This is a genomic window from Catellatospora sp. NPDC049133, assembly GCF_040648455.1.
Lineage (GTDB): Bacteria > Actinomycetota > Actinomycetes > Mycobacteriales > Micromonosporaceae > Catellatospora > Catellatospora aurea.
On the sequence record NZ_JBEZDT010000021.1, the window covers coordinates 89,121 to 146,556 of the forward strand.

At 70.5% G+C, this 57,436-nt stretch carries 50 protein-coding genes; 26 read left to right on the plus strand and 24 right to left on the minus strand.

Features of this window, described 5'->3' with window-relative positions; genetic code table 11:
* The first annotated feature begins 82 nt into the window (after positions 1–82).
* Positions 83–841, plus strand: coding sequence for a DUF427 domain-containing protein (locus AB0B35_RS23730; protein ID WP_361048998.1), 759 nt, complete (start codon positions 83–85; stop codon positions 839–841).
* 4 nt (positions 842–845) lie between these two features.
* On the opposite strand, the gene AB0B35_RS23735 is transcribed toward AB0B35_RS23730, so the two are convergent.
* Together AB0B35_RS23735 and AB0B35_RS23740 are read right to left on the minus strand one after the other, a co-directional pair.
* Positions 846–1,280: an STAS domain-containing protein gene (locus AB0B35_RS23735; RefSeq protein ID WP_361049000.1), complete on the minus strand. Its 435-nt coding sequence runs from the start codon at positions 1,278–1,280 to the stop codon at positions 846–848.
* A 116-nt stretch (positions 1,281–1,396) separates the two neighbouring features.
* Complete coding sequence (locus AB0B35_RS23740) at positions 1,397–2,104, minus strand: MarR family transcriptional regulator (protein ID WP_361049002.1); 708 nt, start codon at positions 2,102–2,104, stop codon at positions 1,397–1,399.
* 211 nt (positions 2,105–2,315) lie between these two features.
* Here AB0B35_RS23740 and AB0B35_RS23745 point away from each other — a divergent pair, with 211 nt between their 5' ends.
* On the plus strand, positions 2,316–3,302 hold the full coding sequence (locus AB0B35_RS23745) for a hypothetical protein (RefSeq protein ID WP_361049004.1): 987 nt from the start codon (positions 2,316–2,318) through the stop codon (positions 3,300–3,302).
* Positions 3,303–3,356: 54 nt separating this feature from the next.
* Here AB0B35_RS23745 and AB0B35_RS23750 read toward each other — a convergent pair whose 3' ends face one another.
* Positions 3,357–3,560 (minus strand): hypothetical protein, encoded by a 204-nt coding sequence (locus tag AB0B35_RS23750; RefSeq protein ID WP_361049006.1) that lies wholly within the window; start codon positions 3,558–3,560, stop codon positions 3,357–3,359.
* Entirely contained in the window at positions 3,557–5,833 is a 2,277-nt protein-coding gene (locus tag AB0B35_RS23755; protein WP_361049008.1) for a glycosyl hydrolase, read from the minus strand. The genes AB0B35_RS23750 and AB0B35_RS23755 overlap by 4 nt, the downstream gene beginning before the upstream one ends.
* A gap of 125 nt (positions 5,834–5,958) precedes the next feature.
* Between AB0B35_RS23755 and AB0B35_RS23760 the strand changes: the two genes are divergently transcribed.
* The 4 genes from AB0B35_RS23760 to AB0B35_RS23775 are packed head-to-tail and all read left to right on the plus strand — an operon-like array spanning position 5,959 to position 10,062.
* Entirely contained in the window at positions 5,959–6,783 is an 825-nt protein-coding gene (locus tag AB0B35_RS23760; protein ID WP_361049120.1) for an ABC transporter permease subunit, read from the plus strand.
* Between the two features lie 32 nt (positions 6,784–6,815).
* The gene (locus AB0B35_RS23765) at positions 6,816–8,108 is read left to right on the plus strand and encodes a sugar ABC transporter substrate-binding protein (RefSeq protein WP_361049122.1); all 1,293 of its coding nucleotides are present in this window, start codon (positions 6,816–6,818) and stop codon (positions 8,106–8,108) included.
* Positions 8,105–9,151, plus strand: coding sequence for an ABC transporter ATP-binding protein (locus tag AB0B35_RS23770; RefSeq protein ID WP_361049010.1), 1,047 nt, complete (start codon positions 8,105–8,107; stop codon positions 9,149–9,151). The genes AB0B35_RS23765 and AB0B35_RS23770 overlap by 4 nt, the downstream gene beginning before the upstream one ends.
* A gap of 29 nt (positions 9,152–9,180) precedes the next feature.
* Entirely contained in the window at positions 9,181–10,062 is an 882-nt protein-coding gene (locus AB0B35_RS23775; protein WP_361049124.1) for a sugar ABC transporter permease, read from the plus strand.
* 29 nt (positions 10,063–10,091) lie between these two features.
* Here AB0B35_RS23775 and AB0B35_RS23780 read toward each other — a convergent pair whose 3' ends face one another.
* Positions 10,092–10,964 (minus strand): oxidoreductase, encoded by an 873-nt coding sequence (locus tag AB0B35_RS23780; RefSeq protein ID WP_361049012.1) that lies wholly within the window; start codon positions 10,962–10,964, stop codon positions 10,092–10,094.
* A 117-nt stretch (positions 10,965–11,081) separates the two neighbouring features.
* On the opposite strand from AB0B35_RS23780, the gene AB0B35_RS23785 reads away from it, so the two are divergent.
* Together AB0B35_RS23785 and AB0B35_RS23790 are read left to right on the plus strand one after the other, a co-directional pair.
* Entirely contained in the window at positions 11,082–11,804 is a 723-nt protein-coding gene (locus tag AB0B35_RS23785; protein ID WP_361049014.1) for a hypothetical protein, read from the plus strand.
* Positions 11,711–12,325 (plus strand): cytochrome P450, encoded by a 615-nt coding sequence (locus tag AB0B35_RS23790; protein ID WP_361049016.1) that lies wholly within the window; start codon positions 11,711–11,713, stop codon positions 12,323–12,325. The genes AB0B35_RS23785 and AB0B35_RS23790 overlap by 94 nt, the downstream gene beginning before the upstream one ends.
* A 12-nt stretch (positions 12,326–12,337) precedes the next feature.
* On the opposite strand, the gene AB0B35_RS23795 is transcribed toward AB0B35_RS23790, so the two are convergent.
* The 4 genes from AB0B35_RS23795 to AB0B35_RS23810 form a co-directional block, all read right to left on the minus strand.
* A complete protein-coding gene (locus AB0B35_RS23795; protein ID WP_361049018.1) occupies positions 12,338–17,041 on the minus strand; it encodes a HEAT repeat domain-containing protein in 4,704 nt (1,567 codons plus the stop codon).
* A gap of 165 nt (positions 17,042–17,206) precedes the next feature.
* Positions 17,207–17,641 carry a hypothetical protein gene (locus AB0B35_RS23800; protein ID WP_361049020.1) on the minus strand — a complete coding sequence of 145 codons (435 nt, stop codon included), beginning with the start codon at positions 17,639–17,641 and terminating at the stop codon, positions 17,207–17,209.
* A 297-nt stretch (positions 17,642–17,938) separates the two neighbouring features.
* Positions 17,939–18,907 carry a LuxR C-terminal-related transcriptional regulator gene (locus AB0B35_RS23805; protein WP_361049022.1) on the minus strand — a complete coding sequence of 323 codons (969 nt, stop codon included), beginning with the start codon at positions 18,905–18,907 and terminating at the stop codon, positions 17,939–17,941.
* A 111-nt stretch (positions 18,908–19,018) separates the two neighbouring features.
* On the minus strand, positions 19,019–19,219 hold the full coding sequence (locus AB0B35_RS23810) for a hypothetical protein (protein ID WP_361049024.1): 201 nt from the start codon (positions 19,217–19,219) through the stop codon (positions 19,019–19,021).
* Between the two features lie 137 nt (positions 19,220–19,356).
* Here AB0B35_RS23810 and AB0B35_RS23815 point away from each other — a divergent pair, with 137 nt between their 5' ends.
* Together AB0B35_RS23815 and AB0B35_RS23820 are read left to right on the plus strand one after the other, a co-directional pair.
* Positions 19,357–20,556, plus strand: a complete 1,200-nt coding sequence (locus AB0B35_RS23815) for a low temperature requirement protein A (RefSeq protein WP_361049026.1) — start codon at positions 19,357–19,359, stop codon at positions 20,554–20,556.
* A 113-nt stretch (positions 20,557–20,669) separates the two neighbouring features.
* Positions 20,670–22,838: a DEAD/DEAH box helicase gene (locus AB0B35_RS23820; RefSeq protein ID WP_361049028.1), complete on the plus strand. Its 2,169-nt coding sequence runs from the start codon at positions 20,670–20,672 to the stop codon at positions 22,836–22,838.
* Between the two features lie 10 nt (positions 22,839–22,848).
* Here AB0B35_RS23820 and AB0B35_RS23825 read toward each other — a convergent pair whose 3' ends face one another.
* From AB0B35_RS23825 to AB0B35_RS23840, 4 genes are all read right to left on the minus strand, one after another.
* A complete protein-coding gene (locus tag AB0B35_RS23825) occupies positions 22,849–23,793 on the minus strand; it encodes a hypothetical protein (protein ID WP_361049030.1) in 945 nt (314 codons plus the stop codon).
* Complete coding sequence (locus AB0B35_RS23830; protein ID WP_361049032.1) at positions 23,790–24,281, minus strand: hypothetical protein; 492 nt, start codon at positions 24,279–24,281, stop codon at positions 23,790–23,792. Before AB0B35_RS23830 ends, AB0B35_RS23825 begins: the two co-directional genes overlap by 4 nt.
* Complete coding sequence (locus AB0B35_RS23835) at positions 24,278–25,504, minus strand: macrolide family glycosyltransferase (RefSeq protein ID WP_361049034.1); 1,227 nt, start codon at positions 25,502–25,504, stop codon at positions 24,278–24,280. The genes AB0B35_RS23830 and AB0B35_RS23835 overlap by 4 nt, the downstream gene beginning before the upstream one ends.
* Before the next feature lie 252 nt (positions 25,505–25,756).
* Positions 25,757–26,506, minus strand: a complete 750-nt coding sequence (locus AB0B35_RS23840; RefSeq protein ID WP_361049036.1) for an SDR family oxidoreductase — start codon at positions 26,504–26,506, stop codon at positions 25,757–25,759.
* Positions 26,507–26,644: 138 nt separating this feature from the next.
* Between AB0B35_RS23840 and AB0B35_RS23845 the strand changes: the two genes are divergently transcribed.
* Complete coding sequence (locus tag AB0B35_RS23845; protein ID WP_361049038.1) at positions 26,645–26,818, plus strand: hypothetical protein; 174 nt, start codon at positions 26,645–26,647, stop codon at positions 26,816–26,818.
* A gap of 57 nt (positions 26,819–26,875) precedes the next feature.
* On the opposite strand, the gene AB0B35_RS23850 is transcribed toward AB0B35_RS23845, so the two are convergent.
* Positions 26,876–27,487 (minus strand): DUF4328 domain-containing protein, encoded by a 612-nt coding sequence (locus AB0B35_RS23850; RefSeq protein ID WP_361049040.1) that lies wholly within the window; start codon positions 27,485–27,487, stop codon positions 26,876–26,878.
* Positions 27,488–27,730: 243 nt separating this feature from the next.
* Here AB0B35_RS23850 and AB0B35_RS23855 point away from each other — a divergent pair, with 243 nt between their 5' ends.
* Positions 27,731–28,168, plus strand: coding sequence for a DUF6234 family protein (locus tag AB0B35_RS23855; protein ID WP_361049042.1), 438 nt, complete (start codon positions 27,731–27,733; stop codon positions 28,166–28,168).
* 131 nt (positions 28,169–28,299) lie between these two features.
* On the plus strand, positions 28,300–29,043 hold the full coding sequence (locus tag AB0B35_RS23860) for a metallophosphoesterase (RefSeq protein ID WP_361049126.1): 744 nt from the start codon (positions 28,300–28,302) through the stop codon (positions 29,041–29,043).
* 10 nt (positions 29,044–29,053) lie between these two features.
* Here the strand turns inward: AB0B35_RS23860 and AB0B35_RS23865 are convergent, their stop codons facing one another.
* The 5 genes from AB0B35_RS23865 to AB0B35_RS23885 all read right to left on the minus strand — a co-directional run bounded on the left by AB0B35_RS23865 (position 29,054) and on the right by AB0B35_RS23885 (position 34,447).
* Entirely contained in the window at positions 29,054–29,728 is a 675-nt protein-coding gene (locus AB0B35_RS23865) for a CE1759 family FMN reductase (protein ID WP_361049044.1), read from the minus strand.
* Positions 29,725–30,198 carry a MarR family transcriptional regulator gene (locus AB0B35_RS23870; protein ID WP_361049046.1) on the minus strand — a complete coding sequence of 158 codons (474 nt, stop codon included), beginning with the start codon at positions 30,196–30,198 and terminating at the stop codon, positions 29,725–29,727. Before AB0B35_RS23870 ends, AB0B35_RS23865 begins: the two co-directional genes overlap by 4 nt.
* Positions 30,198–31,385 (minus strand): LLM class flavin-dependent oxidoreductase, encoded by a 1,188-nt coding sequence (locus AB0B35_RS23875; protein ID WP_361049048.1) that lies wholly within the window; start codon positions 31,383–31,385, stop codon positions 30,198–30,200. Before AB0B35_RS23875 ends, AB0B35_RS23870 begins: the two co-directional genes overlap by 1 nt.
* 165 nt (positions 31,386–31,550) lie before the next feature.
* Positions 31,551–32,297, minus strand: coding sequence for a response regulator transcription factor (locus AB0B35_RS23880; protein ID WP_360533170.1), 747 nt, complete (start codon positions 32,295–32,297; stop codon positions 31,551–31,553).
* Positions 32,298–32,470: 173 nt separating this feature from the next.
* Complete coding sequence (locus AB0B35_RS23885) at positions 32,471–34,447, minus strand: toprim domain-containing protein (protein WP_361049050.1); 1,977 nt, start codon at positions 34,445–34,447, stop codon at positions 32,471–32,473.
* 176 nt (positions 34,448–34,623) lie between these two features.
* Here AB0B35_RS23885 and AB0B35_RS23890 point away from each other — a divergent pair, with 176 nt between their 5' ends.
* The 3 genes from AB0B35_RS23890 to AB0B35_RS23900 all read left to right on the plus strand — a co-directional run bounded on the left by AB0B35_RS23890 (position 34,624) and on the right by AB0B35_RS23900 (position 37,862).
* The gene (locus AB0B35_RS23890) at positions 34,624–34,887 is read left to right on the plus strand and encodes a dsRBD fold-containing protein (RefSeq protein WP_361049052.1); all 264 of its coding nucleotides are present in this window, start codon (positions 34,624–34,626) and stop codon (positions 34,885–34,887) included.
* An 88-nt stretch (positions 34,888–34,975) separates the two neighbouring features.
* On the plus strand, positions 34,976–36,427 hold the full coding sequence (locus AB0B35_RS23895) for an NAD(P)/FAD-dependent oxidoreductase (protein ID WP_361049054.1): 1,452 nt from the start codon (positions 34,976–34,978) through the stop codon (positions 36,425–36,427).
* 1 nt (position 36,428) lies between these two features.
* A complete protein-coding gene (locus AB0B35_RS23900; RefSeq protein ID WP_361049056.1) occupies positions 36,429–37,862 on the plus strand; it encodes a lipase maturation factor family protein in 1,434 nt (477 codons plus the stop codon).
* A gap of 25 nt (positions 37,863–37,887) precedes the next feature.
* Here AB0B35_RS23900 and AB0B35_RS23905 read toward each other — a convergent pair whose 3' ends face one another.
* Entirely contained in the window at positions 37,888–38,550 is a 663-nt protein-coding gene (locus AB0B35_RS23905; protein WP_361049058.1) for a response regulator transcription factor, read from the minus strand.
* On the minus strand, positions 38,547–39,677 hold the full coding sequence (locus AB0B35_RS23910) for a histidine kinase (RefSeq protein WP_361049060.1): 1,131 nt from the start codon (positions 39,675–39,677) through the stop codon (positions 38,547–38,549). The genes AB0B35_RS23905 and AB0B35_RS23910 overlap by 4 nt, the downstream gene beginning before the upstream one ends.
* A gap of 206 nt (positions 39,678–39,883) precedes the next feature.
* Between AB0B35_RS23910 and AB0B35_RS23915 the strand changes: the two genes are divergently transcribed.
* The 10 genes from AB0B35_RS23915 to AB0B35_RS23960 all read left to right on the plus strand — a co-directional run bounded on the left by AB0B35_RS23915 (position 39,884) and on the right by AB0B35_RS23960 (position 54,778).
* Positions 39,884–40,315 (plus strand): DUF6223 family protein, encoded by a 432-nt coding sequence (locus AB0B35_RS23915; RefSeq protein ID WP_361049062.1) that lies wholly within the window; start codon positions 39,884–39,886, stop codon positions 40,313–40,315.
* Positions 40,316–40,644: 329 nt separating this feature from the next.
* Positions 40,645–41,547, plus strand: coding sequence for a hypothetical protein (locus tag AB0B35_RS23920; RefSeq protein ID WP_361049064.1), 903 nt, complete (start codon positions 40,645–40,647; stop codon positions 41,545–41,547).
* Positions 41,540–46,753: a caspase family protein gene (locus AB0B35_RS23925; protein WP_361049066.1), complete on the plus strand. Its 5,214-nt coding sequence runs from the start codon at positions 41,540–41,542 to the stop codon at positions 46,751–46,753. Before AB0B35_RS23920 ends, AB0B35_RS23925 begins: the two co-directional genes overlap by 8 nt.
* Positions 46,754–46,853: 100 nt before the next feature.
* Positions 46,854–48,428 (plus strand): thymidylate synthase, encoded by a 1,575-nt coding sequence (locus AB0B35_RS23930; RefSeq protein WP_361049068.1) that lies wholly within the window; start codon positions 46,854–46,856, stop codon positions 48,426–48,428.
* Entirely contained in the window at positions 48,425–49,171 is a 747-nt protein-coding gene (locus AB0B35_RS23935) for an HAD family hydrolase (RefSeq protein WP_361049070.1), read from the plus strand. The genes AB0B35_RS23930 and AB0B35_RS23935 overlap by 4 nt, the downstream gene beginning before the upstream one ends.
* Complete coding sequence (locus tag AB0B35_RS23940) at positions 49,171–49,800, plus strand: hypothetical protein (protein ID WP_361049072.1); 630 nt, start codon at positions 49,171–49,173, stop codon at positions 49,798–49,800. The genes AB0B35_RS23935 and AB0B35_RS23940 overlap by 1 nt, the downstream gene beginning before the upstream one ends.
* Positions 49,801–49,824: 24 nt before the next feature.
* Positions 49,825–52,836: a hypothetical protein gene (locus AB0B35_RS23945; RefSeq protein WP_361049074.1), complete on the plus strand. Its 3,012-nt coding sequence runs from the start codon at positions 49,825–49,827 to the stop codon at positions 52,834–52,836.
* An 81-nt stretch (positions 52,837–52,917) separates the two neighbouring features.
* Positions 52,918–53,811, plus strand: coding sequence for a thymidylate synthase (gene thyA, locus AB0B35_RS23950; protein ID WP_361049076.1), 894 nt, complete (start codon positions 52,918–52,920; stop codon positions 53,809–53,811).
* Complete coding sequence (locus tag AB0B35_RS23955) at positions 53,808–54,311, plus strand: dihydrofolate reductase (RefSeq protein ID WP_361049078.1); 504 nt, start codon at positions 53,808–53,810, stop codon at positions 54,309–54,311. Before thyA ends, AB0B35_RS23955 begins: the two co-directional genes overlap by 4 nt.
* Positions 54,312–54,313: 2 nt before the next feature.
* Positions 54,314–54,778 carry an HIT domain-containing protein gene (locus tag AB0B35_RS23960; protein WP_361049080.1) on the plus strand — a complete coding sequence of 155 codons (465 nt, stop codon included), beginning with the start codon at positions 54,314–54,316 and terminating at the stop codon, positions 54,776–54,778.
* On the opposite strand, the gene AB0B35_RS23965 is transcribed toward AB0B35_RS23960, so the two are convergent.
* The 3 genes from AB0B35_RS23965 to AB0B35_RS23975 form a co-directional block, all read right to left on the minus strand.
* Complete coding sequence (locus AB0B35_RS23965) at positions 54,775–55,620, minus strand: deaminase (RefSeq protein ID WP_361049082.1); 846 nt, start codon at positions 55,618–55,620, stop codon at positions 54,775–54,777. The genes AB0B35_RS23960 and AB0B35_RS23965 overlap by 4 nt on opposite strands.
* Entirely contained in the window at positions 55,617–56,312 is a 696-nt protein-coding gene (locus AB0B35_RS23970; RefSeq protein WP_361049084.1) for an adenylyltransferase/cytidyltransferase family protein, read from the minus strand. Before AB0B35_RS23970 ends, AB0B35_RS23965 begins: the two co-directional genes overlap by 4 nt.
* Before the next feature lie 523 nt (positions 56,313–56,835).
* Positions 56,836–57,219: a hypothetical protein gene (locus AB0B35_RS23975; RefSeq protein WP_361049086.1), complete on the minus strand. Its 384-nt coding sequence runs from the start codon at positions 57,217–57,219 to the stop codon at positions 56,836–56,838.
* Between the last annotated feature and the right edge of the window lie 217 nt (positions 57,220–57,436).

The window sequence follows — 57,436 nt, forward strand, 5'->3', positions numbered from 1 at the left end:
GTACCCACCGGAAGAACAGGAACAGCAGCAGCACGCCCGCGGCGGCGGAATGTGACCCGGGGACCGCATCGTTGATCGGTGTATGAGCATTTCGACCGGCACGGGCACCCGCACCCGGATCGAGCACGGCGCCAAGCGCGTACGCGCGTACTTCAACGGCCAGGTCGTGGCCGACACGAGCAGACCGGTGCTCGTCTGGGAGGTGCCGTACTACCCGGCCTACTACCTGCCCGTCGAGGACGTGCACAGCGAGCTGCTCAAACCGACCGGCCGCACGGCGACGACGGGCATGGGCGAGGGCGACCTGTACACGGTGCAGGTCGGCGACCGCACGGCCGAGGACGCGGCGGTGCGCTACGAGAACTCGCCGACCACGGGGCTACGGGGGCTGGTGCGGTTCGAGTGGGGGGCCATGGACGCCTGGTTCGAGGAGGACGAGGAGGTTTACACCCATCCCCGCGACCCGCACACCCGGGTCGACATCCTGGCCAGCTCGCGCCACGTACGGGTCGAGGTCGACGGGGTGACGGTGGCCGAGTCGCACCGCCCGATGATCCTGTTCGAGACCGGCCTGCCGGCGCGCTTCTACCTGCCGAAGACCGACGTACGGCTCGATCTGCTCAAGCCCACCGACACGGTCAGCCACTGCCCGTACAAGGGCCAGGCCGAGTACTGGTCGGTGCGGACGGGCGACACGGTGCACGACGACCTCGTGTGGTCGTACCGCACGCCGCTGCACGAGAGCCGGAAGATCGAAGGGCTGGTCTCCTTCTACAACGAGAAGGTGGACCTCTACGTGGACGGCGTGCTGCAGAAACGGCCCACGACGAAGTTCAGCTGACCGTTCATCGCGGGCGACGTGGACGCCGTGCGGCCGTGGACGGGTGCAGGCAGTGGTACCGCAGCGCCCTGGAGCGGCCGCGCTCGGGCTGATGCCACGGGCTCACCCCGTCCGGGTCGCGCGGGGTGGTCGCGAGCAGCTGTTCGGCGCGCAGCGCCTCGATGGCGGCACGGATGTGCGGCGGCGGGTCGGCGACCGTCAGGTGCACGCCCAGCCGCAGCGCACTGGTCCGGAAGAGCATCAGCACGCTGATCCCCGCGGCGTCGATCGCGTCGAGGCCGGCGCAGTCCACGGTGAGCTGGTCGGTGGGAAAACGATCGAGCACGACACCGATCGCCTTTCCCAGCTGGTGTGCCGTGGTCGAGTCGAGCCGCCCGCGGGCGGTCAGGTACACCCCCACCGGTGAGGTGTACAGGCGCAGCTCCAGCTTCTCGGTCATGTGTCCGCTCGCTCACGTCGCTGTGATGGTCGGGATTGCCTGACGCTTCCCCGAACGGCGGGCCGTCAATCCTCGAACTCGGTCACGATTGAGCAACAAGTCCGTGCGGACTCCGGTCAGGAGTCGCGGCGCCACTGCTCCGCTGCGTCGAGCATCGCCTGGCCCAGGTACTGGAGGAAGTCGCTCGTGCCGCGCAGGCGCGCGCCCGCCGGGGTGTCGGGTCCCAGGATCCGCGCTCCCTGGCCGGTGATCTGCGCCAGGGTCGTGTTCATCCGGGAGCTGGCGAGCCACGCCTTGTACCAGACGTCGCCGTCGATGTGATACCGGTCGTGGCGTGACCGCGGGTCGCGTTCGCGGCGGATCAGCTGCTGCTGCTCCAGATCCCCCACCGCCTTGGATACCGACGCCGCGCTGACCTGGAGATGGGCGACGAGTTCGGCGGCGGTGAGGCTGCCGCTGTCGGTGGTGTAGAGGTGCGCGAGGATCCTGGCCGCCATCCGGGTGAGACCGGTGCGCGCGGTCAGCTCGGTCAGCTGCTCCTCGAAGGCCCGCACAGCCTCGGCGTCGCGCCCGTAGGCGGCGGCCTGCGCCACCGGAGCCGACTTCGCCGCTCCAGCGGCCGGCGCGCGCCGCGCCCTGCTCTCCCCGGCGCGGTGGGCACGGTCGGCGCGGTAGGCCAGCGGGCCGCCGTTGCGGTGCACCTCGCGGGTGATCGTCGAGGTCGGGCGCTCCAGCGTGCGGGCGATCTCAGCGTACCCGAGGCGCTCGGCGAGCCCGGCCGCGATGCGCTGGCGATCCTGCAACGTCAGCCGTCCACCGGGCATCCTTCGTCCCCCTCGATCAGTCGTCCCGCCAGTATGCGGCCGCACTCGACCTCATTGCAATCACTGTTTGCATTAGGCGTCACCATCATTGCAACGATTCCCGTGCTTCTACCAGCTTTTATTGGCGTTCCGATGCAATCCATGATTGCCGAAATCATGAACGCAACGTAGCGTTTCAAACTGTCGAAAACCTCACGACGGGGAGAACCTGATGAACCTGCTCCACCCCTGGCGCAACTGGCACCGGCCCCTCATGGCGAACGTGACCCTCATGCTCGGGCTCGTGCTGGTCTCCGTCGCCGGCCTACTGCTCGACGACCGGCTGCTGCTGGGCGAGTCGGTGTGGGTCAAGCCGCTGAAGTTCGGCATCGCCTTCACCCTCTACAGCGCGACACTCGCCTGGCTGCTGACCAAGCTGCGCAAGGCCCGCCGGACCGGCTGGTGGGCCGGGACGGTGTTCGCCGTCGCGGCCACGGTCGAGGTCGCGGGCATCGCCGTGCAGGCCGCCCGCGGCACCTTCAGCCACTTCAACGCGAACGTCGACGACCCGGTGACCATCGCGATGACCCAGCTGTTCACCTACGGCGTGGCCGGCCTGCTCGTCACCCAGCTGGTCATCGCCGGCGTGCTGCTGGCCCAGCGCGCCCTGGACCGGCCCTTCACCAGGGCCGTGCGCTGGGGCATCCTGCTGTCGACCGTGGGCATGCTGGTGCCGATCTGGTGGATGGCCACCAGCATCCACGAGCGCACGGTCGTCGACGCCAACGGCACCGACGTGACGATGTACCAGGGCCACGGCATCGGCGACCCCGACGGCAACGGCATGTTCCTCACCCACTGGAGCACCACCGGCGGCGACTTCCGCGTGCCGCACTTCTTCGGACTGCACGCCGTCCACGCCCTGCTGCTCACCGCGCTCCTGCTCCAGGTGCTCGCCCGGCACAGCCGGGTCCTGCGCGACGAAGCGGTCCGCGCCCGGCTCATGACCGTCGCCGGGGCGGCCTGCACCGGCCTGCTCGCCCTGCTCGCGTGGCAGACGGGCCGCGGGCAGTCACTGATCCACCCGGACGCCGCCACGCTGCTCGCCCTCGCCGCGCTCGTCGTGGTCACCACCGGTGCGGCCACCGCGGTCCTGAAGTCGGGCGCCGGACGCCCCGCGCACCCACAGCCGCTGGAGCACGCGGTTCACTCCCGGTGAGACGTGGGCGGGTCACCGGGCGTCACGGCCCGGTGATCCGCCCACTCTCGGACCTCATCGGCCGGCCCGCTGCCAGATGCCCTCCCACTGCGACCACCGGCCCTCGGCGGGCCGGGTGCGACGGGTGCTGTGCAGCCGCAGAGGCATGACGGCGGTGAACCGGTCACCCAGGAGGACCTGCAACTCGTGCGCGGTGAAGAAGCGGATGTCCAGCCCGGTCTTCGGCCCCAGCAGGGTAGGCGAGCGGAGTCCGCTCACAGCACGGGCGCTCCGACGTCGAGCCGGTAGACGCCCAGGCCGTAGGTGCCTGCCGTGATCAGGGTGCGGCCGCCGGAGACGGCAGTCGCCAGGTCCATGACCGACACCACGGGCAGGCCGGTGCCCGCCGCCGACCAGGTCGCGCCGGCGTCGATGGAGGTGAACACGCCGACGTCGGTGCCGACGTACAGCGCGTTGCGGTTCTGCGGGTCGAGGACCAGGTCGTTGACGGGCGCGTTGGGCAGGTTGCCGGAGATCTGCTGCCAGCTGGTGCCGCCGTTGGTGGTGCGGTAGACGTGCGCGGCCGAGTCGCCCGTGGTGTACCCGGAGAACGTGGCGTAGACGAGGTTGGCGTCGGTCGGGTCGACGGTGAGCCGGGTGACCCAGCGCTGGGGCAGCGAAGTGCCGATCTCGGTCCAGGTGCTGCCGGTGTTGCGGGTGACCCAGATGCGGCCGTCGTCGGTGCCGACGTAGATGGTCGCGGCGCTGGTCTTGGCGACGGCGATGGTCGAGATGGTGTTGTAGCTGGTGCTGCCGCTGCTGCCGCGGCTCAGGTCACCGCTGATCGCGGTCCAGCTCTGCGCCGAGTTGGTGGAGCGGTTGAGGCGGTTGCCGCCGTAGTACATGATCGCCGGGTTGGACGGGTCGAACACCACCGGTGTCAGCCAGGCGCGGCGGTCGGAGGTCGTCGAGCCGAATCCGCTCATCGAGTTGCCGCCGTTGGTGGAGCGGCCGCAGGAGCCGTTCTGCGAGCAGGCGTACACCTTCTGGTGGTTGGTGGGGTCGATGAGGTTCTGCAGGCCGTCGCCGCCGTAGTAGGAACCCCACGCCGACCAGGACCGGACTGAGCCGTTGTCCTGCAGGCCGCCGCTGATGCGCGAGACGTCCTGCTGGGACACCGCGACGGTGTAGAACTGCATGTTGCCCAGCCGGGTGGTCTTGGTCCAGCTGCCGCTCAGCGACCCGTTCGCGGTGGAGCGGTAGATGCCGCCGTCATTGCCGAAGAACACGCGGTTGGCGACCCGCGGGTCGAACGCCACGGCGTGCTGGTCGACGTGGAAGGAGCTGGAGTTGCTGGTCCAGCTGCCGCCGGCGTTGCTCGATTCGAGCATCGGCACGCCGGGCACGAAGATGTGCTGGGGTGCCACCGGGTCGACGAAGATCCGGGAGAACCACCAGCCGAAGGTGGACTGCGACGAGTTCAGCGCCGACGTGTTGGTGATCTGCGTCCAGGTGTCGCCGCGGTTGGTGGAGGTCCAGAAACCGAGGAAGTTGCCGGTGGCGTTGGCCGCGATGGCGTACACCCGGTTGGCGTCGCTCTTGGCGACGGCGACGCCCATCCGGCCGACGTTGGTGCCGGACGCGGGCAGGGTGCCGGCGAGCCGGGTGAAGCTGGCGCCGCCGTCGGTGGACCGGAACAGGCCGGAGCCGACGCCACCGTAGCGGCGGCTGCCGGGCATCCGCTGGTGGTCCCACATCGTGACGTAGATCCGGTTCGGGTCGGCCGGGTCGAGGGCGACGTCGGAGGCCCCGGTGGTGGAGTTGGCTCCGGCGAGGACGCGCGTCCAGTTCGCGCCGCCGTCGGTGGTGCGGTAGAGGCCGCGGTCACCGCCTGGCACGTACAGGTTGCCGGTGGCCGCGACGAGGATGCGGTTCTCGTTGGTGGGGTCGATGACGATGCGGCCGATCCGGTTGGTGCCGGTCAGGCCGACCGACTGCCAGGTCACGCCGCGGTCGGTCGAGCGGTAGACGCCCGTGCCGGGGAAGGAGGCGCTGCCGCCGCCGGGGTTGGCCTCGCCGGTCCCGGCGTAGAGGACGCCCGCGCTGGTGATCGCGATCGCACCGATGGCCTGGGTGATGGCCGCGTCCCACGCGTAGTTGAACGTGCTGCCCGAGTCGGTGCTCTTCCAGACCCCGCCCGAGGCGGTGGCGGCGTAGACGGTGTTGGCGACCGACGGGTCGACGACCAGGTCGGTGACGCGTCCGCCGAGGTTGGTCGGGCCCATCGACTGCCAGGCGGGCAGCGCCGCGAACGTGGACGCACCGCCGTTCATCCGTTCGGCCTGGGCACGGGCGCGCCCCGACAGCGCGACGAGGTCGCCGGTCTGGCGCGGGCCGAGGCGCTGGGCCATGAACCACTCGTCGGCGCCGGACGGACCGGCTGCGCCCTCCAGCGCTTCCAGGGCGGCGACGTCAGGTCCGATGACGACGTCGGCGGGCAGGCCGTGCGCGGCTGCGGATGCGGCCAGCGACAGGCTCAACAGGACGGTCACGCTGAAACCCAGTGATGATCTCATATTCCCCACCCCGGCTAGACATGCAATGCTACGCATCTATACATCTAAAGCTCTAGAGGTGACCGGTGGATTGGCACGCCTTCACCGCGAGACGTCGCGGCATCGTGCGCGACGCGTCCCACCGCCGCCGAACCTATGGGGCTCTCGCCGTGACGGCGCTCTTCACCGCACCGCTGGTGCTGCTGGTGACCGGCTCGCTGCGCGAACCGGGCCTGCCGCCCGTCGTCGCGCCGCCGCTGTTGCCCGACGACCCCGGCATAGCGGCCTACCAGCAGGCGATCACCCACGGCGACCTGGTGCGCGCGGCCGTCAACTCGATGGTCGTCGCCGCGGTCGGCGTACCGCTGAGCCTGCTCGTGGCCTCGCTTGCCGGATTCGCGCTGACCCAGCTCCCCCGCCGCGTCACCAGCACGGTGATCGCGCTGTCCGTACTGGCGATGATGGTGCCCGCCACCGCGCTGCTGCTGCCGCGCTTCGTGCTGTTCCGCACGCTCCACCTGACCGACACCCTCGTGCCCCTGGTCGCGCCCGCGCTGATCGCCACCTCGCCGCTCTACCCGCTGATCTACTTCCTCGCCTTCCGGGCGATCCCCGCCGACAGCTACGACCTGTGCCGGCTCGCCGACCTCACGCCGATGCAGACGTGGCGGCGGATGGCGCTGCCCCAGGTCCAGCCGGTCACCGCCGGGCTGGCCGCACTCACCTTCGTGCTGACCTGGTCGAACCTGCTCGACCCGATGGTCTACCTCTACGACCGGGCCGCCTTCACCCTGCCGCTGGCACTGCGCGCCCTGGCCGCGATGGACCCGCACAACCAGCCCGTCTTCCTCGCCGGCGCCGTGCTCACCACCCTGCCGACCCTGCTCGTGCTCGGGGTCGCCCAGCGCCGGTTCCTGCACTCCTACGGCCCCGAAGGAGCCTCGTGAAGCGAACAGTCGCCCTGCTGAGCCTGCTCACCATGTTCACCGCCGCCGGGGTCACCGCCGGTTGCGGCGCCGACGCAGATCCTGCTGCCGACACCGTGTCCCTACTGGTCGCGGGCACCCCCGACGAGCTCGCCGCGTACCGGTCGCTGGCCGCCGAGTATGAGAAGGCCACGCCTGGCGCCACCGTGGACCTGATCGAGGCGAGCAGCGCCAAGGACCTGATGACCAGGGTGTCCACTTCGGTCGCCGGGAACGCCGCGCCCGACCTGTTCCTGATCAACTACCGCAACTACGGCCAGTTCGCCGTCAAGGGCGCGCTCGCGCCGCTGACCGCCCGGCTGGCCGCCTCGGGCAGCCTGCACGAGCAGGACTTCTACCCGCAGGCCATGGGGGCTTTCCGCTGGGGCGGCGAGCAGATGTGCCTGCCGCAGAACATCTCCAGCCTCGCCGTCTACTACAACCGCAGCCTGTTCAAGAAGTACGAGGTGGCCGAGCCGGTGGCGGGCTGGCACTGGAACGACCTGGTCGCCACCGCGCAGGCGCTGACCCGCGACGCGGGCGGCCGGACCGTGAAGGCCGGGGACCCGGAGACCGCCGGAGTGCCGGCGGCCGTGCACGGGCTGGGCATCACGCCCGAACTGATCCGGCTCGCGCCGCTGATCTGGTCGAACGGCGGCGACATCGTCGACGACCCGGCCGCGCCGACCCGGCTCACCCTGGACACGCCCGAGGCGCGGCAGGTGATCCAGGACTTCCTGGAACTGCCGAAGATCGGCGTCGTCCCGTCGGACGTCGAAGTGGAGACCCAGGACCACGAGGCAAGGTTCGCGGCCGGCAAGCTGGCCATGTTCGTCTCGTCCCGGCGTGTCACCACCGCCTTCCGGGCGATCACCGGGTTCGACTGGGACGTCGCCCCGCTGCCGCAGTACCGCTCCCCGGCCAACATCCTGCACAGCGACGCGTACTGCATGACCAAGGCGTCGAGCCGGCAGGACGCGGCGTGGCGCTTCCTCGAATACGCCCTGAGCGACCCCGGGGCCGCGCTCATGGCCCGGACCGGGCGCACCGTGCCGTCGCGGATCTCCGTGGCGACCTCGCCCGCGTTCCTGTCCCCCGGCACACCGCCCGCCCGCTCGCAGATCTTCCTGGACACGATCCCGGCGCTGCGGCCGGTGCCGACGATCTCGACCTGGCCGGAGATCGAGGACGCGACCGGCAAGGTCCTGGAGAACGCCTTCTTCCACGGCGACCCCCTGGACAAGGTGATCGCCGACCTGGACGCGGCGACCCGGCCGGTCTTCCAGCGGGGCACGGCGGCGCGGTGAAAGCCGGGCTGAGCCTGCGCGGGGTGTCCCTGTCGCGCGGGGCGATCACCGCCCTGCGCGGCATCGACCTCGCCGTGCCCCGGGGCGAGCTGCTCGTCGTGCTCGGCCCGTCCGGCGCGGGCAAGTCCTCACTGCTGCGGGCCATCGCCGGGCTCGACCCGGTGAGCACCGGCACCGTCGCCATCGGCGGACGTGACGTCACCGCGCTGCGGCCAGGGCAGCGCAACGTGTCCATGGTGTTCCAGAACCACTCGCTGCTGCCGCACCTGACGGTGGCCGACAACATCGCGTTCGGCCACCGGATCCGCGGCGCGGACCGGCGGTCCGCCGCGACCCGCGCGGCACGGGCCGCGGCGACCGTCGGCTGCCAGGACCTGCTGGGTCGCCGCCCGCACCAGCTGTCGGGCGGCGAGCGGCAGCGGGTGGCGCTGGCCCGCGCGCTGGTACGCGAACCCGACGTGTTCCTGCTCGACGAGCCCCTGGCCAACCTGGACGCCGAACTGCGCATCCGGATGCGCACCGAGATCCGGGCCGTGCACGACCGGCTCGGCGCGACGACGGTCTACGTCACCCACGACCAGTCCGAGGCGATGGCGCTCGGCGACCGGATCGCCGTGCTCCGCGCCGGCCTCTTCGAACAGGTCGGCACCCCCGACGAGGTATGGCGGCGGCCGCGCACCCGGCACGTCGCCGCCTTCGTCGGCGCGCCCGGCATGAACCTGCTCCCCGGCGACGGGCCGCTGGGCCTGCCCGGCGTGCCGGCAACCGGCGTCGAGCTGGGCGTACGGCCGGAGCACGTGAGACTCGGCGGCACGCCGGCGGGCCCGCTGGGCGACGTCGAACGGGTCGAGGTGCTCGGCGAGGACGCGCTGGTCCACCTGAACGTCGGCGGGCACCCCCTGATCGCCCGGGTGCCCGCCGCCGCCCGGCCCGCGCCCGGTGACCGGGTCGGCATCGGGGTCGCCGAGGAGCACCTGCACGCCTTCGACGCCGCCACCGGCGAAAGGGTCCCGCAGCCCACCAGAGCCGGGCAGGCCGGGTGATGGACCGCGACCGCCGCCAACTGCTGCTGATGCTCATGCCTTACCTGGTCGGCCTGGTGGTGCTGGTGCTGCTGCCCGCCGCGGCGACGCTGGCGATGGCGTTCACCGAAAGCGACCTGATCGCGACCTCGCGGTTCGTCGGCCTGGCCAACTTCGTCGAGCTGACCAGGGATCCGGCGGTGCGGGCCGCGGTCGGCAACTCGCTGTCCTACCTGGCCCTCTCGGTGCCGCTGCGGCTCGTCCTCGCGGTCGGGCTGGCCCTGCTGCTGCACCGGCGCGCCCGTGCCGCCGGAACGGCACGCGTGGCGGTGCTGCTGCCCGGCGCGGTCCCGGAGCTGGCGTACGGGCTGATGTGGCTGTGGCTGCTCAACCCGATCCAGGGGCCGGTCAACCAGCTGCTCCTGCTCGGCGGTGAGGGCGGGCGGACCATGTTCGGCACCCTGCCTCCGCAGTGGCTGACCGACCCCGAGGACGCCCGCGCCGGGATCGTCCTGATGAGCCTGTTCACGATCGGCGAGACGTTCGTCATCGTGCTCACGGCCCGGCTGGCGCTGCCGCCCGAGGCGTACGAACTCGCCGAACTGGAGGGCGCCGGTGCCGGGCAGGTGCTGCGCCGGGTGACACTGCCGCTGCTCGCGCCGGTGCTCGCCGTGCTGGTCCTGCGGGACACGCTGATGAGCCTGCAGGCGTCGTTCGTGCCGACGCTGGTCGTCACGGGCGGCGGCCCTCCGCCGTACGCGACGACCTACCTGTCGCTGGTGCTCTACCAGGACGCGTTCGAGTACCTGCGGTACGGCTACGCCGCCGCGGTCGCGGCGCTGATGCTGGGCTTGACCGCGGCGGCGGTGCTGATCCAGTGGCGCCTGCTGCGCCGCTGGGCGTCGACCGGCGTCGTCACGACGGACGGATAGCGACCGGGGCAGGCCTCCCCGCCGCGGGATCAGCTGCCGGTCGTCGGCGAGACCGCCGGTCGCGCGCGGCGGGCGGCGATCGTGCCCAGGGCGGCGAACAGCGCGACCACGAGCCGGTCGAAGACGCGGTCCGGCAGCAGCCAGCGGGCGAACACGGCGGCCCGCGCGCCCCGCCCGACCGCGTAACGCGAGCGCGGCCGCCGCACCGTCGCGGCCCGCCCGATCGCCTTCGCGACGACCGAGGGCGGCGAGATGTGGTCCGGCTCCGACAGCAACGCCACGGCGTACCGGCGGGCCTGCTCGCCGTAGGGTCCGCCGCCGGACGTGGCCAGCAGGCGATCCCCCGCCACCTGCGGGAACTCGGTCGCGATGCCACCGGGCTGGATCACGACGACGTCGATGCCCAGCGGCCTCAGCTCGACCCGCAGGCAGTCGCTCAGGCCCTCCAGCGCGTATTTGGTCGAGTGGTACCAGCTGCCCAGGGGCTGGTAAAGCCGCGCCCCGACCGAGGACACGTTGATGATGCGGCCCGCGCCCCGCGCCCGAAGGTGAGGCAGGACCAGCTGGCACAGCCGGGCCGCGCCGAAGACGTTGACCTCGAACTGACGCCGCGCCTCATCGAGCGGCACGTCCTCCAGCGCGCCGAACGAGCCGTATCCCGCGTTGTTGACCAGGACGTCGATCCGGCCCGACTCCGCTACTACCTGGTCCACCAGGGCCACCAGGGCGGCGTCGTCGGTGACGTCGACACCGGCGGTGTGGATGCCCAGCACGGCCAGCGGCGCCATCCGGTCCACCCGGCGGGCGACCGCGTACACGGTGAAGCCCAGCTCGTGCAGGCGCTGCGCGGTGGCCGCCCCGATGCCCGCCGAGGCTCCGGTGACGATGGCGACCTTGGTCATCTGCTCCCCCGCGGTGCCCGAATCGACAAGAGGCGATCACGGTACAGCGGCCGCACCGGCTGCGGCATGGGCCGACCCGTTCGAGTCGATGGCTGCCCGGCCGTCACCACCGGTAGGGTGACCGTCGCTGTCGGGCATCTGTCGCTGCGCTGTCCACTTCCCGCGGGCAACGTCTGTAATCGATGGATGATCCCGGCCGCGGAAAGCGCCTTCGCGCAAAGATCCAGCTCACCGGCAGCACTGGGGCGCACGCTCGCGGCGCTCGGGCGGCAGGAGCCGATCGTGTACGACGAATTCATGCACGCGCCGCTGGTCCTGCGGCACCGGGACGTCAGCGCTGCCCTGCGCGACACCGACACCTTCAGCACCCGCTTCTACGGCATGGGCCCGATGAGCGAAGCCATGATCGCGCTCGACGGGCCGGCGCACCACGGGCTGCGGCGCATCCACAACCGCTTCTTCAGCGCCAGTGCGAGCGCCAAGTACGCCCAGGCCGTGCTGCCGATCGCGCGGCGCAGCTTCGGGCCGCTCGCCGCGAAGGCCGAGGCGGAGCTCGTCGAGGAGAGCATCGCCCGGTATCCGATGGAGGTGTTCCTCGCCCTGCTCGGCATCCCCGACGAGCTCGGTGACCAGGGCCTGGCGTGGGTGCGCGCGATCATCACCTGGCTGGGCCGCCGATGGCCGAGTCGGTGGCCGAGGCCGGCCGGCAGGCGTACGACCGGCTCAGCGAGTACACGACCACGCTGGTGCGGCAGGAGTCGCGCGAACGTGGCGACAACATGCTCGGCGAGATCGTCCGGGCGTTCGAGGCCGACGACGCGTACTCCCTCGAAGCGGTGACGACCGCGGTGGTGAGCCTGCTGCTGGGCGGGTTCGAGACCACCATCCAGATGATGTCGGCGACGGTGTCCTCGCTGCTGCTCAACCCGGACGCGCTGGCGCAGGTGCGGGCCGAGCCCGGCCTCGCCGAGGCGGCGATCGACGAGTCCTTCCGCTGGGCCAATCCGACCGCCGGGCTCTACCGCCTGGTCGTGCGCGACACCGAACTCGCCGGGACGGCCCTGGCCGCGGGCAGCCTGGTGTACTTGTGCATCGCCGCCGCGCACTTCGACGAGCAGGTGTACTCCGACGCCGAGACGTTCCGGCTGGACCGGCGCGGCGGGGCCCACCTGGGCTTCGGCATCGGCCCGCACTACTGCGTCGGGGCTCCGCTGGCCCGCATCGAGGTCACCGCGGCCCTCACCGCGCTGCTCGACGCCTGCCCGGGTCTGCGCCTCGACCCTGATACGCCGCTGAGCTTCCACTACGGCGCACGGGGTTTCGTCCAGCACGGCACGGAGGCCCTGCCGGTCCTGACCTGACCTCGCCCACTGTCAGACTGCCGTGATCTGGTCCGCCGTACGCTCGGTGATCTGGTCGAGGACCGCAGTGTAGTGGTGCTGCCGGTCGGGCCGGGCACGGCCTGCCGCGTGCCTGAGGGCCGGGATCGCCGATGGTCCGATCTGGACGAGACCGCCGATCGCGGCCCTGCGGACACCGGTGTGGGAGTGCACGAGCAGGCCCACGATCGCGGGGATGGCCGGCTGGTATACCGCGTGGCTGAGGGTGTTGACCGCGGCACGGACCACATCGGGTTCGGGATCGTCGAGCAGGACCGCGCTGTGGCGCAGGTAGGTCGGGCGGTCCAGGAGCTTGCGGGCGATGCGGTGCGCGTGCAGGCGGATTCTCGGCTCGGGGTGGTGGAGCAGGTCGGCAAGCAGATTCTCCAGTTCGGAGTCCTGGTCAGCGGCGAGCCGGTCGTCGGTCGGGCGGTCGTCCTCGTGCAGCTCCGCGAGGCGCGTGAGCGCACGGCGGACCTGGTCGGTGGGACCGGTGCGGATCAGGCCGAGCAGGTCACCGCGTGATGGCGCGGGGGTGGCGCGGTCCGTGGGCGGTCGCTCACGGAGGGCCGCGAGCCGGGCGGGATCGCCGTCGGCGGCGTCAGGCCCCCGCAGCGGGCCGTCGACGAGGGTGATCTTGTCGGCGAGGTCCTCGCGGCCTTCGGCCCGCAGCCGCCGCTGGACTTCGGACAGTGCTGGGGTGCGCAGTAGGGGCAGGCCGGCGATCAAGTCCAGGTAACCCCAGGCTCCGGCGTCCAGGCGGCTGCGGAGACTGTCCGCGAGGGTGTCGGCGTACTCGTCGTCCTTGCGCAGCGCACGTGCGACCGAGGCGCGGGTGGCGGATCCACCGTGCGCCCACCATTCGAGCAGCAGCGGGAGCAGGCGGTGCAGGTCGGACGGGTCGAGGTGGTACGCCACACCGGCGAGGCGTTCACGAACGGCCTCGCCACGGGCGGCGATCGTCCGCAGTTCGGTTTCGTCGATGCCGTTCAACGCCCGCGCGAGGCTCGCGCCGACCGCGACGTCGACGCGTCCGTCCAGGAACGCGCGCAGCAGCTCGCGTACGGTTTCCGGTTCGGGCCAGTCCCCGAGCGCGGCGGCGGCCGCCGTGCGCCGACCCGCGTCGGGAGCGTCGAGCATGGCGAGCAGGCGCTCGCGCGACGCGGCCGAGCGCGGCTGGTCGAGGTCGCCGTCGTGCGGGGCCCGTGGCCGGCCGGCGGCCCCGTGGAACTGCTCGGCCAGGGTCCAGGACGGTGCGCCGATCGGCTGGAGTGCCTCCAGCCAGTCCAGCATCGCGCCACGGGCCTCCGGATGCGCTGAGGGAAAGGCCTCGATCAGGGCGTCGAGGCGGTCGTGAGACGGAAGCCGGAGGTCGTCTCGTGACCGGAAGTCGCGCAGGTCGTCCGGTGTGCGTACGACGGCTTCGAGGCGGAGCCGCCATGCGGTGGCCTTTTCGGACGTCCGGGTGGCGGTGACGGCGAAAACGTCGCGCAGCACGGCGGTCTCGGCTCGCCACGGGTCCGGGCCGAGCCGGGCCGCGGCGAGGGCGTGCTCGACGTCGGCGCGGGTCAGCACCGCGCCGCAGCGGCGCAGCAGCCCCAGCGACGACTTCCGCCCGGCCGCACTGGGAGCGAGTGTCCGCAGCAGGGCGGCGACGCCGAGGGCCTGGGCGGCGGGCAGGGTCGGCGCTACCGCTTCCAGCACCGTGAGCAGACCGTCCCTGTCCTCACCGGCGGCTTCACCCAGACCGCCGACCAGGGTCCCGACTGCCTGGGCGAAGGTCTTGACCTCGCCGGCCGACCAGGGAGCGGGGCAGAGCCGCAGAGTGAGCCGAAGCGTCGCCGGCGCAGGGGCCACGTCGGTGGAGGCCAGCTGAAGCCAGTCGGCCAGCAGCGGCCGCAGGCGGGCGAGCTGACCGGCACTCGGATTCCCGGGCGTCAGGTGGTGTCCGGCCACGATCCGCAGGGCGGTCTCGGCGTTCCAGCCATCGTGTACCAGCGCGTCGACGTCCTCATCCCACGGGCCGGGCGCGGCCACGACCGAACGGGCCGGTGCGGCGATGCCGTGTGCCGTGAACAGCGCCGCCAAATCCTCGACGATTCCTTCGCCGAGCCTGACCTCGCTTGCGGCAACCAGCGCGAGCAGCGTCGGCGCGACCGGTGATCCCTGCCGAACCAGCGCGTCGACCGCCCGCGCCGACAGCATCCGGTCCAGCCCGCCGAGCAGCAGCCCGCGGGTTCGCTCGTCGTCGGCCTGCTCGGCTGCCGCGAGGACCGTGGCGGCGTGAGCGCGGCCGAGGATCGCCTGGAGCGCTGCGACGAGAGTCTCCCGCAGACCCGGGTTGTCGTGGCGGCCGAGCCAGAACAGCAGCTTCGGCACCGCGGCCGGCGCACCGGCTTGGACCAGGACCTCGGCAGCGGTCTTCTTGATGTTCATGGTGGGGTGGTCCAGGCACGCCGCGATCGCCGGGGCGGCCCAGCGGGCCCGGATCCGCCCGAGCGCGAGCAGCGCCTGCCGGACGGTCTGCACGTCGCGGGCCGCGGTCAGCGCGAGCAGGCTCGCCGACAGCGCCTCGGCGGCGTCGCCGGTCGAGTCGGCGGCCAGCGCCGCGATCACGTGTTTGCGGACGTGGCGGTCGCGGTGGCGCAGCAGCCGGTGCACCCGGGCCCGGGTGCCCGCGTACGGGGCCCGGGACAGCAGGGCGAGCAGGACGGCCTGCTCGCCGGAGGACAGGCCGGGCCGGTCCAGCAGGTCCAGCGCCATGGTCGCGACGAGCGCGTGGCCGGCCTCGGCGGCGCTGCCGACTTCACGCAGGCAGTACGGCCGCAGCTTGCCGCGATCGTGCAGGCGGCCGCCGAGTGCGCGGATCGCGGTCACGACCTCGTCGGGCACCGCGGGCTCGCCGGGTGGAGGCCCGTCGGACCGTGTGGGGAGGGCCGGTCCGCCCGGCTCCCATGACGCCGCGAGTTCCGCCACGATCCGCGCCAGCAGGTCGGCGATGGCGGCCAGGGTGCCCGCGTCGCCGTTACGGGCCAGCACGAGCAGCGCCGACACCGGGTCGTCCGGGTCGAAGCCCGCCCGCAGCAGAGCCAGTTCCCGCTGGTCGGGCCCACCGAGGTCGACGGCGATCCGGCGGGGCACGTCACGCGGGTCGAGGCGGGCCAGGAGCGCGGCCCGCCCGGCGGAATCGTCGGTGAGGTGCCACAGCAGCTCCAGCGCGCGACGGCGCACCGGCCGCAGGTGCGGGACGACGGCCGTGGCGTCGCCGCCGGTCAGGCCGAGCCCTTCGCGCAGCACGGCCACGGTCCGAGGGCCGCCGACCGCCTCCAGCGTGTGCAACGCCGCAGCCGGGGCCTGCGGCAGCGCCTCGATGACCGCGTCCTCCGCCGGAGTGTGGCGCATCGCCTGGACAGCCGCCAGGAACGGCTCGGGACGGGACGTCGCGGGCAGGACACCGGTGATCGCGTCGCCGATCGGCAGGTCACCGCCTCCCTGGCGGGCCAGCTCGACCAGCAGCGCCAGCCGCCGCGGCCACCTCGGATCATCGGCGTCGGCGACCAGCAGCGCGTCGAACGCCGCACGCCGACACGTGAACAGGATCGTGGCGACCTCGGCCGCGGACACGGTGTGGTCGGTGAGAGCGAGGGCCACGATGCCCGGCGCGTCGTCACCGGCCGGGAAGAGGCCCCGCCGGTGCATGGCCCGCAGGCACGCCACCATGGATCCGCCGAACAGCAGCGGGTCGGTGGCGGCGGCCGCCAGGAGATCGCCGATGTCCGCGCGTCCGGCCAGGGTGCCCAGCTCGCGTAGTGCCTGCTGCCGAGCCTGCGGCGGCATCGCCTCGTCCGCGACGACGTCGTGGAGCAGGTCGGCATGCCCGTGACGGGCCGCCGCCACTATCGCGGCATCGATCACCGCAGGCCACGGTGCCGGCGAACCGACCGCCTGACCTTGGCGGGCACCGGCCGGGGCAGGCCCCGGCGACGGCGGAACGGCGACGAGGAGCGGTCGGAGCCGCTCCCGGCGCAACGGGGCGAGCGCTGCCCACGGCTCGGCCAGCTCCCGCAGCGCGGCAGCGGACACATCGTCGGATGCGAGCAGCCTGCCGACGTGCTCGCGGGCGCGGGCCGGGGCCAGCAGCACGCTGTGCAGCCCTTCGCGGGCCAGCCGCAGCGCCGCGTCCCGTAGCACCTGGTCACCGCCGGCGGCCAGCTCGCCGACCAGCTCATCCAGCCGGTCGGTGTCCGCGGCGGCGATCCCCACCACGGACTGGTAGAGCAGCTCGCCCGCCGGTTCGCTGCGGACCGTCGCGGGCCTGTCGCAGATCTCGGCACGCAGCCAGGCGATCTGCACGCTCACCGGCGCCTGGGCTACGGGTCGGAGCGGCCTGCTCTGCTCGGAGACGTAGCGCCGGAGCCGCTGGTGGAGGTGGGCCACGAGCAGCGCCGTCTCCGGCAGTCCGTCCAGGGTCGGCGGCAGCAGCCCGGCCAGTGCACCCAGCTCGGACTCCGCGATGCCCGGGGTCGCGATCCGCGCGGCCAGCCGGTCCAGGCCGAGATGCCGCAGCAGCGGGTCCTCGTGACGGGTGAGCAGCTTCAGGACGGCCGGTGTGCAGTCTTCTACCGCCAGGCGGGTCGACAGCCAGTCGAGGTCGCCCCGCCGCACCGCAGCCCGAACCGGCTCACTCGCTGATGTCATGCCGCCTGATGGTAGTCGGCGCGGTGATCGCGGCAATCTTGATTCGGCCTGACCACGAGGCTCCTGCGCCGCTGCCGCCGCGATGCTCGCGGGACTGCTTCCGAGTCGTCACGGGTCGGGCCGGGTGACGGGAGCGCCCCCGTGGCGCTCCCACCACCCGGAGACTCACGCCCGGCGCATGCTCAGGTGCAGATCCGCGCAACCGGCGCCGCCGCCGACACAGACGCTGTCGGTGATGCTGGGGAACACGTGGAAGCCGTTCCTGTCGTAGGTGAAGCACTTCTCGCCCCCGGGACCCATGCAGTCGTCGCTGCGGGCCCACCCGGCCGCCGTGAACAGCCGGTCGACGAGGTCGACCGTCTCGGCCCGGGTGAGCGGCACGGTGTACCAGCGCAGCCAGACCAGCCGCGTCTTGTCGCGCTTGGCGGATCGGGCATGCTGCGCCCATTCGTGCTCCGGCAGTTTCACCGCATCGAGTTCGGCGGTCCCGGCGGCCAGGATCTCGGCGTCACCGGGGCCGTCGTCGGCGGGGAGACCGCAGCCGAGCACGAGGGTCGCGGCGAGCACCCCGGCGAGTATCCGGCGGCGCTGGATCGGCATGGCCCGTTCACCTTTCTGAGTCGTCATCGGCGTCGCACGCACTCTGGCACGATCACCCCGGTCCGGTCACGACTGCGCGGCTGGCCGCAACCGGCCTGGCCGTTTCCGGACGTCCCGGACCGCTGACCCACCCGCCGCCCGCCACGCAGACTGCGTCACAACCGTTCTCGGAAGGGAGATCGACGTGTCGATCAGCGTGGGCGACCCGGTGCTGGTGGAGCCGGTGCGGGACCGCAGGGTCGGGCCGCTGGTCTTGCTGTCCGGGGCCGTGCTCGTCGCACGCCGCCGGCCGACCGGCTAGAGCCAGCCGCGGCGGACCGCCTCCGCACCGGCCTGGAAGCGGCTCTCGACGCCCATCCGGTCGGTGAGTTCGGCGATGACCCGCCGCACGGTACGCGCGGAGAGGCCCAGCTTGCGGCCCGCCGACTCGTCGGTGTGCCCGGCGTCCAGCAGCCGCAGGAGTGCCTGGTCCTGCGCGCTCAGACCGGCCTCGTCCACCTTCGGCGGCTCGCCGAACGGTGTGCCGCTCTCCCACCCCTGCTCGAAGAGCACGCGGAGCGCGTCGACCACGACCGGGCTGCGAATCTCCAGAGCGCCTTCGCGAGAGTCCTGCGGATTCAGGGAGAGGTACGCGACCGCCTGGTCCATGATCACCATCCGGAACGGCACGCTGGGCACGGTCCGGCTGCGTCCGCCGTGCGACGCCATCCACTTGGCGAACGCCAGGCTGACCGGATCGTGGCGGACGTTCTCCTGGTAGACGTTGCGCAGGCTGATGCCGCGCCGCAGCGCGTCCAGGTTGTGGATCTTCCCCGACTCGACGGCCTCGGGCGTCAGCTCCCGGCCGACGGTAAAGCTCAGACACTCTTGCCGCATCGCTTTGGCCGCCCCGATGAGCCGCTCCCGGACCGCAGCCGTGCCCTCCAACCGCACCAGTTCGTCGCGGGGACGGCTCAGATCGTGCTCGGCCTCCAGCGCGGCGACCCAGGCCCGGACGGTCTCCAGCCGCCGGTGCCGGGTGGCCAGCTCCGCCTCCTGCTCGGCCAGCAGCGCGCCGAGCGCCGCCTGCGGACCGACCGCGCGCCATCCGCCGTCGCCCGCCGGGACGACCAGTGCCCGCTCGGTGAGCAGGTGCACCGCGTCCCGTACCTCGGTTGCGGACAGCTCCAACTCGTCGGCCAGCGCCGCGTCGCGGGACACCGGACGCCGGACCATGGCGGCGTAGACGCGTTCGGCCTGTGGTGTCAGCCCGACGGACTCCAGCATCACTCCCCGATCCCGAGTCGGCGAGCATCATTGTGCCGGAGATATCACCCGGCGCGCCGCCCGGCCGGGCCGATGAGCCGGCCGTCGCCGCGCTGCACGGCATCATCCGCGCTACCACCGCAGCGCGCTCATCGGGTGCTTGACCGGCGTGTATTCGAGCAGCCCCGCGATGGCCAGGTCACTGCCGTAGCCGGACTGCCCGACACCACCGTGGGGCATCTCGGAGACGGTCCTGCCGGAGGGCACCTCGGAGATCCAGCGGCTGGTCACCGCCGGTGCGCTGATCAAACGCGGACCGGGTTTCCTGAGCATGCCGACGGCCTGGTCCCGGCGACGGTGCAGGGCGGCGGCCGGACGCCCCCTGCACCGTGTTCGCCATCGTCGCACCGCGTCCCTTGTGGGCGAGTATGAACTTGTCGTGCGGGGCGCGGACCCCATAGCTTTGCCGCGTGAACCCCCCGCCGCTCACCGCAGACGCCGACACCGCCGCCCCGCCGCCAGCCCACCACGAGGAGCAGCGCGTCGCCTGGGCCGAGTTGTTCTTCGACCTGATCTGGGTATTCGCGATCACGCAGATCACCTCGACGCTCGCCGGTGCCCACACCACCGGCGAAGCGGCCCGCACGGTGCTGCTGTTCCTGCCGCTGTGGTGGGGCTGGGTCGGCACCACGCTGGCGGCGAACCTCGCCGGCAGCCGCGTCGACCGGGCCGCGGGCCGGATGGTGCTGTTCGGCGCGGCCGGTTGCGGCCTGCTGATGTCGGTCGCGATCGGGCAGGCGTACGGCGGGCACGCCGTCCTGTTCGCCCTTGCCTACGCCGTGCTGCGCCTGGTGCTGTGGGCGGTCCGTAGTGGACTGGCGGGACAGTTCCGGCCCGGCCTGGAGCCGTTCGCGGTCGCGCTGTTCGTCAGCGCCCCGCTGTACCTGGCCGGCGCGATACTCGGCGGGACATGGCAGACCGTGCTCTGGGTGGCGGCCGCGCTGATCGAACTGAGCAGCCCGCGACTGCTGCGCGGCCGCCTGAGCGGCATGCGGTACGAGACCGCGCACCTGCCCGAGCGGTTCGGGCTGGTGCTGATCATCGCGCTCGGCGAGACCGTGGTCGCCACCGGCAACCAGGCCGCCGCGGGCCGGCTCGGCACGCCGGAACTGGCCGCGATGCTGCTCGCGTTCACCCTGATCGTGCTGCTGTGGTGGACGTACTTCCACTTCGGCGCGCCCGCGGTGCGGCACAGCCTGGAGCACACCCCCGCGCAGTCGCGCATCGTCACCGACGTGTTCAGCTACGCCCACCTCGGTTATGTCGTCGCGATCGTGCTGGTGGCGGTCGGCCTGAAGAAGCTGCTCGCCCATCCCCTGGACGTGCCGCACAGCCTGCCCGAGGTGCTGCTGGCACCCGGCGTCGCGCTGTACCTGTGGGGCTTCTGCTACGCCCGCTGGCGCATGTTCGGCGCGGCGACGGTGCAGCGCGTCGCCGCCGCCGTGGCCTGCTGCGCGGTTGCCGCGGCCGCCATCCAGCTCCCGATCATGGTGACGGCGGTGCTGCTGGTCGCCGTCCTGCTCACGCTCAACGCGTTCGAGGCATGGATCGTCCGCACCGGACGCCCGCTGCCGCTGCTCCGGGTGCCCTTGGGGCGCGAGGGGGCGTGACGGCCCGGCACGGTGGGCATGGGGATGCGGGACGGCTCCCCGGCCGGCCCACGCGGACTCAGGAATACGTCATCCGTGCCCACGCGGCACGGCGAGCGCGAAACGAGGTAACCATGGTCGCCGCCCGCAGCTCCGAGGCGCGTGCCCTGGTCACCGACGCCACGCACGCGCAGCGGGCCGCCCGGACCGTGCTCGACGCCGAGCAGCACCTCGTCGCCGAGATCCGCGGGCTCGCGACCGGCAACCGCAAGCAGTCGCTCGACGAGCGCCTGCAGCAGGCCGACCTCGGCCAGTTACGGGAGGCGGCAGGCGGCCGCCTGCGCCTGGGAGCGCTGCGGGCAGCCGGGATCACCACCGTCGGCCAGCTCATGGCGAACCGGCACCGGCTCCACGAGTACCCAGGCATCGGGCCGACCACGGTCACCCAGCTCGAAGACGCCATCGCCGCCCTTGCCGAGAGCGTCGAGGCCGACACGGTGCTGCGCCCCGACCCCGACCGGCGCTCCCCGGCGGACACCCACCTGCTGCGCGCGCTGCACCGGCTGGCGGTCTTCCGCAAGCGGGTACGGCCCGCGCTGGGCCGGGCCGGCGACCTGGAAGACGCCGTCGCCGGCAGCATCGACGGCGCGCGGCGCGCCAACAGCCGCTGGCGCAGCCTGTTCCGCGGCCGCCAGGGCCGCCAGGACGATCTCGCGGCGCTGGCAGCGCTGGAGGCGGCGCTGCGCTCGCCACGCCTGACCACGGCCCGCACCAGGGTGCTCGCGGCCGCGGCCGCCCTGGCCGCCGAACCCACCGAGAAGCAGCTGTGGCAGAGGTACAAGGCCGACGCCGCGACCTACCTGACCCTGCTGGCCGAGGCCACCGGTGAGCAGGCCGGTGAGCAGGGCCCGGCTGGCCGGCTGTCGCCCGACGACGCCGCCCGGGTCGACGAGGTGCGCCTGGACACGAGCCTGCTGGTCTCCACGTTGCGCGGTTACCAGTCCTTCGGCGCCCGGTTCATGATCGCGCAACGCCGGGTGATCATCGGCGATGAGATGGGCCTGGGCAAAACCGTCGAGACCCTCGCGGCCATGTGCCACCTGGCCGCCCACGGTCGGCGCCATTTCCTGGTCGTGTGCCCGCCGAGCCTGGCCGCCAACTGGATGCACGAGATCAAGCGGCACTGCCGGCTGACCCCTCGCCTGCTGTACGGGGGCGACGCCGCCCGGGGCACCGCCGCCTGGCGCGCCAACGGCGGCATCGGGGTGACCACCTACACCGCCCTCGACCGGCTCGACCTCGACGGGGTCGACGTCGCCATGGCCGCCTTCGACGAGGCCCACTACATCAAGAACCCGGACGCCAAACGCACCCTGCAGAGCCGCCGCCTCATCGAGCGGGCCGAACGCGTCGCGCTGCTGACCGGCACCCCGCTGGAGAACCGGGTCACCGAGTTCGGCGTGCTCACCGAGCACGTCAACCCCGAGGTCGCCCGGCAGGCCGCCGCGGCGCCGTCGGCCGAGGCGTTCCGCCGCGCCATCGCCCCGGCGTACCTGCGGCGCAACCAGTCCGACGTGCTCGCCGAGCTGCCCGACCGGATCGAGAACGTGCAGCCGGTGACCCTGTCGCCGGAGGAGGCCGCCGCGTACCGCAAGACCGTCTGGGAGGGGAAGTTCATGACCATGCGCCGGGCCACCTTCGGGGACCCGGCGCGGACCTCGACCAAGCTCGACCACATCCGCGAGATCGCGGCCGAGGCGATGGCCGAGGGGCACAAGGTCGTCGTGTTCTCGTACTTCCGCGACGTGCTCGACGCGGTCGCGGACGCGCTGGGCAAGCGGGCGCACGGGCCGCTGTCCGGATCGACCCCGCCGCTGCAGCGCCAGCAGGTCGTCGACGCGTTCACCGCGAGCCGCCGACCGGCCGTGCTGGTCAGCCAGATCGAGGTCGGCGGGGTCGGGTTGAATTTGCAGACCGCCTCCGTGGTCGTCCTGGTCGAGCCGCAGTGGAAGCCGAGCATCGAGGAGCAGGCGATCGCGCGCTGCCACCGGATGGGCCAGGTCCGGCCGGTGCAGGTCTTCCGGCTGATCGCCGAGGACACCGTCGACACCAGCGTGCGTGAGCTGGTCGCGGGCAAGGCGGCGCTGTTCGACGAGTACGCCCGGCCCAGCGCGTCCAAGGACGACAACGCGGGAGCCGTCGACGTGACCCAGCACGACGGCACCCGCGCCGCAGCCGAACGCCGGATCATCGAGCAGGAGCGGGCCCGCCTGCGCGACAGCGGCGACCAGCACGTCTCATGAGCCCGCTCGATCAGGCGGGCGGACCGTCGGGTGCCGGGGTGGCGGCGACACGGTCCCGGATCAGCGCGATCACGGTGTCGGCGGTGCGGTCGAGGTGGCTGCGGCCGTCGGGCAGCTTGGCCTGCGGGCTGATGTAGCTGCGCGGACCGACGTGGGTGGCCGGGTCCAGCCAGTGCACCGTGATCTTCCCGGCGCGGACGGCCCGGTTCCAGCCGCTCCACCGGAACACCGGCCACCGCTGCGGGAAGATCCAGATACCGGCCCGCTCGATCCAGTCACTCGCGGCGGTGAGCCGGTCAAGGTGCTGGGCGTGGCTGAGGTCGTTGGCTCCGTTGTAGAACCCGCCGAGGGTGATCAGCGACAGCGGGCAGCGCAGCTCGGACCACAGCTCGCCTACCGCGCCGGTGGCCACCTGGGCTCCGCCGCTGTAGCTGAGCAGCACCACGGGGATGCCGCTGCCGGGCTGGTAGCCGGCCAGCCGCAGCTGGGTGGCGATCTGCGAGCCTACGGCGCGGTTGTACAGCGGACGGTAGCGGTGGTCGGCGGCGACGAAGATCTGCATCACGTTGTGCAGGAAAAGCACCAGCCCGGCCCGGCGGCGCAGCCAGATCCACAGCGGCCGGTTGGCCAGCGGGTAGGCCAGCGGCGAGTAGGGCTGAACGTGGCCCAGCACCCGCAGCTCCGGCGCCCTGGCCAGCAGGGCTTTGACCAGCTGGCCGCCGTCGCGGGTGTCCTGGAAGCGGCGTTTGCCGATGCCGTCCAGGTAGACCAGGTAGGCGGCCGGGGGGCGGTCCACCTCCGCACCTCGCGCGTAGGGCACCCGCGGGGGAAGTTCGACGCCGGGGGCCCGCCAGCCTGCCGTGTAGGCCAGCAGCTCGTAGCGGGACAGCAGGGCTTCGGCGAGCAGCACCGGTCCGATCCCGAACAGCAGCAGCAGGAGCGCGAACTCGATCATCGCAGCGGCTCCGGCAGTCTGGTCCGGTTGAGCTTCGCGACGATCCGGCGTACGCCCTCGACGGTGATGCCGAGGCCGGCTCCCGCGACCGCCACGCACCCGGCAGCCTCCCACCAGCCGATCCCGGCCACCGGCACGAGCGCGGTGGCGAGCCCGGCTCCCACGCCCACCATCAGCAGCAGGTGCAGCAGCGGCCCGAGCAGCGGGAACGCCAGGATCGCAGCGAGCAGCAGCGGCGCGACCAGGGCCGGCGTCCAGCGCAGCACGCCCTGGTCGGTCGTCGAGGTGGGCAGCACCAGCTCGGCGAGGGTCCACGCGCACAGCGGCCAGAGCGCGAACACCGCGGCGTCGACGAACGCGCCGGCCACCACCAGCCAGATCGCCCGCGTGTGCGACACCCCGGACAGGCGCGCCACCAGGGGAAGCAGTCGGCCGATGGCCTCGGACAGGCCCGCGAGCAGCAGCAGGACGGCGACGAAGAGCGTCACCGGTCGGCCTTGCGGCGCGGTGCGGCGGCGCTCGGCTCGGTGACGCCGGTCTGCCGGAGGTAGCCCTCAAGTTCGTCGGCGGCGCGCGGAGCACCGCTCGCGTGCCGTTGGGCGGCCTGCAGGGTGGCCACGGCGGCCTGGAACGAGGGCTCGCCGAGCAGGCGCCGGCCGAGGGCCCGCACGGTCTCGACGTCGGCGGCCTCGGTGCGGATCTCCAGGCCTGCGCCCAGCTCGGCGATGCGGCGGGCCACCAGCGTCTGGTCGGCGCCCTGCGGGATCACCAGCATCGGCACTCCGGCGTGCAGGGCTTCGTTGACGCTGTTGACCCCGCCGTGGGTGACGAACACCGCCGCCCGGGCCAGCACCTCCAGTTGCGGCACGGCCCTGCGGGCCAGCACATTGTCCGGCAGCGGCCCGAGTTCGGCCGGGTCGGTGTGCCCGGTGGCGACGACCACGGTGCCGCCCAGCGGGGCGAGCGCGTCGGCGAAGACCCGCAGCTGCCGCGGGCCGGCGTCGAACACCGTGCCCATCGAGACGTACAGCACGGGGTCCCGCAGCCCGTCGGTCGGGAACGACGTGTCGGCCGGGCGGGAGCCGATGCTCGGACCGACGAACCGGAAGGACTCGTCGAAGCTGTCGGCGTCGGGATGGAACGCCGGTGAGGTGTACACCAGGTTGAGCGGCTGGCGGATGTCCGCGAGGTCGATCAGCGGCACGCCGCGCATGTCGTACCTGCGGCGCAGTTCCCGGCGCGCCCGCAGATAACCCCAGGCGCTGCGGGGCATGGCCAGCGCCGCGCCGAGCAGCCCCCAGGAGGCGCGGGTGGGACTGGGCACGTGCCGGTTGAAGGCGAACGTGGTGAACGATGACGCGGCGGACACGCCGAGCTCCCGGGCGGCCACCGGGCCCCACAGGCAGGCGGAGTCGTGCACGATCAGATCGGGCCGGGCGGCGCGCAGATCGGTGAGCACACCGGGCAGCACCTGCACCGCGTTCCGCGCGAGCTGCTCCATCAGGGTGATCGCCGTCGGCGGACCGGCCAGTGGCGGCTCGTCACCCGAGTAGAGGAACACTCGCGCGCCGGTGGCCGCGATCTGTTCGGCGAAGGCGGGCGTGGTGTGGTAGGTGACGCTGTGGCCGCGGCGGACGAGCTCAGCCACGAGCGGCAATGTCGGGTTGACGTGGCCGTGCATGCCGACGTTGAGGAACGCGACCCGGCTCATCGCCCGGCTCCGGGTAGGGAGGGAGCCGACGTCGGCCACCTCTTGGCGATCATGATCCGCCCTTCCCGCCGCGACAGGAGCATCGCGTCCGTTCGCGCTCAGTATGCCAGCGGCAGATGATCCACTTGGCCGGGACCCCCGGGCCGTCGAGGCGCTACCCCGAAGGGCAGGAAACGGTGAATCCTTTCGACATCGGGATCGGCTACGGCCCGGGTGACACCGCGGTCCGCGGCGACGTCACCGTGGGGACAGTCAGAGGACGCCGCCGTTGACCTGGATGACCTGGCCGTTGACCCAGTGCCCGGCCGGACCGGCCAGGAAGGCGACAACCTCGGCGATCTCCGCCGGTGTGCCGAGCCGGTTCATCGGCGCCCGGGCGGCCAGCCCGGCGAGGGTGGCGTCGTCCTTGCCCTCCAGGAACAGCTCCGTCGCCGTGGGACCGGGGGCCACCGCGTTGACGGTGATGTCCCGGCCGCCCATCTCCCGCGCCAGGATCAGCGTGAACGCCTCGATCGCGCCCTTGCTGGCGCTGTAGGCCGCGTAACCCGGCATGGCCAGCTGAACCACCGCGGTGGAGAACGTGATGATCGCGCCGCCGTCGCGCATGCGGCGGGCGGCCTGCTGCGCCACCATGAACGTGCCCCGGATGTTGGTGCGGTACAGCTCGTCGAGGACCGCCAGGTCCAACTCGGCGACCGTCGTGGTGCGCCCGAGGCCGGCGTGGGCCGCGGCATGCACGACCACGTCGATCCCGCCGTACGTCGACTCGGCCAGGTCGAACAGCGCCACGACCGAGTCCTCGTCGGAGACGTCGGCGCGCGTGCCGAGCGCCGTCCCGCCGACGGCCGTGATCTCCTTGGCCGCCGCGTCGGCCTCGCCCTGGTTGCGCGAGCAGACGACGACGGCGAGACCGTTGCCGGCGAGCAGGCGTGCCGATTCCAGACCGATGCCGCGCGACCCGCCGGTGACGACGGCAACGCGGCGTTGAGCGTCCTGCGTCATGGCGCGCTCCCCCGTTCTTGCGCCCCGCTGTGGGGCGGCAGCCTCGCTGACGGGCCGGGAGGGTCCGTTATGTTGCTTTTGACCATAACAAGCTGAACACCGGGTCCGGGCCTATGCTGCAGGAACAGGGGGTGCGCGATGCCAGGAAGCGGTACGCAGGGCAACGGGATGTCGACCGGCACCCGCCTGGCGGTCTTCACCGCGCTCGCGGGCGCCACGGCGGCCGCGGTGGCCGGTGCGCTGCGGCTGCGCAACCGCCGCCAGAGCGTGATCGCCGAGAAGGACCTCGGCCCCAAAGCCGGCGCAGACTAGCCACGGCTGCTGCCGTGCCGTGACGCCGACAGGCCGGTGAGCCTTGCCCGGCAGCGACTACGGTGCCGTTGGAGCCTCGGTGATCCGCCGGATCACCCGTACGGCGAGGTAGGCCGTGAGGACGGCCATCACCGCCCCGGCCGCCCACAGGGGATAGGCCACCGCCCGCATGTCCAGGGCCGTCTTCGCCGACACGCCGCCATCCGAGGTCGCCACGCCGTACAGCCGGATGAGTCCGTTGAGCAGCACCGTGACGAGCACGCTCGCCCACCACCGGCTCACCGGGGCGCGCGGCGCGAGCGGGCCGCCGGCCCGCCACACGTCCCGCACCACGAGGTAGGGGATGACCAGGTTCGCGACCGGAATGAACCACCCGCCGACCACCCACCCGGGAGCCCACTCCGGCTCGCCGCCCAGGCGTCCGGCGTCGCGCCGCGCCTGGTGCAGCCAGACGATGAAGGTGGCCGCCGCGACGAGCGACGCGAGCAGCGACAACTGTTCGCCCGCGGTGCTCGCCATGCCGCGAGGCAGCACGCGGTCGAGGAGTTCGTACGCCATCAAGGCGGGCAGCACCGGGTCGGTGTTGCCGTGCGCCACCACGTCGATCCGGTGCTCGTAGTGGCCGATCGCGACGATCGCGCGCAGCACACCGGCGATCGCCGACACCACGAGCGCGATCGTTGCCAGTCGAGCAGCGAGCCACGGCCCGCGCCTCGTCACCGGGACCGGTGCCGCGTCCGGCGGCCGATGGCCGGTCGTCGATTCCACAAGCGCCCGTCCCTTCCGGGGTCACCGGCGAGTATGCCCGTCCGGTGCCGCCACGCGATCATCACTGTACAGAGCATTGATGCGCGGCAAATCCGGCAACATCGTCAGATGTCATTGTTTTACGGTGTGGGCTAGGTTGGCGGCGTGAGTCCAACCCCCGAAGTGCTGACACGCCGCGCGTCGATTCTGCCCGTCGTGGTCGGCTTGGCGATTTTCGGCTGGTCCATGGCGATCTGCGCCATGGGCGGGTGGCTGCTCTCGATCGGGATGAGCCAGTGGGCCGATTCGTACGACGGCGACAGCCAGGCGATGTCCGGTCACGCCGCGGAGAGCGCGCGGGCGGGACTGTGGCTCGCGGCCGTGCTCGCCGTCGGCCCGGTGCTGCTGGCCGTCCTCGCGCGGGCGGCCCGGATGCGCAGGACGTTCGGCGTCTTCGTGGTCCTCGCCGTGCTGCTCGTGCCCGCCGGTGCGGTCGCCGCCTCCGGAAGCTGGCGCACCCTGCACCCGCCCGCACCGCCGCCGCCGGCCCCGACGCACTGCATGGAGCACAGCGGCGGCGACTCCCGCTGCCCCGGCGGCTGATCCGGACGCCGGCCGGCATGTTGCGGCCGGCCCCGTCGACCGCATCGGTGGGCGTCGGCTTGCCAGGCGTGCCACCGGATGGCCATTGGCCCTTGGTGCACCGCGCGACATACGACATGCTTCGCGATGTGATGATCATCGCGCACCTCAGTGACACCCACCTCGACGGCGGCGAGCGGGCTCTCGACCGGACCCGGCGCGTCATGCGCTACCTGCGCGGTTGCCGCGTGGACGTGATCCTCGTCAGCGGCGATCTCGCCGACCACGGCGAGATCCACGAGTACGAGCAGGTCAAGGCCGAGCTGACGGCGGACGTCCCGGTCCTGATGCTGCCCGGCAATCATGACCGCCGCTCGCCGTACCGCAAGGTGCTGCTCGACGGCGCGGGCGACGCGCCGATCAACCAGCTCCACCGGGTCGGCGGCGCGCTGTTCGCCCTGTGCGACTCCAGCATCCCCGGACGCCACGACGGCCTGCTCGCCCCGGAGACGCTGGCCTGGCTGCGCGAGGTCCTCGCCACGGCCGACGCGCCCGTCTTCGTCGGCCTGCACCACCACCCGATCCCGCTGCACAACCCGCTCGTGGACAGCATCGGGCTGCTCAACGCGGATGACCTCGCCGCGATCATCCAGGACTGCCCGCGCGTCGTGGCGACGCTGTGCGGCCACGCGCACGCGGCCGCGGCCGGGACGTTCGGCGGGCGGCCCGTGCTCGCCGCACCCGGCGTGGTGTCCACGACCCGCCTGCCGTGGACCACCGACGACGAGCTGACCTGGGAGAACACCGCCGATCTCGACGACGTGCCCGGGGTGGCGTTCCACGTGCTCGCCGACGACGGCGCGCTCACCACCCACTTCCGGGTCGTACCCGCATAGGCCGCTCCGGTCAGTCCAGGGTCCCGCCGGCCGCCAGCCGCATCATGTCGGAGTCCAGCTCGATGTGCGTCTCGGTGCCGCCGGCGCTGCCGAACTCGTGCTGGTAGCTCTGCCAGGACTCGCCCCTGACCTGGTGGGCGAAGCCGCTCTCGACCAGCAGCACCAGTTCGAGCGCGGCCCGCTCGATGCGCTTGTTCAGGCCCGGGTCGGCCCAGTCTTCCGGCGCCGCGAACAGCGACGTCGGCACGACGACCGTACGGAGGTATCCGAACAGCGACCGCATCTGCTCGTCCACGACCAGCGAGTGCCGGGCCGTGCCCGCGGTCGCGGCGAGCACGACCGGCTTGGCGATGAGCAGGTCGTTGTCGAGCACCTGGAAGAAGGAGCTGAACAGGCCGCTGGGCGCGGCCTTGTAGACGGGCGCGGCGGCGATGACGCCGTCGGCCCGGCCGAGGAGCTCGATCGCCTGCTGCAGCTTCGGGCCCACCATCGGCGAGATCAGCGCGGTGGTCACCTCGGTCGCCAGCTCGCGCAGGTCGACGACCTGGACGGTCGCGCTGCCGCCGCGCCTGGCGACCAGCTCCGAGGCACGCTGGGCGGTCCGGTCGGCGAGCATCCGGGTCGAGGAGGGGTCGCCGACCCCGGCGGTCACGACCACGAGGGTGTACGGCTGCGTCGGGTTCACTGTTGCGGTTCCTTCTGGTCGTCGTCGGTCGTCGTGCCGGCCCGCCCGGCCAGCTTCCAGGCGATCACCGCGAGCTGCTCCAGCTCGTCGCGGCTCAGCTCGGCGGTGACCGCACGCGCCACATGAGCGGCGTGCCCGCGCCCGATGCTGCGCTGCTTGTCCCGCCCGGCGGCGGTCAGCGACAGCCGCACGCCACGGCCGTCGGCGGGGTCCGGGCAACGCTCCAGGAGCCCCCGCTCGGCCAGCCGGTCCACCATGCGGGACAGGGCCGGCTGGCTGAGCAGGACGTGCCGGTGCAGCTCGCCGATCCGCAGCGGCTCGCGGTACTTGGACAGCGTGTAGAGCACGTCGTACTCGCGCATCGACAGGTCCTGCCACGTGTCGGCTTCCGCGAACTGCTTCATCAGCCTCGCGTGGGCGGACAGCAGCCCTTCCCACGCGTGGTTGGCCAACCGGCCCCGATCGGACATCAGTGACCCGGGTACGTGGTCTGCACGGCCGGGTCGCTGTCCTGGTACGGGGACGCGCCCGTCACGTTGTCGCCGCGGTTGGCGTTCGGGCGCGGCTGGCGCGGGATCGCCTCGCCGTACTTGGCCTTCACCCGGGCGGCGTGCGTGGGTGCGTCGGGCACCTGCGGGTCGCGCTTGGCGGCCAGCTCCTTGCGCAGCGTCGGCACGACCTCGCCGCCGAGCAGTTCGAGCTGGTCCAGCACCGTCTTCAGGGGCAGTCCGGCATGGTCGATCAGGAACAGCTGGCGCTGGTAGTCGCCGAAGTGCTCGCGGAACGTCAGGGTCTTGTCGATGACCTCCTGCGGGCTGCCCACCGACAGCGGCGTCTGCCGCATGAAGTCCTCCATCGCCGGGCCGTGCCCGTAGACCGGGGCCTCGTTGAAGTACGGGCGGAACTCCTTGATCGCGTCTTGCGACCTGCGGGCGATGTAGGCCTGCCCGCCGAGCCCGACGATCGCCTGCTGCTCGGTGCCGTGGCCGTAGTGGGCGTAGCGCTGCCGGTAGAACTTGATCAGGCGCATGTAGTGCTCCTTCGGCCAGAAGATGTGGTTGGCGAAGAAGCCGTCGCCGTAATAGGCGGCCTGCTCGGCGATCTCGGGCGTGCGGATCGAGCCGTGCCACACGAACGGCGGCACGTCGTCCAGCGGGCGCGGCGTGGAGGTGAAGCCCTGCAGCGGGGTGCGGAACTTGCCCTGCCAGTCGACGACGTCCTCGCGCCACAACCGGTGCAGCAGGTTGTAGTTCTCCAGCGCGAGCGGCAGGCTCTGGCGGATGTCCTGCCCGAACCACGGGTAGACCGGCGCGGTGTTGCCGCGCCCGAGCATCAGGTCCATCCGGCCCTTCGACAGGTGCTGGAGCATCGCGTACTCCTCGGCGATGCGCACCGGGTCGTTGGTGGTGATCAGGGTCGTCGAGGTGGTCAGGATGAGCCGCTCGGTGGCCGCCGCGATGAACGCCAGCAGTGTCGACGGCGCGGAGGAGAAGAACGGCGGGTTGTGGTGCTCGCCGATGGCGAACACGTCGAGCCCGACCTCTTCGGCCTTCTTCGCGATCTGCACGACCGCGTCGATGCGCTCCGCCTCACTCGGAGTGTGCCCCGACACCGGGTCGCGGGTGATGTCGCTGACCGAGAACACGCCGAACTGCATGAGATCCCTCGTTTCCACTCGCACCGGGCCGGCAGGCCCGAGCCAAGTCTATGCGTTTGCATGAAGGGCAACCGGCGCGGGGCCCGCTCTATTCCGTGGTGACCGGCATCACGCGAGCAGGCCGCCGGATCCGAGGATCCGACGGCCTGACGGTGCGAGCGGGTGTCAGCCGGCCAGGTTGAGGTCGACCAGGAGCGCGTCGGCGAGGCTGGACTCGCCGGCGTCGGAGAACTGGGGACGCGAGGACGGCAGCACGAACTTGTAGCCGACCTGGCGGACCGTGCCGATCATGGCTTCGTACTCCGAGCCGAGCTTGGCGCGCAGGCGCCGCACGTGCACGTCCACGGTGCGGGTGCCGCCGAAGTAGTCGTAGCCCCACACCTCGCGCAGCAGCTGGTCGCGGGTGAAGACCCGGCCCGGGTGCTGCGCCAGGAACTTCAGCAGCTCGAACTCCTTGTACGTGAGGTCCAGCGGGCGACCCTTGAGCTTGGCCGCATACGTGTCCGGGTCGATCGTCAGCTCGCCGCCCCGGATCACGCCGCCGGCGGCGGCCGTCGCGGAGTTCAGGCGGCCGACCGCCACCCGCAGCCGCGCCTCGACCTCGGCGGGACCGGCGGTGGCCAGGATGACGTCATCGACGCCCCAGTCGGCGTTGATCGCGACCAGACCCGCCTCGGTCACCACCGCGAGCAGCGGCACGCCGAGGCCGGTCGCGCGCAGCATCCGGCAGGTGGCCCGCGCCTCGGACAGTTCGGTGCGCGCGTCGACCAGCACCGCGTCCGGGGTGGGCGTCGACACCAGGGTGCGCACGTCGCGGGGTGCGGTGCGCACCGCGTGCGGGAGCAGGTCTATCGCGGGCAGGACGGCCGACGGTTCGCCGGCACGCGCTGTCACCAGAAGCAGGATTTCCACGGATCGCCTCCGTCGTTCGCGGTTGACACCGAAGCGGCGGCCGCGGCGCGCACCGGGCGAGAGCCGATGTCGCGGGGGATGTGGTGCCACGTCGGTCCCGGCTTCACTGACGGGTGATTACGCATGAGCATAGTGGCGGACACGCGGAAGACCAATGATTGACTTCTTTGTCACTACCGTCTTTGCGCTGCTATTCCAGGCAGTTTTCCGGCATGTTTCCTGACGTGATCGACCGCTGTCCCGGAACCCGTCGGCGGCGCGGATCCGGGTCCGATCCGGTCGCCCCCGTACAGCTGGGCCACACCCGCGCTCAGCTCGTGCGGTGCGACGGCGAGCTGCGCCGCGGCCGCCTGCACCAGCAGTTCGACGTCGCCGTGGCGCACCGCGTCGAGCAGGTACGGCGCGACCGTCCGGAAAGCACGGACCCGGGCCTCCGGCCAGTCGGCGTGGAAGCCCTCGGGGAACGCTTTGGCCAGCGCCCGCTCGACGCCGAGCAGCGGCAGCGGGCGCTCGGCGGCGAGCAGGTCCAGCAGGGCCTCGTCGGGGCCGCGGGCGGCCAGCAGCGCGGCGATGTCCTTGCACCCGGCGGGCGCGGTGCCCGCGACCCTGCCGTGCGGCCAGGTGACGGCCAGCGGGTAGGCCCGCTCCAGCGCCCTGGCGCCCGCGCTGTCGGCGTCGAACGACATGATCAGTGAGGTGCCCGGTGCCGCGCAGTCGGCGAGCAGCTCGAACTGGGCCGCGGTGAACGCGGTGCCGCACGGGGCGACGGCGACGGTGGTGACGCCTTCAGCGGCGAGCCCGCGGTAGGTCAGGTGCGCGGCGATGGCGTCGGTGGGCCCTTCGACGACGAGGAACTGGGTCGGCGCGCCCTGGCCGCGCAGCTGCGGGGCGAGTCCGTGGAGCAGCTCGCTCTTGCGGAAGACCGCCGTTTCGGGGGTGTTGTAGAACTTCGCCTGGCTGCGCCCGGACAGGTCGCGGCCGGTGAACCCGGCGATCTGCCCGTCACGGGCGTGAATCGGGAAGATCAGCCGGTCGCGGAAGACGTCGTACAGTGCGCCGCCGTGCAGTCGGCTGGCGGCGATCAGCCCGGCGTCGAGCATGACCCGGTGCGAGTAGCCGAGGGCCCGCAGGTGGCGCAGCAGGGCGTCCCCCTGGGGCGGTGCGACGCCGAGCTGCCAGCCGCCGCCGGGTTCGGCGGCCTCGGCGATGCCTCGCGACCTCAGGTAGGCGGCCGCGGGCCGACTCGTCGGCAGCTGTGCGGCGTAGAAGGCCGCTGCGGCGGCGTTGACGGCGTACAGCGCGTCGCGTTCCGGCGCGGCCGCCCGGTCCGGTCGGCGCTGCGCCGGGACGGGTGCGCTCCGCCGCCGAGGCGCCGGCCTCGGCGCGGTCGCCGCAGGTCGGCTGAGCGCCCGCCGCAGCCGGACGGTGAGGGCGTCGGCATGGGTGATGACCGCCGTGACGGTGTGCACGACGGCCCGGTCGGCAGCCGCCGGATCCAGCTCGTCACGCCACCGGACCAGGGCGGTTGCCTCGGGCGGCTGCAGGCCGAAGCGCCGGGCGACGACGTGGGCCACCCCGGCGGCTCGCGCCTCACGGGCCGGGCCCGCGGGCAGCAAGCGCTGCGCCAGGTGCCGGACCAGGTGCCCGGCGGTCGCGGAGATCGGCAGGTGCGCGGCCAGGTCGAGCCGGTCGCCCTCGGCCGCGGCCGCGGCGGACTGTCCCCGGCGCAGTCGCACGGTCAGACCGGCCCGCTCGGCCATCGCCGCCAGCGCCGCCGTCACCGGCACCAGATCGTGGACGGGCGGCCGGGGCGAGGGCTGCGCGTTGGTCTGCGTGACGTCGAAGACGGTGACGACGTCGAAGGTGTCACCGGTGTCGTCCAGCGGCTGCAGCAGCGCCATGCCGCGTTCGGCGCGGCGCACGTGCGCGCCGCGCTCCCGCCACCGGGCGTAGGTGGCCAGGTCGGTGGCGTCCGGGCGCTGCCGTGCGATCAACAGGACGTCGTTGACGCCGCGGCCCGGATGGCGGGCCGCCACGTCGAACAGGCGGGACCAGGCCTCCGCGCTGTCGAGGTCGGCGATCGCCAGCCGCAGGGTGAGCATGGTGGTGTGGAGCGCGGCGTGCTGGGGTGAATGCGTTCGCGTGGTCATCGTTCCCCTTCCGCTTCGGCGTTCCGACAGCAGCGCCGCGATGCCGGACATCGACGACCCTGGGTGCCACGAGGCGTGGAGCATTACCTCCTTCATACCGGTGACCACTGACAGCTTTCCATTTCCGCAGCTCCCGGCACGCGGCAGAATGAAAGGGGTGCCCCAGGAGGTGGACGATGGCGAACACGACACGGTGGATCATCGACCTGGACATCGAGGAGGTCCAGGAGGAGCGCCGCACCGTCGCGGTGGCCAGGCTGCACCGGGACGGGACGAGCCTGGAGGGCACAGGCACCGCCCATCGCCATCCGCGTGACCTCGACCTGGCGCGCGTCGGCGACGATCTCGCGGCCGCCCGGGCCCTGGTCGAACTCGCCGGCCTGCTGCAGACCGACGCGGGACAGGTCCTGGAGAAGTTCGGCGCGGCGCCGCCCGAGTGACCGCCGACGTGTGGCAGGCCCGGAACGCGGGTACGCACCGGGTCGAACCTTCCCGCGCAGGACGGCTGATGCGATGGCTGGTGGCGGTGTGGACGGCGTGGACGCGGTGGTGGTGGGGGCCGGCCCCAACGGGCTCGCCGCGGCGGTGACCCTCGCGGAAGCCGGCCTGCGGGTCAGCGTCTTCGAGGCCGCCGACACGGTCGGCGGTGGCGCCCGCACCGAGGAACTGACACTGCCGGGCTTCCGGCACGACCCCTGCTCGGCCGTGCACCCGCTGGGCGCGGGTTCACCGGTGCTGCGGTCCTGGCCGCTGGACCGCCACGGCCTGCGGTGGCTGCACCCGGACGTGGCGCTGGCACACCCTTTCCCGGACGGCACCGCGGCGACGCTGTCGCGTTCCGTGGCGCAGACCGCCGCGTCACTGAACATCGACGGAGCGCAGTACCGGCGGCTGGTGAGGCCGTTCCTGGGCCGCTGGGACGAGCTGGCCCCCGACGTGCTGCGCCCGCCGCTGGGCGCGGTGCCCCGCCACCCGCTGCTGCTCGCCCGCTTCGGCCTGCCCGCGGCGCTGCCTGCCGCGGTCCTCATGCGCCGGTTCCGGGGACCGCTCGCGCGGGCACTGGTCGCCGGGCTGGCCGCGCACACCACCTCACCGCTGGGCTCGCCCGGCACCGGCGGGGTCGCGCTGATGTTCGCCCTGGCCGCGCACGCCGCCGGATGGCCGGTCGCCCGCGGCGGATCCCAGTCGATCTCCGACGCCCTGGCGGGTCACCTGCGGGAGCTGGGCGGGCAGGTGTACACCGGCCGCCTGATCCGCAGGCTCGACGAGCTGCCGCAGGCGCGGGCGTACCTGCTGGACGTCGTGCCCCAGCACCTCGCCGAGCTGGCCGGCCCCCGGCTGCCGGAGCGCTACCGTGACCGGCTGCGCCGGACCCCGCCCGGTCCGGCCGTGTTCAAACTCGACTACGCGCTGTCAGGTCCGGTGCCGTGGACGGCTCCGGCCTGCCGGCAGGCGGGCACGGTCCACCTCGGCCCGTACGACACCGACATCGGCGCGGCGCTGCGGGCCGTGCACCGCGGCTCGGCACCCGACCCGCCGTTCCTCATCGCGGCCCAGCCCAGCCTCTGCGACCCCACCCGCGCCCCGGCCGGCAAGCACGTGCTGTGGGTGTACGCCCACGTGCCCAACGGCTGGACCGGCGACCTCACCCCGGTGATCGAGGCGCAGCTGGAACGGTTCGCGCCCGGTTTCCGGGACCTGGTGCTCGCGCGGGCCGTCACCGGACCGGCCGAGCTGCAGCGGCGCAACCCCAACTACCTCGGCGGCGACATCGCCGGTGGCAGTTGCGAGGGCCTGCGGCTGCTGTTCCGGCCGACCTTCGCACCGGTCCCCTACGCCACCCCGGACCCGGCCGTGTTCCTGTGCTCGTCGGCCACGCCACCCGGACCCGGCGTGCACGGCATGTGCGGCTTCCACGCCGCCCGGGTCGCGCTGCACCGGGTCTTCGGCATGCGGGCACCCGACCCCGGGCGGGGCTGACATGGACTGGTTCAGCGCGCCCGAGTACTGGTGGAGCCGGCTGCTGTTCCAGCGCGGCCTCGCCGCCGTCTACCTCATTGCGTTCCTGGTGGCCGCCGATCAGTTCCGGGCCCTGCTCGGCAGGCACGGCCTCACCCCGGTGCCCCGGTTCCTGGCCCACACCCCGTGGCGGCGCGCGCCGAGCCTGTTCCACCTGCGCTACTCCGACGGCCTGTTCGCCGCCGTGGCCTGGACGGGAGCCGCGGTGTCCGCCGCGCTGCTCGCCGGTGTCGGCGACGCGGTGCCGGTGTGGGCCGCGATGGCGATGTGGCTGCTGCTGTGGCTCCTCTACCTGTCGATCGTCAACGTGGGCCAGGTCTGGTACGCGTTCGGCTGGGAGAGCCTGCTGCTGGAGACCGGCTTCCTGGCGGTCTTCCTGGGCAACGCCGAGGTCGGCCCGCCGATCGTGACGCTGTTTCTGCTGCGCTGGCTGCTGTTCCGGCTGGAGTTCGGCGCGGGCCTGATCAAGCTGCGCGGCGACCGGTGCTGGCGCGACCTGACCTGCCTGTACTACCACCACGAGACCCAGCCCATGCCCGGCCCGCTGAGCTGGTGGTTCCACCACCTGCCCCGCCCGCTGCACCGCGCGGAGGTCGCGGCCAACCACGTCACGCAGCTCGTCGTGCCGTTCGGCCTGTTCCTGCCGCAGCCGGTCGCGAGCGCGGCCGCGGGGTTGATCATCGTCAGCCAGCTGTGGCTCGTCGCGTCGGGCAATTTCTCCTGGCTGAACTGGATGGCGATCATCCTGGCCGCCTCCGCGCTGGACCTGTCGGCGCTGCTCGGCACCGGCACGGCCGCCGCCGGACCCGCCTGGTACCAGGCGCTGGTGCTCGCCGCCGCCGCCCTGCTGCTCGCGCTCAGCTACCGGCCCGCCCGCAACCTGGTCTCGCGGCACCAGCTGATGAACTCCAGTTTCGACCCGTTGCGCCTGGTCAACACGTATGGCGCGTTCGGCAGTGTCACCAAGGTCCGCCACGAGATCGTCATCGAGGGCACCGACGACACCGAGCCCGGCGCGCACACGCTCTGGCGGGAGTACGCGTTCAAGGGCAAACCCGGCGACCCGCACCGCCTACCGCCGCAGATCGCGCCATACCACCTGCGCCTGGACTGGCTCATGTGGTTCGCCGCCATGTCCCCGCTGTACGCCCACCCGTGGCTGCTCGCCCTGCTCGGCCGCCTGCTCGCCGGCGACCGCCACGTGCTGCGGCTGCTACGCGCCGACCCGTTCCCCGGCAAGCCGCCGGCCTACGTACGGGCCCTGCTCTACCGCTACCGGTTCACCACGATCGCCGAGCGGCGCGCCACCGGCGCCTGGTGGCACCGCACGCTGGTCGAGGAGTTCCTGCCACCCGTCGCGCTGCGGCACAGCGTCCGCTCCCCCGGCGGATCGTGACAGCCCGACAGTCCCTGACGACAGGTCAACGGTCGCGCGGAGCCACCAGCCCGGACTCGTACGCGAACACCACCAGCTGGGCGCGGTCGCGGGCGTGGAGTTTGACCATGGCCCGGTTGACGTGTGTCTTCGCGGTCATCGGGCTGATCACCATCCGCTCGGCGATCTGCTCGTTGGACAGTCCCCGCGCCACCAGCGTGACGGCCTCCCGCTCGCGGGTGGTCAGCCACTTCAGGTCCGCGTCGGCGGCGGGGGGCGGCGGCTCGGTGACGTACCGGTCGATGAGCCTGCGGGTGATCGACGGTGCGAGCAGGGCGTCACCGCGTGCCGCGACCCGCACGGCGTGCAGGAAGTCCTCCGGCTCGATGTCCTTGACCAGGAACCCCGCCGCGCCGGCCCGCAGCGCGTGGAAGACGTACTCGTCGAGGCCGTAGTTGGTGAGGATCACCACGTGCACCGCCGCCAGCGCCGGGTCGGCCGCGATGCGCCGGGTCGCCTCGATCCCGTCGACGACCGGCATCTGCACGTCGATCAACACCACGTCGGGCAGGTGCGCCCGGACCGCGGTCAGGCCCTCCTCGCCGTTGCCTGCCTCCGCCACCACCTCGACGTCGTCCTCCGCGTCCAGCAGTGCCCGGAACCCGCTGCGGATCAGCGGCTGATCGTCCACCAGCACGACCCTGATCACGACGCCTGCTCCACGGGCAGCTCCGCCTCGACGGTGAAGCCACCCCCGCCGCGCGGCTCGGCGCGCAACCGGCCGCCGAGCGCCGTGACCCGCTCGCGCATCCCGAGCAACCCGACCCCGGGCACCGCGCCGCTGCCCGGCGCGGCCCCGCCGTCGTCGTCGACCCGGATCGCCAGGGCGTCCGGACGGTAGTCGATCCGCACCGACGCCGTCATCGCGGCGGCGTGGCGGGCGACGTTGGTCAGCGACTCCTGCACGATCCGGTACGCGGTCCGGTCCACCGCCGCCGGCACGTCGCGGCGACTGCCCGCAATCGTCAGCGTCGCGTCCAGGCCGGTCGTGCGGGCACGGGCCACCAGTTCCGGGACGTCGTCGAGCCCGCGCGGCGGCGTGCTGCCGTCGTCGCGCAGCGCCTGCAGGGTCGCCCGCAGCTCCCGGGACGCCTCGCGACCTGCCTGCTCGATCGCCAGCAGGGCTTCGGGCACCTGCTCGCCCCGCTTGCGGGCCAGATGCACCGCCACCGCGGCCTGCACCTTGATCACGGAGATCTGGTGGGTGAGTGAATCGTGCAGCTCCCGCGCGAGGTGCAGCCGCTCCTCATCGGCTCGCCGCCGCGCCGTCTCCTCCCGGGTGCGTTCGGCCTCGTCGGCCCGCCGCTCGGCCTGCCGCAGCGCCTCCCCGGCGGCACCGGCCGCCACCAGCCACGCTATTTCGAGCGCGCCTCGGGACCGGGCGAGCGCCTGCCCCACGGACATGTCCGGTGACAGCGCGAAGGCCGCCAGCGGCAGCGCCACGAGCATCGTCACCGCCGCCGCGACCGTGACGGCGCGGTGGCCGGCGCGCACAGCTGCGTACACGGCGAAAAGGAACGCGACCGCCGGCACGTCGAAGCCGAGCGCCTGATGGCCCACCGCGCACAGGCCGGTGACCGCCAGCACCGCGACCGGGGCCCGGCGGCGCGCGACCAGCGCCAGGCCGCCGGCGACCAGCAGCGCGTACCCGAGCAGTCCGGCGTCCGTGGCGCGATGCCCTCCGGACAGCCCGGCGACCAGCAGCGTCGCCGCCACACCGGTGGCGATCGCCGCATCCGTCACCGCGGCCGGAACACCGAATCGTCCCCTGCTCATCCGCCGAACTCTAACCGGACCTGGGCATGGGCCGACTCCTGCGCACGGACGAGCGGCCGCGTACCGCAGCCGCGGTACTCCCGCCGCGTCTACGGCGACCGCGGCAGCCTGAAGTGCCCGCGTCTGCGGGACGTCCGGCGGCGCGCCCGGCGACATGCTCAGGTGACATCCCCTCGGCAACGAGGCACACGACCAAGGAGCGGAACATGAGCGCACCAGCAGCCCGCACTGCAGTCCGATCAGTCATCGCCGTGGCCACGGCCACCGTGCTCGGCTGGTTCGGGTTCGCCGCACCGGCCGCCGCGGCCCAGCCGGCCGCCACCGTCTACACGATGAGCGCCGGTCGGCTCGGCGCCAGCGCGGGAGCCCTCATCGGGCTGGCCGGAGTGATCATCGGCTGGCTGGCGCTGGCCCGCCCCACCGGCCGGTTCGGCACCGGCAACGGGCGGCTCGGCGCGGTCATCGCCCTCGCGGCGGGGCTGCTGGGCCTCGCCCTCGGCGCGCTGGTCGTGGCGACCTCCGACAGCGGCATCGGCACCGGCAACGGCCGCGGCGGAGCGTACGTCGCCCTGGTCGTGGGGCTGATCGCCACCGTGCTCGGCGGACTGGCGCTACGCCGCTCTCACCGCATCAGCTGACTGCCGGGGCCGGGGCCGGCCGTGGCGGAACCACCCTGAGGGGTGACGTCCACCAGGGCCGGCCCGCTGGCGGGACGCCTCGGCGCGACCGTGCGTGGGCCCTCGCGCCTGAAGCTCACGTCGTCGATCGTATATACGCTGCGGTGCGGGCGGGATCAAGAGTCCAATGTGCAAACTAGTGCGGACCGCAAGGCACCTGGCACCAACCGGGGAGGCATGCGCGGGATGCCGTACGTCCGCTCTTACGGGTGAGACGCTGGCTACCTGGGATAGCCCCAGTAGTATGTGGACGGCTCACACTTCGGCTATGGGCGACGGAGGCCGGCACAGTGGCGAAGATCGCAGTGGTCCACGGCATCGCGCAACAGTTCAAAGGTGAGGAGACCCTGCAAGACGAATGGGTGCCCGCGTTGCGTGACGGCCTACGGCGTACCGGCGCGGAAGGCAGATCCATCGCAGATGGGCTTGCCGACTCGGATATCAAGTTCGCGTTTTACGGCGACACCTTCCGAGCACCTGGAAACACGATGGATGTCGGCACTCCGTTGTTGACGGCCCGCGATCTCACTCCGTTTGAGGAACAACTGCTGCTGGCATGGTGGGGCGAGGCGGCGAAGGTCGACACGAAGGTCGTCCCGCAGGACGCGGAGACGATGGTGCGCACGCCCAAAGCCGTGCAGACCGCGCTGCGGGTTCTCAGTGGATCCACGTTCTTCGCCGGCCTCGGTGAACGGCTGATGATCGGCGACCTGGTCCAGGTCCGCCGCTACTTCACCGAGCCGGATGTGCGTTCCCGCGTGCAGCAGTGTCTTGCCGACGCGGTGTCCGCGGACACTCGCGTCATAGTGGCCCACTCGCTTGGCTCGGTCGTTGCTTACGAAGCGTTGTGCGCCCATCCCGAATGGGGAATCCGCACCCTGGTGACTCTCGGTTCACCGCTGGGTGTCCCCCATCTCGTATTTGATCGGCTCACGCCACCGCCCGTACGCGAGAACGACACGTTTCCCGGCCGCTGGCCGGGATCGATAACGGCCTGGACGAATGTCGCCGATCAAGGCGACGTCGTGGCACTGGTCAAGGATCTGCGGCCGCTGTTCGGCGACCGGCTGGCGTCACGATTGGTGAACAACGGCGCAAAGGCCCATGGGGTACGCAATTATCTGACCGCACGGGAGACCGGCGAAGGAATACTTGCCGGACTGCGTTCGACCGAGACAGAGCGCGATGGTTGAAAGCGGCCCAACCGGCTCAGCACCGAAGCGATACCTGCTGACCGGCGTTGTGCGTACATACGCCAATCGCGGCGTGCCGAACCTCCCCGGCCTGGCCGAGGACGAGAGTCGGATTGTCGAGCTGTTTCGAGGCTTCGGCTATGAACATGTGCCGGAAATTCCCGAGAACCCGACAGCCCAGCAACTGCGTGTCGCGCTGGATGGATTCTTCCGTCATCCCGACCGGCGTCCGGACGACTACATCGCCATCTATCTCGGTGGCCACGGCGACATCACCGAGGATGGACCGAGAGATCACATTCTCCTTACCTCTGATTATCAGGAGAATGTGCTCAGCAGCTCGATCAGCAGCACCGATCTAGCAGCCCTCATGCTCTCCGGCACTCGGGTGCGAAGATTGCTGCTGATGGTGGACGCATGTTATTCCGGTGCGGCCGGACTGCGGTTCGCGGGCGCCGCCACCACGTATACGGGCGACCCGACCGACCTCGACACCAAAGGCGAACAAGGTGTCATCGTGGTCAGTGCGACCCGGCCGACGCAACTCGCGCTGCAAGGAGAATTCACCAAAGGTCTGAAGCGTGCGGTCGCCGCGCTCAGCAATCGCGGCAGCGGCTCCATACTCCGACTGGAGGACGTGCTTCGGCGGCTGCAGCAGGACCCAGCCATGCCCCCGACACAGAACATAAACCACCAGGTCCTCCGAGGAACGGAAGGCTACATGCCGCTGTTCCTCGGTGGGCTTGAGCACTCCGGCGGGATGGGCGAGGGCGGTTGGGCGGCCGAACGGGCGCGGCGGACCGCCGAGATGACCGACTACTTCATGCCGAACATCAGTGAGTTCGTCGGACGCGCAGCGGCCCGGGAGAAGGCCGTCAGGTGGCTGTCAACCGAGGCGGGAAAGCCCGCGCTGATCGTCACGGGTAACGCGGGGACGGGAAAGACGATGCTGCTCGGCTGGCTCGCGGTCGCGAGCGATGCGGAGCGCAGAGGCGCAGCACCACGGAGCGGGGGCGCTCTCCCACAGATCGGCGCGATCGAAGTCGCCATCTATGCGCGGGGCAGCACTCTCAGCCACATCGTCGCCGGCATAGCGGCAGCGGCCGAGTTGACGGACATCGACTTTCAGGCGACCCCCGCATCGATGGTCCAGGAGTTGCTCGCCGCTCTCGCGAAGCGCGGCGGCCCGGTGTTGGTCGTGCTGATCGACGCGGTCGATGAAGCTCTGTACCCGAGAACGCTGGTGCAGGACTTGCTGGTTCCTCTGATGAAGGCCGAGGGTGCCCGCATCCGGTTGATCCTCGGGACTCGCCCACAGGTTCTTGCGTTCGCTCCGGAACTGGGCGATGCGGTCTACGCCGACACCATAAATCTGGAACACCCAGCGTTCGCCGACAGTGCGGCGATGACCGAGTTGGTGCGCCGCCGCCTGATCGCGCCGCAGCCGGCAGTCGGCGGCGGCCGGAGACCATCGGTCTTCGCGTCCGCCCAGCCACCGTTGGTCAATGCCGTCATCGCACAGATCCTGAAGGTTGCCCAGCAGTCGTACCTGCTGGCCGGGCAGCTTGCAGACGATCAGGCTTCACGCGACGTGCTGCCGAATCCCGCAGCGCCCCATTGGCTCGCCAGCGTGCCTAAAGATGCGGGCCGGGCCATGCGCAAGGAGCTACGTGACCGACTCGGCAGCGACGTCGACCGCGCGATCGACCTGCTCCGGCCGCTCGCCTACGCGCAAGGCGACGGCTTGCCCTGGGAAAGCATCTGGCCGGCCATCGCCAACGCGCTCGCGCCTGGCGTCAGCTATCAGCCGGACGACCTGGTGCGGCTGCAGAGCAATACGGCTTCGTACGTGGTCGCCGTGGGCACCCCTGAAGACCGTCCACTGTACCGGCTCTCCCACCAGGCTCTCGCCGACTACCTGCAAGCCGATCGCGACCGAGTCGCGGACGAGCGAACCATAGTTGAAGTGCTCATGGCAGCGGTGCCGTCCCGCGCTGACGGGCAGCGCGACTGGGCGATCGCAGACCCTTACATTCGGATGCATCTGTCCGGTCACGCAGTTCGCGCCGACACCATCGACTCCCTCGCACAAGATCCGGACTTCTTGATCGCGGCGGAACCTGCGCGACTGCTGGCAGCGCTCGACGAGACGGCCAGTCCACCGGCCCGTGCCGCGGCGAACGCCTTCCGGCGCGCTCTTCCCGCACTGCGGAGTCAGCCCTCGGAAGAGCACATGGCCTACCTCGGGCTGGCAGCCCGTTACGCCCGAGCCGATCATTTGGCGAACCTCATACCGGACGGCCCGCCCTGGCGGGCGACATGGGCGTCGTGGCGGATGCAACGGCCGCATATCCGGATACCGGGACATCGGGAGGCCGTCAACGCGGTCGTGGTCACCGCGGGCGATCGCCCGGTGGTGGTGTCGGGCGGTGACGACCGCGTGCTGCGCCTGTCGGACGCGCAAACCGGGGCCGTCCTGCGCGAGCCGATAACAGCCCACGACGATTCCGTGACCGCGCTCGCGGCCTCGCTACTCGGCGCCACTGCGGTGGTCGTGTCGGGCAGCGCGGACCGCACGGTGCGGGTGTGGGACGTCGCTACCGGTGAATCGATCGGCAGTGCTTTCACCCAGCACACCGAAGCGGTGCGGGCAGTCGCCGTGGCCACTGTCGATGATGAGCTGCTGGTCGTATCCGCCGGCGACGACACAAGAGTGAGGTTTTCCAGCCTGGCCACCGGCGATGCGGCGGGAGACCCCTTCGTCCGCCACAAGTCGCCGGTCTTGGCGCTGGCCTGCTTTGCGTTCCGACGGTCCGGCAGGCAACCGACGGCAATGATCATCTCGGCGGACGAAGACGGCGAGGTTCTCATCTGGGAACTCGAAAGCGGGAGAGTCTACTGGCGCTGGAGGCACACTCGCACTGTGCATGCCGTGGCGTTCGCGGAGGTCGGGAACCAGCCGGTTGTCATCACGGGCTGTGCGGACTCCAGAGTATCCGTCTACAACCTGCAGACACGCAAGCTGATGATCGCCCATGGCGGTCACCGGCAGGCGGTCCGCGCGCTCGCGCCGATGAGTATGGGCGGACAACCCGTCGTCGCGGCCGCCGAAGACGACGGCTCGATCCGCTTCTACTCGCTGGAGAGCAAGGAGGCGGTCGGCGGCACGCTGGTCGGACACGACAAGGCCGTAAGGGCGTTGACCGCAATGCTGGCCGACGGGCGGCCGATGGTCGTGTCCGGTGGCGTCGACAAGACGGTCCGAATCTGGGATCTTGGGACCCAGGGCCAGCTGGACGACCCCTTCTCCGGCCACAACCTCGCGGTGACGGCCGTGGCCACGGCCATGCTCGACGGCACACCGGTGGTGATCTCCGCCGGTCGTGATCGCACGATCCGAGTGTGGGACCTGGTCACAGGTTCCCCGGCCCGAGAACCGATCACCGGGCATGACGGCTCGGTCACCGCGCTCCTGCCGGTGATCGTGAACGGACAGCCCGCAGCGATCTCGGCGAGCACGGACCATACCGTCCGTGCTTGGGACATCACCACTGGTCGGCCGATCGGAGAGCCCTACCGCGGCCATGCCGGCCATACCAGCTCGGTGACGGCGCTCGCCTCGGCAACTCTCCGCGGGCGGCAGGTAGTGATATCCGCGGGCAGCGACAGTTCCGTACATGTCTGGGACCTGGCCACCGGAACCCGGGTCGGACGATTCACCGGCCACGGCGGCCGGGTGCGCACGCTGACGGTCGTCCGCCTCGGCGGGCGAGATGTCGTCGTCTCCGGCGGCGAGGACCGTGCGGTCAGGCTATGGGACCTCGACACGCGCAACCCGGTCGGACCTCCGTTCACCCGCCACGGCCATCGGGTCCTGGCACTCACGGTGATGGACCACCGAGGACGGCAGGTCGTGGTCTCCGGCGCCGAGAACTCGACGATCCGGGTCTGGGATCTGGACTCCCGCACCCTGATCGAACCGCCCTATACCGAACACGCCAATGCGGTACGCGCGATCGTCGCGACGCGGCTGGACGACCAGCCGACAGTGATCTCCGGTGGAGATGACAGAACAGCTCGGGCCTGGCAACTCGACGATCGGTCGGCTGTCGGCCACGGACCGGTCCAACACTCCGACAGCGTGAACACGCTGGCCGTGAGCAGCATCGGCGACCAGCCAGTGGCCGTTTCCGGCAGCGCCGACGGAAGCATCACGGTTTGGGACCTCGACACCGGCATCAACCGGTTCGCCCGCCACGCCCACTGGGTCCGCTCGGTCGAGGTGACGAGAATGGGCGGCCGCAGCGTCGTCATCTCGGGAAGCGTGGACGGTGCGGTTCGGGCCTGGGATCTGAACACCGGACGGCCACTCGCCCGGTCGGTTGTCGGCCACCATCCCGGACTGCGTACGCTGGCGGTCGCACGGCTCGGCCGCGGCCATTCCCGAGTGGTCACCGCAGGCGATGACAACAGCATCCGGACGTGGACACTGGAGGGTCACGAAGGCGCCAAATCCGAACTCGGCCGCCACCGCGACTGGGTACGCGCACTCGTCGTGGCCGACATTCAGGGCCGGCACCTGCTCGTGTCCGGCGGTGACCGCACCGTACGGGTCTGGGACCTCGCGAGCGGCACTCCCACCGGCGTGGTGTACGAGGGCCACTCGCACTGGATACGCGCCTTGGCAGTGGCGCATCTCAACGGTAGGCCGGTGGTCGTCTCGGCGAGCGCCGACACCACCGTGCACGTGTGGGACCCGCTGACCGGCACTCGTGTCGGCAGGCCGTTCACCAGCCACACCAATGCGGTGCGTGCGGTCGCCACCGGAGTGCTGGACGGAAGACCTGTCGTGGTCAGCGCGGGCGACGACGCCAAGGTCCGCGCCTGGTGCCTGGAGTCGCGGGAGCCTATCGGCGAACATTCGGTCGTCAGCCGTTCGGATGAGATCAACGCCGTGGTCGTGGCCGAGCCGGTCCCGCGTGGCTCCGACGCACAGCGTCGCAGCCTGCGTGTCGTTGTCGCAGCAGGTGAACGCGTCGACATACTCAAGCTCTTCGCGGACCGCGGCTGGGAGGCCGAGACGTCTGTCGAGGTGCGTAGCGAGGTGCTCGCGGTGGCGCTGGCGGACCAGAGCCCGCTGGTGATCGGCAGCAAGCTGGGTCTGCTGGCGCTCGACGTGCACAGCCGACCGCAGAAGGGCCGATGATGATCAACCGTCCGGCGCGAGTCGCGGCTAGTCTGAATCGACAGCAAGGCATGAGCAGCCTGGATCGCACCGCACTCGCACACCAGTATGGGGACGAGTTATGAACACGCCGCACTTCCAAGCCCTCTACTACGGTGATCGACTACATGCCGTCAACCCCGCCGGAGATGTGGGGATCATCAGTCTGTGGTCCCCCTTGGCGGCCACGAGCCGCAGGCTCACCCAGATCTCACCGGACATCCTCGCCCCCGACCAGAGCCGCGTCGCGGTCATCGCGAACCTCTACGGCGACGGGATGTACGCGATGTTCTGCAACCTTCTGTTCAACCCGCAGATCCGGCACCTCATCGCGCTCGGCGAGCACTTCGATCTGCCGACGAGCCGAGAGATAGAGGCGTTCCTGCGCGACGGCCTCGAGGACGCCGAGCTGTTCGGCCGCAAGCTCAAGCGCATACGTGGCACCGACCGCCTTTTCCCGGCCATAGCCGAATTCGACGATGCGCGACTGCGAGGAACACTCAGCTTCCGCGGCTTCGGCAAGCTCTCGGACCCCGCGTTGGACCGCGACCTTCCCGGATACCTGAAGTCGTTGCCGCGGACCGCACCGGAGCAGCTGCCCACACCCGTTGAAGTGACGATGCCGGACTATGAATCGGATGAGTACGCCCGCAGGCCGTCGAACATCGCGGCCCAACAGGTCGAGCGAAAGCGGCCACTTGACTGCTGGGAGGAACTGGTCGTCCGGACGATCCGCTTCGGGCAACCGGTGGAACTGGGCACCGGCCCACGACTCGAGCTGCTCAATGCGAAGGCGGTCATCACCGAGCCGGCGGTCGAGTCCGATGCGGTGCTGTCCAGGTACGGCTTTCGGCTGGAGCGCTTCCTCGAGTACCAACAGAGAATCATCGACCCCAGACTGCCGGACGGGATCTCCTACACGTACGGCAACCGGCTTCGCGGTTACTTTCGCGAAGGCGACTCACTTCGCGACACCTTGGCACTTGTCGTCAAGGTGCTGCAGCGGGACCCGCAGTCCCGCCACGGCTACATCTCGCTCTGGGACACCGCGAACGACCTTCCCGGGGCGGCCGCCGTGGGTCACCCGTCGGTGCCGTGCCTGACCACGATCTTCTTCCGTTGTATGAACGGTCGTCTCACACTGACGGCGACGTATCGGGCGCACAACCTGCTGACCGCGTGGCTGGAGAACGTATATGGGCTGATGAGGATCCAGCAGCTGGTCGCCGAAGCCCTCGGGCTGCCGATCGGGCCGATCACCGTGGTGAGCCACTCGCTCGGCATCGACCCGCGCAACCGCTCCGGCTACGAACTGGCCCAGGCCCTCTCCGAGGGCTGGAAACGCGACGAAGATGTCGACCGCCTAACCGGGCGTCCCTCGCTGCGCGAGGATCCGAACGGCTATTTCACGGTCCGCGTCGACGCCGAGAAGGACTGCATCGTTGCCGAGCATCTCATCGACGGCATCGTGCTCAAGCAGTACCTGTCGAAAAGTGCCGAGGTCATTCGACGCGCGATCATCGGGGACATGGGCGTCAGCCTGGTGTCGCATGCGATGTGGCTCGGCCACGAGCTGGCGATCCACGAACAGATGCTTCGCGACGGGCGCACAACCCGGCCGTCGCGCCGTCGGCAGTCGGGTAAGGGGGAATCGTGACCGATCGGCCGCTCATCGTCTTCGACATCGGTTCGACGCTGGTGACCGGCCCAGCTCAAGGACCGGCCCGACGAATTGCGGCGCGGGCGGGCTTGGACGCCTCGCAGAAGGCGGCATTGCATCAGGCGCTGATGACCACGGACTTCACCGGTCCCGCGCAGGTGGCCGCCTTCATCCGGGACGAGTTCGGCATTGCCGGCCCAGGCGTCGAAACGGCGGTCGAACAGGTCTGGACCGCCCAACTGGACGAGGCCGTACCGATTCCGGGTAGCGCCGAGGTGTTGACCGCACTCGCCGAGGCCGACTTCCAGCTCGCCGTCCTGTCGAACATCTGGCCGCCGTTCCTCGACGCCGCCCGCCGACACTTCGGCTGGTTCATTGACGACTTGGTTCCGCACGATCGACGGATCTTTTCATTTCGGGCGGGCATCAAGAAGCCGGCCCCAGAAATGTTCCTCGGGTTGCTGAGGACTGCCGGCGTGTCCTCCGACCGTGCGGTCATGGTGGGCGACTCTTACCGGCACGACATCGCACCCGCTGCGGCCGTGGGCATGCGGACCGTGTGGCTCCTGCACGAGCCGGTGCGGGAGGCCGCCAACGTGGTGGACGTCCTCAACCACGGAGCGAGCGGACCGTCCCTGGCACTCGGCTCGATTTCCGACCTCACCGTGACAACCGCGGAAGCGCTGTTCGCAGGACGTGCTGGCGCCGCTGCCAGTGCCGCCATGAAGGAGAAGGCATAGTGGAGATCGTTTCGGTAGAGCCAATCAATCGCCAGCAGCTGCTGGCCGCCCTCGCGCGTACGCGACTGCGCGGCTTCGACGGCGTTCAGCCGTACAAGAACGCAGCCATGGAACTCCTGCCCGCGGTGGAGACCGACACCCTCGCACCGTCGCAGAACTACGTGTTGAAGCCGGGCATCGACAAGATTCTCGAATTGCGCGAAGCGCTCCTGAAAACCGGCCTGGACATGTTCGCCCTCGACGGCGGGGCCTACGTGCGCACCTCGGACGACCCGGACGAGGTGATCCCGGTCATTCCGCCCGTTGTCGAGGAGTCGTTCGAACCCGACGGCCGCGTCGTCCGGATCATCAACGATGGAATTCACCGCGTCTTCGCGGCGCGCTCACTCGGCCTCCGGATCTCGGTCGTGTATGTCGAGGATGTGCCGCGTGAGTATCCGTACTATGCGTACGCGCTGCGCGACGGCTGGTCGCAGGTGACGGTCATGGACGAGTTGCCGGACAAGCACCTGCGGAAGGAGTACCGCCAGCCGACGGGCTATCGGGCACTGTATCGGGACTTCAACGAAGTGTTCCCCGGTGTCCAGAAGGAACGTAAGAAGTCCGATCCGACGCACATCACGGAATAGGCAGGGCGCCGCGTGGTCGCAGACATGTGGTTCGTGGACGACGAATTCCTGAGCGGTGTGGCAACTGGTGCGGAACCATACATCGCGACCGTCACGGTGCCGCGCAAACAGCCGACCTTCGACATCGATGTGATCTCCGACGCTCGGCTGACAAGGCCCGACGCCGACGAGTTCGTGGATCGCTTCCGGACCATGCGGCTGCCGTTCGATCGTGGCCGGGCCAGCCACCTGCTGGTGAGCTGCGGCGAAATGAACGCCAGTACGGCCGCGGACGGCGGCTACGGTGACTTCTGGACTCCGACGCTGGACCGGGTGAGAGCGTTGACTCCCTCGATCCTGGCCATACCCGGCAACAGCGAGGCCAGAACCCAGCCCGAGACCGATGGTTTCTACGGCCGGTTCGCCGCGAGCCTGGTCGGAAACGCCACCATGCCACCGCGGCCGCAGGATGTGCCGCTCGCCAGCGTGACCCGAGTGTGCCTGCGCGAAGACCCTGATCATTCGCGGGCGCTCGCTTACGTCGTGGTCATCGGGTTCGACTCCAACGAGGCCGCCTACAGCCATCCACTCATCTCCGACCACGGGCAGATCAGTCGCGCTCAGATGGAGGCGTCGCAGCGGCTGGTCGGGACGTTGTCGCGTACCGTGGCCCTCAACGCGCCGCTCTACGTGATCGGAGTCACCCACCACAACCTGCTGCCTGCCGATACTCGACGACTCGCCGCGACGGCAGACGTCGACCGGTTCAATCAGCATGCGCGCGACATCGAATGTCAGGCAGGTTGTGACAACCCGGAACCGTCACGCCTGTGCGTCACCAACCACATGCTTGTCGAGAGCAGTTCGGGCAGCACTACGAATAGTTCGGAGTTCTTGACCCTTTGCCGGGACATCCGGATGTCCATGGTCATCCACGCGGACATGCGTACGCCCGAGGTCGCCACGATGTCGAGCACGTCGCTCGCGTCCGGTGAGAGCCCGAGCGAAATCACGGTGGTGGCTTGCCCGCCGTTCGCCAGGAACTCACGGATGTCGGGTATGGCATGGATCCGGGTCAACGTGTGGAAAGGCGAGATGGAGATCGCCTTCCGCTATGACGTCGAATCGGACGGGCATGGCGACCCGATCCAGATCGTCCGCCCGCTCGTGTCGGCGTCGCGGGTGACTCCAGCCGAACGGCGCCTCTACGACACCGTGCACAAGCTGCTGGATGACGCGGCAGCTCAACCGGATGGCGACATGGCCGGCATCTCGTCATTTCGCGATTACGTGGAGGAGATCTGGTCCGACTCCGGCTACGTCGCGTTGTGCTTTGCCGACGGGACCCTGCCGGACATCGCGCCCACCAGACGCACGGCATACAACCTTCTTCTGCTCCTTCGCGAGCGGGACGACGGCGAGTACGACATATTGCACAGTCATCACACGGCGCTCCGGCCGTCCGACGTGGGCTACTGGAACACGCTGCTGCTGCCCGCGTTCCAGAAGGTGCGAAACCTATTGGAACACCTGCGTGACGACGTCCTGCGGCAGGTGGTCGACCAGGCGGAGGATCTGGAGAAGGCGAAGCAGGTCCGAGCCTTCGAGGCTGCGGTGGGCCGAATCCTGCTCGCCAGCGAGTCCGACGGCGACCTATGGGGTGATCAGCTTCGCGAGGTTGCCTCGCTCACCCGGCGAAAGATATCACCGACCACCGGGTGCGTCACCGAGTACGAGTATCACCTGGTCACACTGCTGCCGCTGATCCGTCGGGTCGAGCTCACCGAGGATCTGTTCTCCGATGAGGATCTGGAGCCGACGGCGGCGGAGCAGGAGCGACAGGACTACAACACCATCATGGAATGGCTCACCGAACTGCCTTCCGTGCGCCGCGAGAGCGAGCATGCCCAGACCAGAGGTGTCTCGATGGATGCGCTCCGCCTCGGCGGAGGCGGGCTCCGCTGGGACCCGCAGGCCAGGTTTCCTGATGAAGCCGGCTCGCCTGCCGCCGATGTCGGCCGCCGGCTGCCGCCCGGCGCCATCTGGTTCCCGCTGCCCGACAGCCGGGACGATGTGGCGCTGGCGCCGTGGCAACAGTGCCCGGCGATCGTGTCCAGAAACGCCGACGTCATGAGATGGGTCGACCGTGAGATCGAGTCGCGCCGCAAGGTGAATGGCGGAGTGCCCCCGCGCGAACTGGTGATGGGCAAGCTCGCCCAGACATCCGACTCGATCGAAATCGTGGACATGTACAGCTTCGAGAGCGGTGGCCACCGGTTGGCGCACGATCTGCCGGCCGACTCGACGACGGAGGCGATCGACCGGGTGACCTTTGTCGAGGGGTTCGACCTCGATGGACAGTTCCCCTACCGTGGACTCCCCGTCAAGCGCGTGTACCTGGTGCGCCGCGACGTCCCGGTCTGGCAGGGCACCAGATCCGTCATCCTGATCTTCTCGGCCGATCAGTATGACCAGGACTCGTGTCGCGAAGCGCCGGTCGACGACGCGCTGGGCGTGCTACGACCGGTGCAGCGCTATGTGCTTCGCGCCGGACTGGATCGCGCGCGGGAGATCCACGACCAGGTGCTCACCAAGTTGGCCGACCCTTGGGGCTTCGCGCGCGTGCGCAAGGGTCCCGCGCTGCAACCGGTGACGGTCACCCCACCCATCCTCGAACGACTCCACGAGGAGGACTGGGAGAACGAACATGGCGACCGAGAGTACATAGTCTGCGACGGCACCCACCGGGTGGTCGAACTTGTCTGGACGTCCCATGTGGTGCTCCCCGCCGTCGCCGTGATCGACGCACCACGCCAGCCATATTATGCAAAGCCTTTCTCGAAGTTCGAATGGGAGCACACCGCCGGAAACAAGAAAGACAGGGCTCCGGATCAGGACTCCAAGTACGCGGTCAGAAGCGTCGACATCAATCGGCTCACTCCGGCGGCGACGGCTATTCTCAGAAAGCGCAGCGAGAGCGAATGGTATCGGCGCTACTACCGGGATCTGGGGACCGGATTCGGCTACATGGGCGGCCAGGGCGGGCGGTATGTGTGATGGCGAGGTTCTGACCCGACCCTGTGAGCAGCTCACGCCGTACGTGCGCTAAAGTGGCATTTCCTTCCTGGAGGTGCCACTGTGCAGTACACGCCTCATCTTCAGCGTCAACCGGACACGCAATACCGGGATCTTCTGCGGGACCTTCTCGCCCACGGTGAGAAGGTCCCGACCCGGCAGGGGCCGGCTGCGTTGACACTGATGCAGCAAACGATGCGCTTCGACTTGACGAATGGCTTTCCTGTCATCACCGAGCGAAACATCGGCTCCTTCTGGCGCAAGCCTATCGGGGAACTGTGCGCCTTTATCAACGGGGCGACGACGCTGGACGAACTCGAGGCCTTCGGCTGCGACTGGTGGGGAGACTGGGCCACCCCGGCAAAGACCGCCTCGCGAGGCCTTCCGCCGGGCGACATCGGGCCGGGTTCCTACGGTGGTGCCTTCCGCCGCTTTCCGACTACGGAAGGCGAGCCCTTTGACCAGTTCAAGCACCTGGTAGAGCAGCTCAATGAGTTGCCGGAGGTGAGGACGCACTTCGTCTCGCCGTGGATTCCGCAGTACCAGGTGCGAGGACAGGGCAAGCGGCCGAGCACGACGATCGCGCCGTGTCATGGCTGGGTCCACGTCCGGGTGCTCAACGGACGGCTGCATGTGCACATGTACCAGCGCTCGGGAGATGTTCCCGTCGGTGTGCCGTCAAACATGATCCAGTATGCGGCGCTCGTCCTCATGCTCGAGCATCTGACCGGCTTTCCGGCGGCTGCCTACTACCACACCATCTCGGACGCCCACATCTACGAGGATCAGGTCGACCAAGCAAGGACCATGGCCGACCGGGAACCGCGGCGTCTTCCCACGGTGACACTCAACGACGCCGGCCGAGAGGTCCGAGACATCCACGACTTCCGGGCGGAGCACTTTGACCTGGCCGACTATGACCCGCACCCCGGCCTGCGCATCCCGGTGTCGCCATGACGGTGTCGCTGATCGTCGCCGCCGACGTGAACGACGTCATCGGCCTTGAGGGTGACCTGCCCTGGACCCTTCCCGCCGACCTACGTCGGTTCAAGCGCCTGACCACCGGGCACGTCGTCGTCATGGGTCGACGAACCCACGAGTCAATCTTGGCGCGGCTCGGCCGTCCGCTCCCGGAGCGGTTCAGTGTGGTGGTATCCCGCCGTGCCCGCGGCACCGGGGACAGCAACGTGCTCTTCCAGGCCGATCTGCCGTCCGCCCTCACTGTCGCTCGCGGCATCGAGGCGTTCGCCGACCGCGACGAGGTCTTCATCATCGGCGGAGCGCAGATTTATGCCCAGACGCTGGACCAGGTGGACCGGGTGTACCTGACCAGGGTTCACAAAGAGGTCGCCGGTGACGCCGTGATGCCCGCCGACTGGCTGAAGCCGTTCACTCTGGTCGAAGAGGAAGCGCATCCGGATGACGGCTACTCGTTCTTGACATACGAGCGCAGCTAGCCATGCTGTACAACATCGCTAACTATCGCACGGACGAGCAGCGGTCAAAGATGATCCGACTCGAAGAGAACGGCATCTGCATCTTCTGCGCGGACCATCTCATAGGTGATCCCGCACGTCTTCCGGTATGGCGGAACACGCATTGGGCGGTCGTCCCCAACGACTTCCCCTACAAAGGCACCCGCCGGCACCTGCTGCTCGTGCCGGATGAGCATGTATCCGACCTGGTCGAACTCTCTCCGGCAGCGAAGGAGGACTTCTGGGCGGCACTGGGCTGGGTCCGTGATCATTACGAGATGACCTACTACGGCCTGGGTGTGCGCAACGGAGACTGCCGGTTCACCGGCGGGACCGTCAGTCACCTTCATGTGCACGTCGTGGTCGGTGACGTCGACGACCCCGAGCACGAGCCGGTTCGCATGAAGTTCAGTTCGCGACCGCCGGAGCAGACCGGAAGCACTCCCTAGCGAGCGGAGGTGTCAACCCAGATCATCTCGACTCCGGCTGATCGCAATATGCTGTCGCCGTCGAGCATCGCGTACGGTCCGGAGAAATAGCAGCGGCGGAAGCCGGCCTCGGCGATCATTCGGGCGCATCCCGGACACGGGAAAGTCGACACGTAGAGGTCGGCGTCGGCCAGCACGATGCCGAGTCGGGCGGCCCGAGCAACGATCATCGCCTCTGCGTGGATGGCCGTCGAAAGATCGATACGTACACCGCGGCGAAAATCGTTGCGAGGGTCGCCGTCGAGGTAGGGGGTGTACTCCGTCGGCTGGTGCTGGTTGTGTTCGATGCACAGGATCTCGCCATCGCGGATCGCGAGGGCGCCGACCTGACGCCACCAGTCGGAGGATTGCGCGGCGCGGTCCGTTGCCTGCCCCATCAGCACGCGACTCAGCTCATCCGCTGCGACGACGCCGTCGAAGTCCGCCGGCCGCTGCGCCAGGCTCCAGCTTCGATCCCAGCGCAAGAAGGTGCGATCGAATATCACCTTCCGCGCATTCTCAAGGTCGTACCGATGCACCAGATCGCGCATTATCTCTTCGTCGGGAACGACCAACGTTTCGGCGACGACGGCCGCCGGCAGCTCGTGCCGTTCCACGACTCGGACCGTACTGCCGATACCTGCCTGTCGGATGTATCGCGCGGCCGCATCCGGCGCCAACGCCCGGATCTCCTTCTTCATGACCGGATAGTCCTCGGTGAAGCTCTCACCGAGGACGAGGACCTCCGCCACATCTCCATGCCGGGAGAGAAGAGATTCGTAACCTGCATGAATCACCGGCAGATACAGGAGGATCTGCTTCACGACGTCGAGCCGACCTCATTGATGACCTCCTGAAGGAGGTCGGGCAGGCGCTCTGTGAGGCGCTGGGACATTCGCTCGCCGAGTGCCAGTTGCAGCAGGCGCAAGCGCGCCGATGTACTCACGGTGGCCATGCGGTCGAGGATTTCCACTCGCCCGCAGTATTTTTCCTCAAGTTCGGCGATCTCGTCCGGTTTGTATGTCTCAGCTGTCGCCACCAGCACGTCAGGCCGCACCGCTGCGATGAGCGACCACCTCGGATCGTCGGCATTCTTCAACGTGACCACACCTACACCACGCTGGTGGGTCACCATCCGCAGCCGCTCCGCTTCCGGCACTGCGGGCCGCCAGGGACCCTTGCGCCGACGCACCTTCTCATCGCTGTCCACGCCGACTATCAGAAAGTCGCCGAACTGCCGGGCCGCCTCGAGATACATCGAGTGTCCCTCATGCAGGATATCGAACGTGCCGCTGGTGAGAACGACCTTGAGGCCAAGGAGTCGCAGCGCGTCAACGATCGCGCCTATTGCCGCATAATCCGAGACGTACCGTTGTTCGAAATTCGACGCGTCGGCAAACATTCCACTATTGGGGGGTAGTGCCGCATACTTGTACCGGTCGTTCTTGGGTGCGGCGCCCGGCGCTTCGTGGCGGTATGCATCCAGCGGTACTTCCGGATTTCTCTCATTCGTCATATGAGCACTTATCGCCTAAAACTCTCTCGCTGCTGTCATTCTGCCAATTCTCCATGCGTCTCCCCACGCCGACCGCAGCCCGCTTGGCGTGGCCCACGTCGCGGTCCGCACAACGCTACCCGCCGGGGCGGCCCGCGTCTCGCATGCTACCGGTCGCGCCACCGCCGGGTCCGGCGCGTAGCAGTCCAAGGCGTCGGCGCAGTCGAGGGTGGCCCGGCAGCGGCCCGGCTTGTCGAACCGGGTGGCCTGTCCGCGCCGCTTCTGGATGACGATCTGGTCGTCGGGCTCCGGGATGACATCGAGGCGGAGCTGATTCGGCACGCCTGCTCGACGGGCGGGTCAGTCTCCTCGTCGCCTGGACTGCCCCGCGCGCATCGCCAGCCCGCGCCGTTCGAGGTAGCCGGCCGCGCGGGGAAGTCACCCGCGACACGACCACCATCGGGCCTGTTGCCGCACTGATCCCGACCGACTTTCCGTGTCAGTAGCAGGGCGGTGACCATTTGCCGTGCCCAGCCGACTGGAATCAGTCGGGCGGCAAAAAATGTCCCAGCTCATCCGGGATCTCAACATTGTACTGATACGCGATGATCATTATATATAAGCCAATAAGGCCGCGTAGTTCACCTAACGCCAAGGCAAAAGGATCAGCCCCCGGCCAACCGTGTCGCGTGAAGTTGCGGGCCGCAGGGCCCGATCTGGCGATGAAGGACAGCAACGCCGCGCGCATGCCCCGAAGGGCACCGGCAAGATCTGGGCCATGGCTCGATTCGTCGATCGACGTCAGATGGCCGGCCACTTGTTCGGCAAGCGCGACGCAGTGCGCTTCATCCTCCATGTGCCGGTCGGCGAACAGCATGTCCCGCTTCGCCATGAAGGCGAAGAGCAGTTCCACTGCGTCGCGGTCCACTCCCCTCGTTTCCCACGGGGCATTCATCGCCGCTACGGGTAATTTCTTTCCTCGTTGGCCCACTAATGTAGTGTGCCCCAAGCGTCAAGCTGTGGCGCACGTGCGCCGCCGTAGCGGTCCAGCCGTGTCGATAGACGGCAGCTGACGGCGAGTCGCTCATGGACCACTTGACGCGCGATTTCGAGTGCGAAGCTTGAGCCAAGAATCGATGCCGACA

What these genes read in the sequence shown, in the direction of transcription:
- AB0B35_RS23955 (WP_361049078.1), top strand. Translation starts at nt 53,808, where the DNA reads ATGACGGTGTCGCTGATCGTCGCCGCCGACGTGAACGACGTCATCGGC.
- AB0B35_RS23875 (WP_361049048.1), bottom strand. Translation starts at nt 31,385, where the DNA reads ATGCAGTTCGGCGTGTTCTCGGTCAGCGACATCACCCGCGACCCGGTG.
- AB0B35_RS23735 (WP_361049000.1), bottom strand. Translation starts at nt 1,280, where the DNA reads ATGACCGAGAAGCTGGAGCTGCGCCTGTACACCTCACCGGTGGGGGTG.
- AB0B35_RS23910 (WP_361049060.1), bottom strand. Translation starts at nt 39,677, where the DNA reads ATGAGCAGGGGACGATTCGGTGTTCCGGCCGCGGTGACGGATGCGGCG.
- AB0B35_RS23860 (WP_361049126.1), top strand. Translation starts at nt 28,300, where the DNA reads ATGATCATCGCGCACCTCAGTGACACCCACCTCGACGGCGGCGAGCGG.
- AB0B35_RS23730 (WP_361048998.1), top strand. Translation starts at nt 83, where the DNA reads ATGAGCATTTCGACCGGCACGGGCACCCGCACCCGGATCGAGCACGGC.
- AB0B35_RS23915 (WP_361049062.1), top strand. Translation starts at nt 39,884, where the DNA reads ATGAGCGCACCAGCAGCCCGCACTGCAGTCCGATCAGTCATCGCCGTG.
- AB0B35_RS23800 (WP_361049020.1), bottom strand. Translation starts at nt 17,641, where the DNA reads ATGCCGATCCAGCGCCGCCGGATACTCGCCGGGGTGCTCGCCGCGACC.
- AB0B35_RS23835 (WP_361049034.1), bottom strand. Translation starts at nt 25,504, where the DNA reads ATGAGCCGGGTCGCGTTCCTCAACGTCGGCATGCACGGCCACGTCAAC.
- AB0B35_RS23900 (WP_361049056.1), top strand. Translation starts at nt 36,429, where the DNA reads ATGGACTGGTTCAGCGCGCCCGAGTACTGGTGGAGCCGGCTGCTGTTC.
- AB0B35_RS23795 (WP_361049018.1), bottom strand. Translation starts at nt 17,041, where the DNA reads ATGACATCAGCGAGTGAGCCGGTTCGGGCTGCGGTGCGGCGGGGCGAC.
- AB0B35_RS23810 (WP_361049024.1), bottom strand. Translation starts at nt 19,219, where the DNA reads ATGCTCAGGAAACCCGGTCCGCGTTTGATCAGCGCACCGGCGGTGACC.
- AB0B35_RS23740 (WP_361049002.1), bottom strand. Translation starts at nt 2,104, where the DNA reads ATGCCCGGTGGACGGCTGACGTTGCAGGATCGCCAGCGCATCGCGGCC.
- AB0B35_RS23870 (WP_361049046.1), bottom strand. Translation starts at nt 30,198, where the DNA reads ATGTCCGATCGGGGCCGGTTGGCCAACCACGCGTGGGAAGGGCTGCTG.
- AB0B35_RS23960 (WP_361049080.1), top strand. Translation starts at nt 54,314, where the DNA reads ATGCTGTACAACATCGCTAACTATCGCACGGACGAGCAGCGGTCAAAG.
- AB0B35_RS23820 (WP_361049028.1), top strand. Translation starts at nt 20,670, where the DNA reads ATGGTCGCCGCCCGCAGCTCCGAGGCGCGTGCCCTGGTCACCGACGCC.
- AB0B35_RS23840 (WP_361049036.1), bottom strand. Translation starts at nt 26,506, where the DNA reads ATGACGCAGGACGCTCAACGCCGCGTTGCCGTCGTCACCGGCGGGTCG.
- AB0B35_RS23765 (WP_361049122.1), top strand. Translation starts at nt 6,816, where the DNA reads ATGTTCACCGCCGCCGGGGTCACCGCCGGTTGCGGCGCCGACGCAGAT.
- AB0B35_RS23825 (WP_361049030.1), bottom strand. Translation starts at nt 23,793, where the DNA reads ATGATCGAGTTCGCGCTCCTGCTGCTGCTGTTCGGGATCGGACCGGTG.
- AB0B35_RS23745 (WP_361049004.1), top strand. Translation starts at nt 2,316, where the DNA reads ATGAACCTGCTCCACCCCTGGCGCAACTGGCACCGGCCCCTCATGGCG.
- AB0B35_RS23970 (WP_361049084.1), bottom strand. Translation starts at nt 56,312, where the DNA reads ATGACGAATGAGAGAAATCCGGAAGTACCGCTGGATGCATACCGCCAC.
- AB0B35_RS23805 (WP_361049022.1), bottom strand. Translation starts at nt 18,907, where the DNA reads ATGCTGGAGTCCGTCGGGCTGACACCACAGGCCGAACGCGTCTACGCC.
- AB0B35_RS23845 (WP_361049038.1), top strand. Translation starts at nt 26,645, where the DNA reads ATGCCAGGAAGCGGTACGCAGGGCAACGGGATGTCGACCGGCACCCGC.
- AB0B35_RS23890 (WP_361049052.1), top strand. Translation starts at nt 34,624, where the DNA reads ATGGCGAACACGACACGGTGGATCATCGACCTGGACATCGAGGAGGTC.
- AB0B35_RS23885 (WP_361049050.1), bottom strand. Translation starts at nt 34,447, where the DNA reads ATGACCACGCGAACGCATTCACCCCAGCACGCCGCGCTCCACACCACC.
- AB0B35_RS23775 (WP_361049124.1), top strand. Translation starts at nt 9,181, where the DNA reads ATGCTCATGCCTTACCTGGTCGGCCTGGTGGTGCTGGTGCTGCTGCCC.
- AB0B35_RS23925 (WP_361049066.1), top strand. Translation starts at nt 41,540, where the DNA reads ATGGTTGAAAGCGGCCCAACCGGCTCAGCACCGAAGCGATACCTGCTG.
- AB0B35_RS23780 (WP_361049012.1), bottom strand. Translation starts at nt 10,964, where the DNA reads ATGACCAAGGTCGCCATCGTCACCGGAGCCTCGGCGGGCATCGGGGCG.
- AB0B35_RS23930 (WP_361049068.1), top strand. Translation starts at nt 46,854, where the DNA reads ATGAACACGCCGCACTTCCAAGCCCTCTACTACGGTGATCGACTACAT.
- AB0B35_RS23945 (WP_361049074.1), top strand. Translation starts at nt 49,825, where the DNA reads ATGTGGTTCGTGGACGACGAATTCCTGAGCGGTGTGGCAACTGGTGCG.